Origin of the sequence: Ruegeria sp. HKCCA0370, from assembly GCF_013033705.1 — a bacterium.
Lineage (GTDB): Bacteria > Pseudomonadota > Alphaproteobacteria > Rhodobacterales > Rhodobacteraceae > Ruegeria.
Map to the genome: position 1 here is coordinate 114,364 of NZ_WQEP01000008.1, position 55,718 is coordinate 170,081.

58 protein-coding genes (2 of these 58 only partly in view) are annotated in these 55,718 nt (G+C 58.1%); 24 read left to right on the forward strand and 34 right to left on the reverse strand.

Annotation, left to right across the window (positions count from 1 at the left end; all coding sequences use genetic code 11):
* Positions 1-506, reverse strand: the 5' end (the start) of a protein-coding gene (locus tag GOW31_RS16445; RefSeq protein WP_171171508.1) for an NADP-dependent malic enzyme. 1,750 nt of this gene lie to the left of the window's left edge; the window shows 506 of its 2,256 coding nt (coding positions 1-506); it begins with the start codon at positions 504-506; the stop codon falls past the left edge of the window.
* A gap of 161 nt (positions 507-667) precedes the next feature.
* Between GOW31_RS16445 and mutS the strand changes: the two genes are divergently transcribed.
* Complete coding sequence (mutS, locus tag GOW31_RS16450; RefSeq protein ID WP_171171640.1) at positions 668-3,280, forward strand: DNA mismatch repair protein MutS; 2,613 nt, start codon at positions 668-670, stop codon at positions 3,278-3,280.
* 57 nt (positions 3,281-3,337) lie between these two features.
* Here mutS and GOW31_RS16455 read toward each other — a convergent pair whose 3' ends face one another.
* Together GOW31_RS16455 and hrcA are read right to left on the reverse strand one after the other, a co-directional pair.
* Positions 3,338-3,901, reverse strand: a complete 564-nt coding sequence (locus GOW31_RS16455; RefSeq protein ID WP_171116719.1) for a nucleotide exchange factor GrpE — start codon at positions 3,899-3,901, stop codon at positions 3,338-3,340.
* Positions 3,902-3,911: 10 nt separating this feature from the next.
* A complete protein-coding gene (hrcA, locus tag GOW31_RS16460; RefSeq protein ID WP_152459604.1) occupies positions 3,912-4,976 on the reverse strand; it encodes a heat-inducible transcriptional repressor HrcA in 1,065 nt (354 codons plus the stop codon).
* Between the two features lie 112 nt (positions 4,977-5,088).
* Here hrcA and rph point away from each other — a divergent pair, with 112 nt between their 5' ends.
* The 4 genes from rph to GOW31_RS16480 are packed head-to-tail and all read left to right on the forward strand — an operon-like array spanning position 5,089 to position 7,913.
* On the forward strand, positions 5,089-5,802 hold the full coding sequence (gene rph, locus GOW31_RS16465) for a ribonuclease PH (protein WP_171171510.1): 714 nt from the start codon (positions 5,089-5,091) through the stop codon (positions 5,800-5,802).
* Positions 5,799-6,413 (forward strand): RdgB/HAM1 family non-canonical purine NTP pyrophosphatase, encoded by a 615-nt coding sequence (gene rdgB / locus GOW31_RS16470; RefSeq protein WP_171171512.1) that lies wholly within the window; start codon positions 5,799-5,801, stop codon positions 6,411-6,413. Before rph ends, rdgB begins: the two co-directional genes overlap by 4 nt.
* On the forward strand, positions 6,403-7,557 hold the full coding sequence (gene hemW, locus GOW31_RS16475; protein ID WP_171171514.1) for a radical SAM family heme chaperone HemW: 1,155 nt from the start codon (positions 6,403-6,405) through the stop codon (positions 7,555-7,557). The genes rdgB and hemW overlap by 11 nt, the downstream gene beginning before the upstream one ends.
* Before the next feature lie 2 nt (positions 7,558-7,559).
* The gene (locus GOW31_RS16480; protein WP_152459608.1) at positions 7,560-7,913 is read left to right on the forward strand and encodes a YbaN family protein; all 354 of its coding nucleotides are present in this window, start codon (positions 7,560-7,562) and stop codon (positions 7,911-7,913) included.
* Here GOW31_RS16480 and GOW31_RS16485 read toward each other — a convergent pair.
* The 7 genes from GOW31_RS16485 to GOW31_RS16515 all read right to left on the reverse strand — a co-directional run bounded on the left by GOW31_RS16485 (position 7,903) and on the right by GOW31_RS16515 (position 15,275).
* Complete coding sequence (locus tag GOW31_RS16485) at positions 7,903-8,799, reverse strand: ParB/RepB/Spo0J family partition protein (RefSeq protein ID WP_171171516.1); 897 nt, start codon at positions 8,797-8,799, stop codon at positions 7,903-7,905. The genes GOW31_RS16480 and GOW31_RS16485 overlap by 11 nt on opposite strands.
* Before the next feature lie 20 nt (positions 8,800-8,819).
* Complete coding sequence (locus GOW31_RS16490; RefSeq protein WP_152459610.1) at positions 8,820-9,623, reverse strand: ParA family protein; 804 nt, start codon at positions 9,621-9,623, stop codon at positions 8,820-8,822.
* On the reverse strand, positions 9,616-10,236 hold the full coding sequence (gene rsmG, locus GOW31_RS16495; protein WP_171171518.1) for a 16S rRNA (guanine(527)-N(7))-methyltransferase RsmG: 621 nt from the start codon (positions 10,234-10,236) through the stop codon (positions 9,616-9,618). The genes GOW31_RS16490 and rsmG overlap by 8 nt, the downstream gene beginning before the upstream one ends.
* Positions 10,233-12,101 carry a tRNA uridine-5-carboxymethylaminomethyl(34) synthesis enzyme MnmG gene (mnmG, locus tag GOW31_RS16500; protein ID WP_171171520.1) on the reverse strand — a complete coding sequence of 623 codons (1,869 nt, stop codon included), beginning with the start codon at positions 12,099-12,101 and terminating at the stop codon, positions 10,233-10,235. The genes rsmG and mnmG overlap by 4 nt, the downstream gene beginning before the upstream one ends.
* Before the next feature lie 12 nt (positions 12,102-12,113).
* Entirely contained in the window at positions 12,114-13,400 is a 1,287-nt protein-coding gene (mnmE, locus tag GOW31_RS16505; RefSeq protein ID WP_171171522.1) for a tRNA uridine-5-carboxymethylaminomethyl(34) synthesis GTPase MnmE, read from the reverse strand.
* A 31-nt stretch (positions 13,401-13,431) separates the two neighbouring features.
* A complete protein-coding gene (gene rho / locus GOW31_RS16510) occupies positions 13,432-14,703 on the reverse strand; it encodes a transcription termination factor Rho (protein ID WP_170345848.1) in 1,272 nt (423 codons plus the stop codon).
* A gap of 122 nt (positions 14,704-14,825) precedes the next feature.
* Positions 14,826-15,275 (reverse strand): CopD family protein, encoded by a 450-nt coding sequence (locus GOW31_RS16515; protein ID WP_171171524.1) that lies wholly within the window; start codon positions 15,273-15,275, stop codon positions 14,826-14,828.
* 404 nt (positions 15,276-15,679) lie between these two features.
* Here GOW31_RS16515 and GOW31_RS16520 point away from each other — a divergent pair, with 404 nt between their 5' ends.
* The 4 genes from GOW31_RS16520 to dnaQ are packed head-to-tail and all read left to right on the forward strand — an operon-like array spanning position 15,680 to position 18,414.
* On the forward strand, positions 15,680-16,279 hold the full coding sequence (locus GOW31_RS16520; protein ID WP_171171526.1) for a nucleoside triphosphate pyrophosphatase: 600 nt from the start codon (positions 15,680-15,682) through the stop codon (positions 16,277-16,279).
* A complete protein-coding gene (locus tag GOW31_RS16525; RefSeq protein WP_171171528.1) occupies positions 16,276-17,109 on the forward strand; it encodes a shikimate dehydrogenase in 834 nt (277 codons plus the stop codon). Before GOW31_RS16520 ends, GOW31_RS16525 begins: the two co-directional genes overlap by 4 nt.
* Entirely contained in the window at positions 17,106-17,699 is a 594-nt protein-coding gene (coaE, locus tag GOW31_RS16530; protein ID WP_171171531.1) for a dephospho-CoA kinase, read from the forward strand. Before GOW31_RS16525 ends, coaE begins: the two co-directional genes overlap by 4 nt.
* Positions 17,692-18,414 carry a DNA polymerase III subunit epsilon gene (gene dnaQ / locus GOW31_RS16535; protein WP_152459619.1) on the forward strand — a complete coding sequence of 241 codons (723 nt, stop codon included), beginning with the start codon at positions 17,692-17,694 and terminating at the stop codon, positions 18,412-18,414. Before coaE ends, dnaQ begins: the two co-directional genes overlap by 8 nt.
* Before the next feature lie 24 nt (positions 18,415-18,438).
* On the opposite strand, the gene secB is transcribed toward dnaQ, so the two are convergent.
* Together secB and GOW31_RS16545 are read right to left on the reverse strand one after the other, a co-directional pair.
* Positions 18,439-18,939: a protein-export chaperone SecB gene (secB, locus tag GOW31_RS16540; protein ID WP_152459620.1), complete on the reverse strand. Its 501-nt coding sequence runs from the start codon at positions 18,937-18,939 to the stop codon at positions 18,439-18,441.
* A gap of 54 nt (positions 18,940-18,993) precedes the next feature.
* Positions 18,994-19,494, reverse strand: a complete 501-nt coding sequence (locus tag GOW31_RS16545; RefSeq protein ID WP_171171532.1) for an FxsA family protein — start codon at positions 19,492-19,494, stop codon at positions 18,994-18,996.
* A 108-nt stretch (positions 19,495-19,602) separates the two neighbouring features.
* On the opposite strand from GOW31_RS16545, the gene GOW31_RS16550 reads away from it, so the two are divergent.
* The 3 genes from GOW31_RS16550 to GOW31_RS16560 are packed head-to-tail and all read left to right on the forward strand — an operon-like array spanning position 19,603 to position 21,886.
* Positions 19,603-20,262 carry a Tim44/TimA family putative adaptor protein gene (locus GOW31_RS16550; protein ID WP_170345861.1) on the forward strand — a complete coding sequence of 220 codons (660 nt, stop codon included), beginning with the start codon at positions 19,603-19,605 and terminating at the stop codon, positions 20,260-20,262.
* Positions 20,259-21,299 carry a murein transglycosylase A gene (locus GOW31_RS16555; RefSeq protein WP_171171534.1) on the forward strand — a complete coding sequence of 347 codons (1,041 nt, stop codon included), beginning with the start codon at positions 20,259-20,261 and terminating at the stop codon, positions 21,297-21,299. Before GOW31_RS16550 ends, GOW31_RS16555 begins: the two co-directional genes overlap by 4 nt.
* On the forward strand, positions 21,299-21,886 hold the full coding sequence (locus GOW31_RS16560) for a Smr/MutS family protein (protein ID WP_171171536.1): 588 nt from the start codon (positions 21,299-21,301) through the stop codon (positions 21,884-21,886). The genes GOW31_RS16555 and GOW31_RS16560 overlap by 1 nt, the downstream gene beginning before the upstream one ends.
* Here GOW31_RS16560 and GOW31_RS16565 read toward each other — a convergent pair.
* The 3 genes from GOW31_RS16565 to hslU form a co-directional block, all read right to left on the reverse strand.
* Positions 21,883-23,100, reverse strand: coding sequence for an MFS transporter (locus tag GOW31_RS16565; protein ID WP_171171642.1), 1,218 nt, complete (start codon positions 23,098-23,100; stop codon positions 21,883-21,885). The two genes, GOW31_RS16560 and GOW31_RS16565, sit on opposite strands and share 4 nt — an antisense overlap.
* Positions 23,100-24,200, reverse strand: coding sequence for an alpha/beta fold hydrolase (locus GOW31_RS16570; protein ID WP_171171645.1), 1,101 nt, complete (start codon positions 24,198-24,200; stop codon positions 23,100-23,102). Before GOW31_RS16570 ends, GOW31_RS16565 begins: the two co-directional genes overlap by 1 nt.
* A gap of 98 nt (positions 24,201-24,298) precedes the next feature.
* The gene (hslU, locus tag GOW31_RS16575; RefSeq protein WP_171171538.1) at positions 24,299-25,606 is read right to left on the reverse strand and encodes an ATP-dependent protease ATPase subunit HslU; all 1,308 of its coding nucleotides are present in this window, start codon (positions 25,604-25,606) and stop codon (positions 24,299-24,301) included.
* 192 nt (positions 25,607-25,798) lie between these two features.
* Between hslU and GOW31_RS16580 the strand changes: the two genes are divergently transcribed.
* On the forward strand, positions 25,799-27,040 hold the full coding sequence (locus GOW31_RS16580; protein ID WP_171171540.1) for an MFS transporter: 1,242 nt from the start codon (positions 25,799-25,801) through the stop codon (positions 27,038-27,040).
* Here the strand turns inward: GOW31_RS16580 and hslV are convergent.
* Positions 27,032-27,589, reverse strand: coding sequence for an ATP-dependent protease subunit HslV (gene hslV, locus GOW31_RS16585; RefSeq protein ID WP_171171543.1), 558 nt, complete (start codon positions 27,587-27,589; stop codon positions 27,032-27,034). The genes GOW31_RS16580 and hslV overlap by 9 nt on opposite strands.
* Positions 27,590-27,786: 197 nt before the next feature.
* Between hslV and GOW31_RS16590 the strand changes: the two genes are divergently transcribed.
* Positions 27,787-27,981, forward strand: coding sequence for a DUF1127 domain-containing protein (locus GOW31_RS16590; protein WP_152459629.1), 195 nt, complete (start codon positions 27,787-27,789; stop codon positions 27,979-27,981).
* 61 nt (positions 27,982-28,042) lie between these two features.
* On the opposite strand, the gene GOW31_RS16595 is transcribed toward GOW31_RS16590, so the two are convergent.
* The 10 genes from GOW31_RS16595 to regB form a co-directional block, all read right to left on the reverse strand.
* Positions 28,043-28,405, reverse strand: a complete 363-nt coding sequence (locus tag GOW31_RS16595) for a Lin0512 family protein (RefSeq protein WP_171171545.1) — start codon at positions 28,403-28,405, stop codon at positions 28,043-28,045.
* Positions 28,402-28,752: a Lin0512 family protein gene (locus tag GOW31_RS16600; protein WP_171171547.1), complete on the reverse strand. Its 351-nt coding sequence runs from the start codon at positions 28,750-28,752 to the stop codon at positions 28,402-28,404. The genes GOW31_RS16595 and GOW31_RS16600 overlap by 4 nt, the downstream gene beginning before the upstream one ends.
* Positions 28,753-28,826: 74 nt before the next feature.
* On the reverse strand, positions 28,827-29,189 hold the full coding sequence (gene trxA, locus GOW31_RS16605; protein WP_367396964.1) for a thioredoxin: 363 nt from the start codon (positions 29,187-29,189) through the stop codon (positions 28,827-28,829).
* Between the two features lie 18 nt (positions 29,190-29,207).
* Positions 29,208-32,564 carry a double-strand break repair helicase AddA gene (gene addA, locus GOW31_RS16610; protein WP_171171550.1) on the reverse strand — a complete coding sequence of 1,119 codons (3,357 nt, stop codon included), beginning with the start codon at positions 32,562-32,564 and terminating at the stop codon, positions 29,208-29,210.
* Positions 32,561-35,485, reverse strand: a complete 2,925-nt coding sequence (addB, locus tag GOW31_RS16615) for a double-strand break repair protein AddB (protein ID WP_171171552.1) — start codon at positions 35,483-35,485, stop codon at positions 32,561-32,563. The genes addA and addB overlap by 4 nt, the downstream gene beginning before the upstream one ends.
* The gene (locus GOW31_RS16620; protein WP_171171554.1) at positions 35,478-36,164 is read right to left on the reverse strand and encodes a nucleotidyltransferase family protein; all 687 of its coding nucleotides are present in this window, start codon (positions 36,162-36,164) and stop codon (positions 35,478-35,480) included. The genes addB and GOW31_RS16620 overlap by 8 nt, the downstream gene beginning before the upstream one ends.
* Positions 36,161-37,165 (reverse strand): aminoglycoside phosphotransferase family protein, encoded by a 1,005-nt coding sequence (locus GOW31_RS16625; protein ID WP_171171556.1) that lies wholly within the window; start codon positions 37,163-37,165, stop codon positions 36,161-36,163. The genes GOW31_RS16620 and GOW31_RS16625 overlap by 4 nt, the downstream gene beginning before the upstream one ends.
* The gene (gene tsaE / locus GOW31_RS16630) at positions 37,162-37,635 is read right to left on the reverse strand and encodes a tRNA (adenosine(37)-N6)-threonylcarbamoyltransferase complex ATPase subunit type 1 TsaE (RefSeq protein WP_171116660.1); all 474 of its coding nucleotides are present in this window, start codon (positions 37,633-37,635) and stop codon (positions 37,162-37,164) included. The genes GOW31_RS16625 and tsaE overlap by 4 nt, the downstream gene beginning before the upstream one ends.
* A 41-nt stretch (positions 37,636-37,676) precedes the next feature.
* Complete coding sequence (locus GOW31_RS16635) at positions 37,677-39,185, reverse strand: PAS-domain containing protein (RefSeq protein ID WP_171171558.1); 1,509 nt, start codon at positions 39,183-39,185, stop codon at positions 37,677-37,679.
* A gap of 66 nt (positions 39,186-39,251) precedes the next feature.
* Positions 39,252-40,649, reverse strand: coding sequence for a sensor histidine kinase RegB (regB, locus tag GOW31_RS16640; protein ID WP_171171561.1), 1,398 nt, complete (start codon positions 40,647-40,649; stop codon positions 39,252-39,254).
* Between the two features lie 90 nt (positions 40,650-40,739).
* Between regB and GOW31_RS16645 the strand changes: the two genes are divergently transcribed.
* From GOW31_RS16645 to GOW31_RS16655, 3 genes are all read left to right on the forward strand, one after another.
* A complete protein-coding gene (locus GOW31_RS16645; RefSeq protein ID WP_171171563.1) occupies positions 40,740-41,366 on the forward strand; it encodes an SCO family protein in 627 nt (208 codons plus the stop codon).
* A gap of 80 nt (positions 41,367-41,446) precedes the next feature.
* Complete coding sequence (locus GOW31_RS16650; RefSeq protein WP_152459641.1) at positions 41,447-42,001, forward strand: ActR/PrrA/RegA family redox response regulator transcription factor; 555 nt, start codon at positions 41,447-41,449, stop codon at positions 41,999-42,001.
* 101 nt (positions 42,002-42,102) lie between these two features.
* The gene (locus tag GOW31_RS16655; protein ID WP_171171565.1) at positions 42,103-42,474 is read left to right on the forward strand and encodes a VOC family protein; all 372 of its coding nucleotides are present in this window, start codon (positions 42,103-42,105) and stop codon (positions 42,472-42,474) included.
* A gap of 78 nt (positions 42,475-42,552) precedes the next feature.
* Here the strand turns inward: GOW31_RS16655 and GOW31_RS16660 are convergent, their stop codons facing one another.
* Complete coding sequence (locus GOW31_RS16660; protein ID WP_171171567.1) at positions 42,553-43,266, reverse strand: GDSL-type esterase/lipase family protein; 714 nt, start codon at positions 43,264-43,266, stop codon at positions 42,553-42,555.
* A gap of 51 nt (positions 43,267-43,317) precedes the next feature.
* Positions 43,318-43,911 carry an HD domain-containing protein gene (locus tag GOW31_RS16665; protein ID WP_171171570.1) on the reverse strand — a complete coding sequence of 198 codons (594 nt, stop codon included), beginning with the start codon at positions 43,909-43,911 and terminating at the stop codon, positions 43,318-43,320.
* Between the two features lie 206 nt (positions 43,912-44,117).
* Between GOW31_RS16665 and GOW31_RS16670 the strand changes: the two genes are divergently transcribed.
* From GOW31_RS16670 to GOW31_RS16685, 4 genes are all read left to right on the forward strand, one after another.
* Complete coding sequence (locus GOW31_RS16670) at positions 44,118-44,432, forward strand: hypothetical protein (RefSeq protein WP_171171572.1); 315 nt, start codon at positions 44,118-44,120, stop codon at positions 44,430-44,432.
* Between the two features lie 103 nt (positions 44,433-44,535).
* Entirely contained in the window at positions 44,536-45,924 is a 1,389-nt protein-coding gene (gene ahcY, locus GOW31_RS16675; protein WP_171171574.1) for an adenosylhomocysteinase, read from the forward strand.
* Between the two features lie 13 nt (positions 45,925-45,937).
* Complete coding sequence (locus GOW31_RS16680; RefSeq protein ID WP_171171576.1) at positions 45,938-46,687, forward strand: extensin family protein; 750 nt, start codon at positions 45,938-45,940, stop codon at positions 46,685-46,687.
* Between the two features lie 140 nt (positions 46,688-46,827).
* Positions 46,828-47,169, forward strand: a complete 342-nt coding sequence (locus GOW31_RS16685) for a DUF2853 family protein (RefSeq protein WP_171171577.1) — start codon at positions 46,828-46,830, stop codon at positions 47,167-47,169.
* 218 nt (positions 47,170-47,387) lie between these two features.
* Here the strand turns inward: GOW31_RS16685 and GOW31_RS16690 are convergent, their stop codons facing one another.
* The 5 genes from GOW31_RS16690 to tsaD all read right to left on the reverse strand — a co-directional run bounded on the left by GOW31_RS16690 (position 47,388) and on the right by tsaD (position 51,612).
* Positions 47,388-48,701, reverse strand: coding sequence for a hypothetical protein (locus GOW31_RS16690; protein ID WP_171171580.1), 1,314 nt, complete (start codon positions 48,699-48,701; stop codon positions 47,388-47,390).
* A 161-nt stretch (positions 48,702-48,862) separates the two neighbouring features.
* On the reverse strand, positions 48,863-49,285 hold the full coding sequence (locus tag GOW31_RS16695; RefSeq protein WP_152459650.1) for an EVE domain-containing protein: 423 nt from the start codon (positions 49,283-49,285) through the stop codon (positions 48,863-48,865).
* Entirely contained in the window at positions 49,285-49,554 is a 270-nt protein-coding gene (locus GOW31_RS16700; RefSeq protein ID WP_171116638.1) for a YciI family protein, read from the reverse strand. Before GOW31_RS16700 ends, GOW31_RS16695 begins: the two co-directional genes overlap by 1 nt.
* Position 49,555: 1 nt before the next feature.
* On the reverse strand, positions 49,556-50,518 hold the full coding sequence (locus tag GOW31_RS16705) for an NAD(P)H-dependent glycerol-3-phosphate dehydrogenase (RefSeq protein ID WP_171116636.1): 963 nt from the start codon (positions 50,516-50,518) through the stop codon (positions 49,556-49,558).
* A complete protein-coding gene (tsaD, locus tag GOW31_RS16710; RefSeq protein ID WP_171171647.1) occupies positions 50,515-51,612 on the reverse strand; it encodes a tRNA (adenosine(37)-N6)-threonylcarbamoyltransferase complex transferase subunit TsaD in 1,098 nt (365 codons plus the stop codon). Before tsaD ends, GOW31_RS16705 begins: the two co-directional genes overlap by 4 nt.
* Before the next feature lie 98 nt (positions 51,613-51,710).
* Here tsaD and GOW31_RS16715 point away from each other — a divergent pair, with 98 nt between their 5' ends.
* From GOW31_RS16715 to GOW31_RS16725, 3 genes are read left to right on the forward strand one after another with little or no spacing between them, the layout of a single operon-like run.
* Positions 51,711-52,424, forward strand: coding sequence for a uroporphyrinogen-III synthase (locus GOW31_RS16715; protein ID WP_171171583.1), 714 nt, complete (start codon positions 51,711-51,713; stop codon positions 52,422-52,424).
* A gap of 54 nt (positions 52,425-52,478) precedes the next feature.
* Positions 52,479-53,717, forward strand: a complete 1,239-nt coding sequence (locus tag GOW31_RS16720; RefSeq protein ID WP_171171584.1) for a COG4223 family protein — start codon at positions 52,479-52,481, stop codon at positions 53,715-53,717.
* Positions 53,718-53,727: 10 nt separating this feature from the next.
* Positions 53,728-55,221 carry a heme biosynthesis protein HemY gene (locus tag GOW31_RS16725; RefSeq protein ID WP_171171586.1) on the forward strand — a complete coding sequence of 498 codons (1,494 nt, stop codon included), beginning with the start codon at positions 53,728-53,730 and terminating at the stop codon, positions 55,219-55,221.
* Between the two features lie 345 nt (positions 55,222-55,566).
* On the opposite strand, the gene GOW31_RS16730 is transcribed toward GOW31_RS16725, so the two are convergent.
* A protein-coding gene (locus GOW31_RS16730) for a TetR/AcrR family transcriptional regulator (protein ID WP_371813782.1) crosses the window boundary here: on the reverse strand, positions 55,567-55,718 show its final stretch. It continues 427 nt past the right edge of the window; 152 of the gene's 579 nt are visible here — the last part of the coding sequence; its start codon lies off the right edge, out of view; it ends in the stop codon at positions 55,567-55,569.

Genomic DNA, 55,718 nt, shown 5'->3' on the forward strand with positions numbered 1-55,718 from the left:
GCCGTGCCGTGCTGGTCGTCGTGAAAGACGGGGATGTCCATCTCATCTTTCAGGCGCTGTTCGATGATGAAACATTCGGGCGCCTTGATGTCTTCCAGGTTGATCCCGCCGAAGGTCGGCCCCATCAGTCGCACCGCGCGGCAGAATTCATCCGGGTCTTCGGTGTCCAGCTCGATATCGATCGAGTTCACGTCGGCGAACCGCTTGAACAGAACGGATTTCCCCTCCATCACCGGTTTCGAGCCCAGCGCACCAAGGTTGCCAAGACCCAGAACCGCCGTTCCGTTCGAGATCACAGCGACCAGATTACCCTTGTTGGTATAGTCATATGCGGTTTCCGGCGCCTCGGCGATGGCTTCACATGGGACAGCCACACCCGGGCTGTAGGCCAATGACAGATCCCGCTGCGTGGTCATCGGGACGGTGGCCTGCACCTCCCACTTGCCGGGGGTCGGGTCGAGGTGAAAGGCCAGCGCCTCTTCTTTGGTGATCTTCGCTTTAGGCATCGGATATGTCGTTTCTTTACATCTGTTGGGCTTTTGCCTCATAGCGCAGGCAAAGGCGCGTCTCAACGACAATACGTTTTCACCTTTCGTCGCAGGGGCCGGGTTTGTAAGGTCGCGCCGGAATACGCCAGAGGGGAGCAGCCTTGTCCAACGTCACGCCGATGATGGCGCAATACCTGGAAATCAAAGAGGCCCACGCGGATGCCCTGCTGTTTTACCGCATGGGCGATTTCTACGAGATGTTCTTTGAAGACGCCGTGAACGCCGCCGAGGCGCTGGACATCGCCCTGACCAAGCGCGGCAAGCACAATGGCGAAGACATCCCCATGTGCGGCGTGCCGGTGCATTCGGCCGAAGGCTATCTGCTGACGTTGATCCGCAAGGGCTTTCGCGTCGCCGTCTGCGAACAGATGGAAAGCCCGGCCGAGGCCAAGAAAAGAGGCTCTAAATCGGTGGTAAAGCGCGATGTGGTGCGCCTTGTCACCCCCGGCACCCTGACCGAGGACGCGCTGTTGGAGGCGCGCCGCCACAACTTTCTGGCCGCCTATGCCGAGGTGCGCGACGAGGCCGCACTGGCCTGGGCGGACATATCGACCGGGGCGTTTCACGTGATGCCGCTGACCTCGGTCCGGCTGAGCCCCGAGCTGGCCCGGCTGGCCCCGTCGGAACTGATCGTGGCAGACAGCGTGCAGGAAAAACTGAATGAGCCGGTCCGCGATTTGGGTATTTCTCTCACCCCTGTCGGACGGGCCAGTTTTGACAGCACGGCGGCTGAAAAACGCATCTGCGGGTTGTTTCACGTGGGCGCGCTGGACGCGTTCGGAAGCTTTGGACGCGCCGAAGTGTCCGCGATGGGCGCGCTGATTGATTATCTGGAGATCACACAGAAGGGCAAATTGCCCCTGTTGCAAACGCCGCTGAAAGAATCCGAAGATCGCGTCGTGCAGATCGACGCGGCCACCCGCCGCAACCTTGAACTGACACGATCTTTGTCGGGCGGGCGGGCCGGATCGCTGCTGTCGGTGGTGGACCGGACCGTAACCCCGGGCGGTGCGCGCCTGCTGGAACAACGCCTGTCCAGCCCCTCGCGCAATCTGGATGTCATCCACGCGCGGCTGGACGCGGTCGATTTTGCCGCCCAGGACAGCCTGATCACCGCCGATCTGCGCGAGGCGCTCCGCAAGACGCCCGATCTGGACCGGGCCTTGTCGCGCCTGTCGCTGGACCGAGGCGGCCCGCGCGACTTGGCCGCCATCCGCAACGGGCTGACCCAAGCCGCAGCGATCGCCGGGATTTGCGAAGGTCAAGACCTGCCGGTGCTGCTGGCGACTGCGGTGCAGAACCTTGTGGGATTCGACGATCTGCTCGACCTGCTGGATCAGGCGCTGGTCGCCGACCCGCCGCTGCTGGCGCGCGATGGCGGCTTCATCGCGCCGGGCTTTGACGCCGAACTGGACGAGGCCCGCACGCTGCGGGACGAAGGCCGCTCGGTCATTGCCGGGTTTCAGCAGAAATACGCCGAACACACCGGCATCGCCTCGCTGAAAATTAAGCACAACAACGTGCTGGGCTATTTCATCGAAACCACGGCCACCCATGCCGAAAAGATGCTGAACCCGCCCTTCAGCGAGACCTATATCCACCGCCAGACCACCGCCAACCAGGTGCGGTTCACCACGGTTGAGCTCAGCGAGATCGAAACCCGCATCCTGAACGCCGGCAACCTGGCTCTTGAGATCGAAAAAAGGCTCTATCAAAGGCTTTCTGATGAGATTTTGAGCTTCGCTGCGCGACTTAATCAAGCCGCCCGAGGGCTGGCCGAACTGGATCAGACCACCGCGCTGGCAGATCTGGCCCGCGGAGAAAACTGGTGCAGACCACAGGTAGACGCCTCCCGGGCGTTCAGTGTTCAGGGCGGTCGGCATCCGGTGGTAGAGCACGCGCTGCGCCAGCAAAACGGTGATGCCTTCATCGCCAATGACTGCGACCTCAGCGCAGAGGACGGCGCTGCCATCTGGTTGCTGACCGGCCCCAACATGGCCGGTAAGTCGACCTTCCTGCGCCAGAATGCGCTGATCGCCCTGTTGGCCCAGATGGGCAGCTACGTCCCGGCCGAGCAAGCTCATATCGGCGTGGTCAGCCAGCTTTTCAGCCGCGTGGGCGCCTCTGACGATCTGGCAAGGGGCCGGTCGACATTCATGGTCGAGATGGTGGAAACCGCGGCCATCCTCAACCAGGCCGATGACCGGGCGCTGGTGATCCTCGACGAAATCGGGCGTGGCACCGCCACCTATGACGGCCTGTCCATCGCCTGGGCCACGCTGGAACATCTGCACGCCGCCAACCGCTGCCGCGCGCTGTTTGCCACGCATTACCACGAGCTGACCGCGCTGGCCGGCAAGCTGGAGGGCGTCGAAAACGCCACCGTCGCGGTCAAGGAATGGGACGGCGAGGTGATCTTCCTGCACGAGGTCCACAAGGGCGCCGCCGACCGGTCCTATGGCGTGCAGGTCGCGCAATTGGCCGGGCTGCCCGCATCCGTGGTCGAACGCGCCCGCGTGGTTCTGGACCAGTTGGAGAAAACGGAACGTGAGGGCGGCAAGCAGAAGGCGCTGATCGACGATCTGCCGCTGTTTTCCGCCGCACCGCCCCCGCCGCCGGTCCCGAAAGCGTCGCCCGTCACCGATATGCTGGACCAGATCCTGCCGGACGAGCTGACCCCGCGCGAAGCCCTCGATCTGATCTACAAACTGAAAGAGGCGGCCAGATCCTGACCGCCCCTTCATCTTTTCCCAAATACTCTCCCCGAAGGCCGTGCCCTTGGGCGCGTATCAGCTGGCCGGGGTTGACGACACGCCCACCTGTGCCGGGCGCAGCAGGCGATCGTGCAACATAAACCCTTCGGCGGACACCTGAATGATGTCTCCTGCCTTGGTTCCTGGAACAGGCGCCTCGAACATGGCCTCATGCACGTTCGGATCAAACCGGTCGCCCACTTCGGGTGTGATCACTTCGATTCCGTGCTTCTGGAACACATCCTTCAAAGCGCGCATGGTCAATTCGACGCCTTCCAGCAAACCAGCAGCCACTTCTTTCTGCTCATCCGTCGCAGCTTCAAGGGCGCGTTTCATGTTGTCATAGACGGGCAGCATATCGCGGGCCAGCTTGGACCCGCCATACTGTTCCGCATCGCGGCGCGCCTTGTCGCTGCGCTTGCGCATGTTTTCGGCATCCGCCAGCGCGCGCATGAACTTGTCTTTATAGTCATCCCGTTCGGCCCGCAGCGCGTCCAGTTCCAGTTCTTCTTCGCTGATATCCATCAGCTCTTCGGCCAGTTCTTCGGCCTCGGCGGTTGCGATATCGTCCAGAAAATCTTCGTTCTTCGGCTCTGCCATCTTTTACCCTCTAGCTCCGGTCGGATATCAGCTTGCCGACCAGTTGCGCCGTATAATCCACGATCGGTACGATCCGCCCATAATTCAGACGTGTGGGTCCGATAACCCCCACCGCACCGATTATCTTTCGATCAGCGTTCATATAAGGAGACACCACCAAAGAGGAACCCGAAAGTGAGAAAAGTTTGTTCTCAGACCCGATAAAAATGCGCACACCCTCGCCTTCTTCGGTCAATTCAAGGAATTCGGCGATGTCTCGCTTGCGCTCAAGGTCATCGAACAGGGTGCGGATGCGGTCAAGTTCCTCGGCCTGACCGGGTTCGTTCAAAAGATTCGCGCGCCCGCGCACGATCAAACGGGCCGAGTCGCTTCCGTCTCCGTCCCAAACGGCCATTCCGCTTTCGACCATCTCACGCGCCAGAGTGTCGATTTCCTGCTTGCGCGCATCGATCTGCGTCTGCATTTGCCGCCGCACTTCGCTGAGTGTCCGCCCCTCGATGAGTGCGTTCAGGAAATTCGCGGCCTCGCGCATGGAACTGGGCGTTTGCCCAGGTGGCGGCGTGAACAGCCGGTTTTCTACATGTCCGTCCGAGAAAACCAAAACCACCAAAGCCCGATCATGGCCCAGAGAAACAAATTCGATATGTTTGATTTCCGATTCATGCTTGGGCGTCAGAACCAGCGAGGCCCCTTGTGTCACGTTTGACAAGGCAGAGCCGACACGGTCCAGCATTCCACCAACATCACCCGTGTTAGAGCCTAATGTCTGCTCCAGTTTCTGCCGGTCATCGGCACCCAGGTCGCCGACCTCAAGCAATCCGTCCACAAACATTCGCAGGCCTTGCTGCGTCGGGATTCGGCCGGCGCTGACATGGGGGCTATCCAGAAGGCCCAGAAACTCCAGATCCTGCATCACATTGCGGACAGTTGCAGCGCTGACTTTTTCTGACAACGTACGCGTCAAAGTACGGCTGCCGACAGGCTCTCCGCTTTCCAGATAGCTCTCGACAATCAGCCGGAACACTTCGCGTGACCGGTCGTTCATCTCGTCCAGAATCTTGCTCGCTTCGCTCATCCGTGTTCCCCTGCTCGTTTGTCATTAAATAGCAGGCAAATGAAAGGTCAATCGGGGTTGCATCGTAACGCTGCGGGGCGTTATCCCCAACCCAGCAAACAAAGGAATTCCGATGCGACCCTCTGGAAGAGATTTAAGTGAAATGCGCGCCGTTTCAATCGAGACGGGAGTCACGAAACATGCCGAAGGTTCCTGCCTGATCAGAATGGGCGACACGCATGTTCTGTGCACCGCTACGATCGAAGATCGCGTGCCGCCGTTTATCAAGGGCTCGGGCCTGGGATGGGTCACAGCCGAATACGGCATGCTGCCCCGTGCCACCAATACGCGGATGCGGCGCGAGGCGGCCGCGGGCAAACAAGGGGGCCGCACGGTCGAAATCCAGCGCCTGATCGGCCGCGCCCTGCGCGCCGGCGTGGATCGGGTTGCTCTGGGCGAGCGTCAGATCACCGTGGACTGTGATGTGATCCAGGCCGATGGCGGCACCCGCTGCGCGTCAATCACCGGCGGCTGGGTCGCGCTGCGTCTGGCGGTGAACAAGCTGATGAAGACCGGCGACGTGATCTCGGACCCGCTGGTTGATCCGGTCGCGGCTGTGTCCTGTGGCATTTATGCAGGTCAGCCGGTGCTGGACCTTGATTACCCCGAAGATAGCGAAGCGGGCGTAGATGGCAACTTCATCATGACCGGATCCGGCAAACTGATCGAAGTGCAGATGAGCGCCGAAGGCTCGGTCTTCAGCCGCGCCCAAATGGATCAACTGATGGATCTGGCGGAAAAAGGCGTGTCCGAACTGGCGGCCGCGCAAAAGGCCGCCACCGCATGACCCGCAAGTTCGACGGCGACAGGTTGCTGGTCGCCACCCACAACAAAGGCAAGCTTGAGGAGATGGCGCATCTGCTCGAGCCCTTTGGCGTGACGGTCGTGGGCGCGGCCGAGATGGACCTGCCCGAGCCGGAAGAGACCGAGGACACATTTGTCGGCAACGCCCGGATAAAGGCTCACGCCGCCGCACAGGCCACCGGACTGCCCGCCCTGTCGGACGATTCCGGGATCACCATCGACGCGCTGAACGGAGCGCCGGGCGTGTACACGGCTGATTGGGCCGAAACCGGAAATGGCCGCGATTTTCTGATGGCCATGACCCGCGCCCAAGATGAGCTCGAAGCAAAAAACGCACCGCACCCCCGCACGGCCCAATTCCGCTGCACATTGGTTCTGGCCTGGCCCGACGGGCACGACGAGGTGTTCGAAGGCGTCGCGCCCGGTCATCTGGTCTGGCCGATCCGCGGCAAGGATGGGTTCGGCTATGACCCGATGTTTGTCCCCGACGGCTACGACATTACCTTTGCCGAGATGGATCGCTGGGAAAAGAACAAGATCAGCCATCGTGGTCGCGCGGTGGAAATGTTCGTGAAAGGCTGCTTTGGCGGATGATTGGCGCAACGGGGGCTTTGGCCTGTACGTGCATTGGCCCTTTTGCGAGGCCAAATGCCCCTATTGCGACTTCAACAGCCATGTTGCCAAAAATATTGATCAGAAACAATGGCTTGACGCCTATTTGTCCGAGCTTCACCGATCCGCTGCCGAAACGCCCGATCGGGTTCTGAACACGATCTTCTTTGGCGGCGGCACCCCATCACTGATGGCGCCCGAAACTGTCGCCGCCGTGATCGACACCGCCCGCGCCCTGTGGCGACCCGCCAATAGCATGGAAATCACCCTCGAGGCCAACCCCGGTTCGGTCGAGGCCGGGCGGTTCGCCGCCTATCGCGATGCAGGCGTGAACCGGGTTTCGATGGGCATTCAGGCGATGAATGACGAAGACCTGAGGCGGCTGGGCCGCATCCACACCGTGGCAGAGGCCCGCGCTGCCTTTGACATCGCCCGCAACTGTTTCAACCGGGTCAGCTTTGACCTGATCTATGCGCGCCAACACCAGACATTGGACGCCTGGCAAGAGGAACTGACCCAAGCGCTATCGATGGCCATCGACCACCTGTCGCTCTATCAATTGACGATCGAAGACGGGACGGCCTTTGGGGATCGATACGCCGTCGGTAAGTTACGCGGCTTGCCCGAAGATGACAGTGCCGCCGACATGTATCTGGCCACGCAGGAAATCTGCGAAGCACATGGCTTGCCGGCCTATGAAGTTTCGAACCATGCCCGACCGGGCGCAGAATCGCAGCACAACCTGATTTACTGGCGATACGGCGATTATGTGGGCATCGGCCCCGGCGCCCATGGGAGGATTACCCTGAATGGTCAGAAATACGCGACCGAAACCTATCTGAACCCCCAGCGTTGGCTTGATGCCGCCAATCAAGGCAATGGTGAAAAGAACCGCAGCACGTTGCCCCTTGAAGATCAGGCAAATGAATACCTTATGATGGGTATGAGAATTACTGAGGGACTAGATATGGACAGGTGGCAAACTTTGTCTGGCCGCTCTCTTCCCTCTGAAACCATAATTCATCTGACCGACATCAACATGGTTCGGCGCAGCAACGGGCGCCTCATCGCCACATTAGACGGGCGCGCCGTATTGAACGCGGTCATCCGGGAGCTGTTGGACTGAGCATGCAGTATCTTTGGGCCGGACTGGGATTGCTTTGTGTTGCCATGGCGGCTGTTGGGGTTGTCCTGCCCCTTCTTCCTACGGTGCCTTTTCTTCTGCTTGCCGCGTTTTTCTTCGCCCGCTCATCCTCGCGGCTGCACAATTGGCTTGTGACCCATAACCTTTTTGGGCCACTGATTCTTGATTGGCAAAGCTCCGGCGCCATTCGACCAGCCGCAAAAAAGGCGGCAACCGTCTCGATCGCCGCCGTTTTCGGACTCTCTGTTTTGTTGTCAGCACCGCTTTTCGTGTTGATCATTCAGGCGGTTGTGCTGGGCGGTGTCATGATCTTTATCTGGTCACGTCCTAACGGCTGAGCTTGGCGCACAAGTCGTCCAGCTGATCCAGATTTTCGTAGGTCAGAACAACTTGTCCCGTTTCCGTTCCGGCCTTGTGATTGATTGACACTTTCATCGCCAGGATCGCGGACAGGTCTTTTTCCAAGGCACGTGTGTCTGCATCCTTTCCAGCATCCAGATTTCTAGAGCGGGGTGCAGAACGCTCGGCGCTGCCTTGCTGCTGTTTTTTGACCAAAGCCTCGGTTGCGCGCACCGACAAGCCATCCTTGACGATCTGTTTCGCAAGTTCCGACGGATTTTCCGCCGTAATCAGTGCCCTGGCGTGCCCCGCAGACAATTTACCTTCAATAACAAGGGTTTGCACATCCAACGGCAAGGACAGAAGCCGCAAAAGATTTGCGATGTGGCTGCGGCTTTTGCCCAGGGCCTCGGCAAGCTTTTCCTGTGTATGACCAAACCGGTCCATCAACTGCTTGTAGCCGGCGGCCTCTTCCACCGCGTTCAGATCCGCGCGTTGGATGTTTTCGATAATCGCAACTTCCAACACTTCCGTATCATCAAAATCACGTACAATAACCGGGATATCATGCAACTGCGCCATCTGCGCCGCACGCCAACGGCGTTCTCCCGCGACGATTTCGTATTCATCGGACCCCGTCGCGCGAACAATCAACGGCTGAATGATACCTTTTTCCTTGACCGACGCTGCCAGCTCGTCCAACTGCTCGGGCATGAATGTCCGGCGCGGCTGGTTGGGGTTGGCTTTCAGCTTTTCAATCGGGACTTTCAGATCCGGTCTGCGTGCATCCGTTGAAATCCGGCCTTCTGATTCAGGATTCACATCCGCCATAAGGGCAGACAACCCCCGCCCCAAACCTCTGGACTTTGCTTTCTTGGCGCTCATGTCGCCCTCCTCGTTCCCGCTCAGGCAGCGGTCTTATTGTTCTTGTGCAAGATCTCACGAGCAAGATGCCGGTAGGCCATGGCCCCAAGCGATCCCGAGTCATATTGCAAAACAGGCAGCGCATATGACGGCGCTTCGCTGACCCGCACATTTCTGGGTATTTTCGTTTTAAAGACCATCTCACCCAGATTGTCACGCGCGTCCTTTTCAACCTGACGGGACAAGTTGTTGCGGTTGTCATACATGGTCAACACAATACCTTCGATTCTCAGATCCGGGTTAGCCGTTTGGCGGACCTCTCGAATCGTGAGCATCAGTTGTGAAAGCCCTTCAAGGGCAAAGAACTCGCTCTGCAGCGGCACCAGCACCGAATGCGAAGCAACCATAGCATTCACGGTCAGCAAGTTTAAGGACGGCGGGCAGTCGATAAGCACAAAATCCAGTTCAAACGCATCTATGGCTGGCTGCCTCAAAGCATCATGCAAAAGATAGCTGCGTTTTTCGTTGGAGATCAGTTCAATATCGGCGGAACTCAGATCAACGGTCGCCGGAACAACGAAAAGACCTTCGATTTCCGTCTCCTGAACGACGGCCTCCAATGGTGCGTCGTCAAGGATCAGATCATAAGTTGTCCAGTCTCGATCTTCGACACCCAAACCCGTAGAAGCGTTCCCCTGCGGGTCAAGGTCAACCACTAGGACCCGACACCCGGATTCAGCCAAACCCGCTGCAAGGTTGATTGCTGTGGTTGTTTTTCCGACCCCGCCCTTCTGATTGGCAACAGCAATTATCCGAGGCCCTGAAGGTCGAGACAAATCAACCACGTGATACTCCATTTATCTTAAGGATAACGGCTTGAGGTTCAGTTAAACTTGTAATCGCCTCAGCTTCGAAATTCCATTCCTCACGTGCGTCGTCCAGCTCTTTTTTCCAATTTGCGCCTTTGGGCAACAACGCTGTCCCGCTGGTGTGTAAATGCCTGTCACAAAAGGACAACAGGGTGCGCAAGTCAGCCAGCGCTCGAGCGGAAATAATGCTTGCAGCCAAAGGATCAACCGATTCAATCCTTTTTGAAATCACCGTACAATTTATGCCGCATTCCCGCGCAACGCTACGTAAGAAAGCCGATTTCCGCTGGTCGCTCTCGATCATATTGAATGCGGCGCCTGGGTTTTCTTCCGCAGCGATGATGGCGCAGACCATACCAGGGAATCCGCCTCCGCTTCCAAGGTCCACCCAAGTATCAAACCTGTCAGCGCACCGATAGACTTGCACGGAATCAAGAATATGCCGGTCCCAGATATGCTCCAAACTGTTCTTAGACACGAGGTTGATCTTAGAATTCCAACGCTTCACCAGATCAACATAGGTCACGAGGCGCTCGAATGTTTCACGTGAAACATTCAGGTCTTCAAACTTCGAAAAATCAACCTTCATGCCTGACGAGCTCTTTGATCCCGGCGTAGTTTTGCCAGAACAAGCGTCAGCGCTGCCGGAGTAACGCCCTCGACACGGCTTGCCTGAGCGATATTGGCTGGCTTCGCTTGCGACAGCTTCTGTTTCATCTCCGACGACAGGCCGTCCAAGGCAAAATAGTCGAACTCAAGCGGGATGACATAGGATTCATCCCGCTTCATTGCTTCGACATCCCGCTTTTGTCTGGCAATGTAGTTGGCATACAAGGCGTCCCGCTCGATCTGGAGCCTGATTTTTGGGTCGACGTCCTGCAAATCAGGAACGAGAGGCAACAAATCTTCAAACGAGGTATCAGGGAATGCCAGAATTGCCATCCCATCTCTACGGTTTCCGTCCTGATTAACGTTTATACCGGCAGCGAGAACTTCCTTGGGTGTGTAAGTGCGTTCCGTCAGCTTTAACTTCACACTCTCAAGTTGGTTCATTTTATCTTCGAACTGAATCTTGCGCCCTTCTCCGACGCACCCCAACTCCAAACCAAGCGGTGTCAACCGTTGATCAGCATTGTCGGCACGCAGAGATAGCCGGAACTCCGCGCGCGACGTGAACATGCGGTAAGGTTCGGCAACCCCTCGAGTTGTCAAATCGTCGATCATTACGCCAACATAACTGTCGGATCGTGTAAAATGGATGGGCTCCCGCCCTTGGGTCTCCAACGCCGCGTTGAGGCCCGCCACCATGCCCTGAGCCGCGGCTTCCTCATATCCTGTGGTCCCATTTATCTGTCCCGCTAGATATAGTCCGGGAACAGCCGGCAAGGATAAAGAAGCGCTCAGGACACGCGGATCAACATAGTCGTATTCGATTGCATATCCCGGTTGCAGAATTTCTGCATTTTCCAAGCCTTTGATTGACCGCACATAGTCCAGCTGAACATCCTGGGGCAGAGATGTCGATATGCCGTTCGGATAGATTGTGTGGTCGTTGATCCCTTCGGGTTCAAGGAAGATTTGATGCGATTCCTTGTCGGCGAAGCGTACGATCTTGTCTTCGATCGAAGGGCAATAACGCGGGCCTACCCCATCGATGTGACCGCCATACATGGCAGATTTCGAAAGATTTTCCGCAATGATCTCATGCGTTCGCGCATTTGTATGTGTAATTCCGCAAGAAATCTGGGGCGCGACAACGGATTTCGACATGAAAGAAAACAGGGTTGGCTCATCGTCGCCGTCCTGCCTTTCAAGATCGGACCAATCAATGCTCCGCCCGTCCAGACGCGGCGGTGTGCCGGTTTTCAATCGCCCCATAGGAAGATCGTATCCATCCAACCGCTCAGCCAATTTGATGGAGGGCCGATCCCCCATTCTCCCGCCTGGGCGAGACACGTCACCGATATGGATGACGCCCCTTAGAAACGTACCGGACGTCAGAATAACGGCGCGGGCGGAAAGTTCTGATCCATCAGAAAGAACAACACCTGCAACCTTTTCGCCGTTCATCAGGAAATCGACAACCTCGCCAACAACGACGGACAGGTTATCCTGCTTCTCCGTTACCTGTTGCATAGCAAGACGATAAAGGGCGCGATCCGCCTGCGCTCTCGGCCCCTGAACGGCGGGCCCCTTTCGACGGTTCAATAATCGAAACTGAATGCCGGCCTGATCCGCCACGCAACCCATGACGCCATCCAAGGCGTCGATCTCACGCACAAGATGGCCTTTCCCCAAACCGCCAATCGCTGGATTGCAGGACATGACGCCAATGTCCGTTGCAGACAGCGTCACCAACGCCGTTGTAGCGCCCATTCTGGCTGATGCATGAGCGGCCTCGGTTCCGGCATGACCTGCGCCGATGACGATGACATCAAACTTCGAATGTTTCACGTGAAACACTCCTTATTTTCCCAAACAGAAGCTGGAGAAGATTTCATCCAACAGAGTTTCCACGTCTATTCTGCCCACCAGGGATTCAAGGGCGCGAATGGCGGTTCTCAGCTCCTCTGCTGCGATATCATACAGGTCTGGGCCTGATTCCAGAACCGAGATTGCAGATGTGAGTGAGTCCAATGCTCTGGTGATTGCAATGCGGTGACGTTCCCGAGTTGCAATACCATGGGTAGTGGTTCGCTGACGCAGAACACACGATATATCGTCTACTAATGCGTCTATTCCCTGGCCTGTTTTCCCTGACACACCCTTTCCCCCGATCCCCCGAAGGTCTGCTTTGGGCAAAACATGTATATCATCTTCCCGCATCTCCACCCCCAGGTCCTTCGGTGTTTCAGACAGGAAAACGCGAAGATCGGCGGCCTCTGCTCTGCTGCGCGCAAGCTCGATACCCAGGTTTTCGACATGATTTTCGGTCTCTCGCAGCCCTGCCGTATCCAACAAGGTCACCGGTAAACCAGCCAGATCCATTCGAACTTCGATCACATCGCGCGTGGTCCCGGCAAATTCCGAAGTGATGGCCGCCTCACGGCCTGCCAAGGCATTTAAAAGGGTGGATTTTCCCGCATTTGGAAGGCCGACGATCGCAACCTCGAACCCTGAACGAATTCGCTCGGCAATCTTGACTCCATCTGCCTCGCGATGAAGGTCGGACATGACGCCCTGGATCAGCTCGCGCACTTCCGGCGTGACATCGGTTGGAACTTCTTCATCAGCAAAATCGATGACAGCCTCCAACAGGGACGCAGCCCGTATCAAATCCCGACGCCACCGTTCAGCCAATGTGCCCAGCTCACCCGCCAGAATGGTCTGAGCCTGCTTCCGTTGTGCTTCCGTTTCTGCATCGATTAGATCGGCCAGGCCTTCAACCTGAGTCAGGTCCATCTTGCCGTTTTCCAGCGCTCGGCGTGTGAACTCACCCGGTTCAGCGATGCGCAACCCTTCTGTATCCGACAGGCAGCGCAGAACGGCGTTGACAGAGGCGGTGCTTCCATGAATCTGAAGCTCGGCCACGTCCTCACCGGTAAAACTGGCCGGAGCCTGGAAGGTCAAGACCAATCCGTCGTCCAAACGTGCTCCGCCATGATCGGTCAGAGTGCGCAGGACCATGCCACGCTTTGGCAGCGCTCCACCCGTCAGGCGCGCCGCTGCTGAATGGGAGTCCGGACCCGAGAGGCGGATGACCGCCACCCCGGCTTTGCCCTGCGCGCTGGCCAAGGCGAATATCGTATCCATTCGAAGGCCTCGCTAGAGTTAAAGACCAATGTCAGGTGTTCATGGAATCGAAGAATTCGCTGTTTGTCTTTGTCTGCTTCAACTTGGACAACAAGAACTCGATTGCGTCGGTCGTGCCCATCGGGTTGAGGATACGCCGCAGAACGAAGGTCTTGGCCAGATCACCCTTGTCGACCAGAAGATCCTCTTTCCGCGTGCCGGATTTGAGGATGTCGATGGCCGGGAACACTCGCTTGTCCGCGATCTTGCGATCCAGAACGATTTCCGAGTTGCCTGTACCTTTGAATTCTTCAAAGATGACCTCGTCCATCCGGCTGCCGGTATCAATCAGTGCGGTTGCGATGATGGTCAGCGATCCGCCTTCCTCGATGTTCCGCGCCGCACCAAAGAACCGCTTGGGCCGTTGCAGGGCGTTTGCGTCCACACCACCGGTCAGAACTTTACCCGAGGATGGGACCACGGTGTTAAAAGCCCTACCAAGTCTTGTGATCGAGTCGAGAAGGATAACAACATCTCGTTTGTGTTCGACCAGACGCTTGGCTTTTTCGATCACCATTTCCGACACGGCAACGTGACGCGACGCCGGTTCATCAAAGGTCGAAGATACCACCTCGCCCTTCACTGAACGCTGCATGTCGGTGACTTCTTCCGGGCGTTCGTCGATCAGCAGGACGATCAGGTAGCATTCCGGGTGGTTGCGCTCGATCGAATGCGCGATGTTTTGCAGGATCACCGTCTTACCGGTGCGCGGCGGCGCCACGATCAACGACCGCTGGCCCTTGCCGATCGGCGCGACCAGGTCGATCACCCGTGCGGACTTGTCCTTGATGGTCGGATCCTCGATTTCCATCTTCAGCCGCTCATCCGGATAAAGCGGCGTCAGGTTGTCGAACAGGATCTTGTGCTTGGCCTTTTCCGGGTCTTCGAAGTTGATCTTGGTCACCTTCGTCAGCGCGAAATAGCGCTCATTCTCATCCGGGGCTTTGATCTCGCCTTCCACGGTATCCCCTGTCCGCAATGAGTGCTGGCGGATCATCTCGGGTGAGACATAGATGTCATCCGGGCCGGGCAGATAGTTCGCCTCGGGCGAGCGCAGGAAGCCGAAACCGTCCTGAAGCACTTCAAGCACGCCATCGCCACCAACGGTCCAGCCTTCATCTGCGCGTTCACGCAAGATCTGGAACATCATCTCGCCCTTGCGCATGGTCGAGGCGTTTTCGATCTCCAGCTCTTCGGCCATCGCCAGAAGGTCTTTGGGGCTTTTGGCTTTCAGATCAGCAAGATTCAGGGATTCGGTTGTCATGATATATACCTTCACCGCTGACAGCGCGGCACGAAGTGGAATTTCAGTATGGAAGATACGCCGCCCGGACGGGCGTGTTGATCCCTACATAAGCGCAGTGCGGGGCGGAGTCAAACAGGCCCTCAGAACTTCAGAACGACCGCCAGAACGATGGCAACCATCAAAACGGTCGGGACCTCGTTCATCATGCGAAACTGCCGCCCACTGAGCGTGTTTCGCCCTTCCAGGAAATCCTTGCGTCGCGCCATCAACCAGTGATGAAACCATGTCATGCCGATCACGGCGGCGCCCTTGACCCAGGGCCAGCTCCAGTCCCATCCCACGATGCCCGGCGTAAACACCATGATCAAACCACAAACCCAGGCAACGATCATCGCCGGTCTCATGATCACACGCAGCAGCTTTTCTTCCATTTCAAAGAAAATGTCCTGTGCGCCTTCTACGGCCTGTGCCTTTTCGACGTGATAGACAAACAACCTGGGCAGATAGAACAGGCCCGCCATCCACGAAATCACCGCCATGATATGGAGCGATTTCACCCATGGGTACAAAGTGAACAGAAGATCGGTCATTTCGGCTCCGGGCGTTGTTCGGGACCCTCCCTAATAAAAAAATAAGAAAAGAAAAAGGATGATGGTTTTGTAGGGTGAGTAAAATCCGTGGATTACTTTTTTACACAAGTGTTTTCCCCAGGTGGACAGAACACGGATTTTTTCATGTGATTCTGTTGGTGGATATTTTTATCATTTAAAATCAATTATTTATTATCAGTATTCCTTGTTCCACTTGGGGATAACTGGTAGGAGAATTTGGGATATCGGGCTTTTCCAGAGAAACTGACTTATCCTTGTCCGGACGGGATGGGATTTGAGCGACTCGGGGATCTCTGGCGCGAAATCCCCGGGGTTGCGTGTCAACTGGAAAACCATACAAAGCACCCCTGAACTCTCAATGATTTGCGCACGGGGTTTTCCACATGTCTGTCCCCATTCTTCTTGCTTCCGGGTCTGCCATTCGCGCGCAGCTGCTTGAAAATGCAGGCGTACCGTTTGTGGTTCAAACCGCGCGCGTGGATGAAGAGACGGCCAAACGCGCTCTGCTGGCTGAAAACGCATCTCCACGGGACATTGCCGACACACTCGCAGAAATGAAGGCCCGGAAGGTCAGTGACAAAAACCCCGGTGCCATAGTCCTAGGATGCGATCAGGTTCTGGATTTTGACGGTCAGCTGATGTCAAAGCCGGAAACCCCCGAACAGGCGTTGGCTCAGCTGAAAGCCATGCGTGGCAAGCGTCACATGCTTTTGTCCGCAGCGGTGATCTATCAGAATGCTCAGCCGGTCTGGCGGCATGTGGGGCAGGTACGATTGCGGATGCGGGCCAGTTCCGACGCCTATCTGAAGGATTACGTGGCGCGAAACTGGGACAGTATCCGCCACGCCGTCGGAGGCTACAAGCTGGAGGAAGAAGGTGTCCGCCTGTTCGCCACCATTGACGGCGACTATTTTAACGTTTTGGGTATGCCCCTGTTGGAGCTGCTCAACTTTCTGGCTGTCAAAGGGGTAATCGATCAATGACGGACTATCGGGTTCCTTTGGCCGGTGTGATTGGACATCCCATTGGTCACTCACGATCCCCCAAACTGCATGGTCATTGGCTGAAGACATACGGTCTTGCCGGTCATTACATCCCGATGGATGTCGCCACCGCCGACCTGGAAATTGTGTTGCGCACCCTGCCCAAGGCGGGTTTTGTCGGCGCCAATGTGACCGTTCCCCACAAGGTAGCCGCCCTGAAGATCGCGGATCATGCGTCTGACCGTGCGACGGTGATAGGTGCGGCGAACACTCTGGTGTTTCGTGAAGATGGCTCGATCCACGCGGATAACACTGACGGGTACGGGTTCATGGAGAATCTTCGCACCGGTGCGCCGGACTGGAATGCAAAGGACGGACCGGCTGTTGTCTTCGGGGCCGGAGGGGCCGCGCGCGCCGTGTTGCAGGCATTGTCTGACGCGGGTGTTCCGGAAATCCTGCTGACCAACCGAACCCGCGCCCGTGCGGATCATCTGAAAGAGGAATTCGGTCAACGTATCCGCGTGGTGGATTGGGTTCAGGCCGGAAATGTCATCGAAAACGCAGAACTCGTGGTGAACACCACCTCGTTGGGCATGCAGGGCCAACCGGAATTGCGGGTTCCGCTTGATGGGTTGCAGCCCGGTGCCGTGGTGACGGATCTGGTTTATGCGCCATTGAAAACCCGCCTGTTGCAAACCGCTGAACAGGCTGGATGCACCGCAGTCGATGGGCTGGGCATGTTGTTGCATCAGGCAGTGCCCGGTTTTGAACGCTGGTTCGGCGTGCGCCCCGAAGTTGATGCTGATGCACGTGCGGCGGCCTTGTCATGAGTTTTGCGCTTGGCCTGACCGGTTCCATCGGCATGGGGAAAAGCACAACGGCGCAGATGTTCGTCGAAGAAGGTTGTGCCTTGTGGGATGCGGACGCGGCGGTGCATCGCCTGTATTCCAGGGGGGGCGCGGCCGTTGGCCCCATGGAACGATTGTTTCCGTCGGCCATTCAGGACGGTGCGGTCAACCGGGAGGCGCTGAAACAGATAATTGCGGCCGATCCTGCTGCGCTGAAGGCCATCGAAGCCATCGTCCACCCTCTGGTCGCTGCTGACCGCGCAGCATTTCGTGAAGCCGCGACAAACGACATCCTGGTCTTCGACATTCCGCTTTTGTTTGAAACGGGCGGTGACGTGGCGATGGACGCGGTGGCTTGTGTTTCGATCCCGGCCGACGAGCAAAAGCGGCGTGTCATGGAACGGGGCACAATGACCGAGGCGCAGTTCGAGCAAATCCGAGCCAAGCAGATGCCGAATGAAGAAAAATGCGCGCGGTCGGATTACGTCATCGTGACCGACACTCTGGACCACGCCCGCGCGCAGGTGCAGGATGTGGTCAGGCAGATACGGGCGGGGATGGCAGATGCGTGAAATTGTACTCGACACCGAAACCACGGGTTTCGATCCTGAAAGCGGTGATCGGATCGTGGAAATCGGCGCCGTTGAACTGTGGAACCACGTCGCAACGGGTGAGACGTATCACGTCTACATCAACCCCGAACGCTCGATGCCGGAAGAGGCATTTGGCGTGCATGGCATCGGCCCGGACCTGTTGGAAAACCCACGTCCGCCGGAAAAGGGTGAAGTGACGCTGAAAGACAAACCGGTTTTTGCCAAGATCGGTCACGCTTTTCGCGAATTCGTCGGCGATGCGCGGCTGGTGATCCACAATGCATCTTTCGACATGAAGTTCCTGAATGCCGAACTGAAATGGATGGGTGCCCCGCTCATCCCGATGGAACAGGCGCTGGATACGCTGGCGATTGCGCGCAAACGGTTTCCCGGTTCGCCGGCCTCACTGGATGCGCTTTGCCGTCGCTTCAATATCGACAACTCTAACCGTGTGCTGCACGGCGCGTTGCTCGACTCTGAAATCCTGGCCGAGGTTTATCTTGAGCTGATCGGAGGACGACAGCCCGATTTTGGACTGTCAACATCTGCATCATCCGTGGCAGGCGGCGGTGATGATTGGCGACCGGCACCACGAGCAACGCCACTGCCGTCTCGTATTACCGAGGATGAACGCGCGGCACATGATGCATTCATAGAAAAACTGGGCGACAATGCCCTATGGACCCGCACCTGACCCTGTCAGGCACGGGCCAAACCCTCAGGCATCTGTCTTCTGGGACTGTTCGGCCTGACGACGCATCAGTTCGTTGCGGTACAGGGCGACGAAATCGATATTGTCCAGATTCACCGGTGGGAAACCGCCGTCGCGGGTGATGTCGCTGACGATGCGGCGCAGGAACGGGAACAGCATCCGCGGGCATTCGATCATCAGGAACGGGTGCAATTGGTCTTCCGGCACACCTTCCACGTGGAACAGGCCGCAATAGTCCAGCTCACACAGGAACAGAACGTCTTCCAAACCTTTGGCTTTGGATGTCAGGTTCAGCTTGATCGACACTTCGAACTGGTGGTCAGCCGGGCGCTTCTTGGCATCCAGATTCACCTGAACCGCGATTTCGGGCTGTACGTCACCGGAAACACCCTTCTGGGCCATCACGTTCTCAAAGGACATGTCGCGGATGAACTGCCCCAGAACACGCATCTGAACTTGCGGGGCGGCTTTGGCCGCAGTGTTTTCTGCAGCTTTTTCTTCGGCCATGGATCTACTCCAAAAATGAAATTCGCCACTGCTTATCAAGTTGGGCGCGGCACCTCAATGCCGGTGGGGGCCTTCCACCCATTTAGACGGCTTTGACGGATCATTTTTTGGGCGGACCTCGGTAAAGTCACCATCTATGATGTCACCCTGATCGAACGGATTTCCCCGAGACTGAAAACCGGGGCCTTGGCCCATCTGAAACTGGGTAATGGTGACTTTCGATCTGAGATACCTGAAAACCGCAACCCGCACGCCGGGAACAAGCAACGCAAATCCAATGGCATCAGTAAAGAATCCCGGTGTAAGCAACAAAGCGCCCGACAACAGGATCATCGCACCATGAGCCAGCGGCTCGGTCGGGTCGTCCAGTTCGGCAAACGACCGTTGCAGGTTTCCCAACGCCATGCGACCTTGTGTCCGCACCAAAACAGTGCCCAAAACCGCCGTCAGCACTACGATGGCAAGGGTTGGCCACAAGCCGATCAACCCGCCAACCTGAATAAACAGCGCAATCTCGATGATGGGCACCAACAAAAATGCCAAGAACAGATACATTTGCGTTATCCTTTCCCTTAGGCCGGGCTGTGGACTTGCCACCTACGGTCACCTACATAGTGGCATGAGGCCGCGTATACAAAGCCGCGGTTCTGAAAAGAGGATGAAATGAACGAACCCATGATCCAGTTGCTGGTCCTGGCCGGAATTGCCGTTTTCCTGATCCTGCGCCTCAAGAGCGTATTGGGCACACGTGAAGGTTTTGAAAAACCGCCTGTGCAGCAGCAGCCCGAAGCGCATAAGTCGCGCCGCGATTTCGAAGTGATCGAAGGCGGCCCGGATCATGACATCACAGACCATGTCCCGGAAGACAGCGAGCTGGCACAGACGCTGGCGGCGATGAAACGCGTTGAACCCAGTTTTTCCGTCACCGAGTTTGTTCAGGGTGCGCGCGGTGCCTATGAAATGATCCTGATGGGGTATGAAAAGGGAAACCTGGACGAGATCCAACCGTTCCTGTCGGAAGAAGTTTTTGAATCCTTCGTTGCGGGCGTCGCCGCACGAGAAGATCAGGGCCTGACGATCGAGGCCGAGTTTATCGGTGTCCGAGAGACGACCCTGACGGATGTGAAGTTCGACAAGGATACCAATCAGGCCGAAATCACCATGAAATTCGTGGGTGAACTGACATCGGTCGTGCGGGATCGCGGTGGCGATATCGTCGAAGGCAGCCCCAATACCGTGAAACGCCAAAAGGACAGCTGGACCTTTGCCCGTGTGATGGGCAAGGACGATCCGAACTGGCTGCTTGTTGCCACGGACGCATGATTGCCACGCTCCGGTCGCTTTTACTGGTGGGTGCAATGACCGCTGCCAGCGCTGCCGGGGCCGAGGCAACGCGATCCATTCTGTCGTTCGATGATCTGCGTGGCTGGGCCGAGGATGACCACGGTGCAGCCCTGTCAGTTTTTCTGAACACCTGCGGGGATCTGAAGGATCCCGATTGGCGGGCCCTGTGCGGTGTGGCAAGAACCTATGATGCCGAAGCGGCACGGTCGTTCTTTGAGCTCTTTTTTCGCCCTGTTCTGGTCGAGGATGGTGAGGATGCCCTGTTCACGGGGTATTTCGAACCCGAACTTGATGGTGCGCGTACCCGGACGGATCGTTTCAAGTATCCCATCTACAAAATGCCGCCCGAGGCCCGCGCTGAGGGGCCCTGGCTGAGCCGGCGAGAAATCCTGACCAGTGATGTCATGCAGGGCCGCGGGCTTGAGATTGCCTGGGTCGATGACCCCGTAGAGTTGTTTTTTCTGCAAATCCAGGGTTCGGGCCGCGTTCGATTGCCGGATGGCGGCGCTTTGCGCGTCGGGTATGGCGGTGCGAACGGGCATCCCTACAGGTCAATTGGCGTGGAACTGGTGCGGCGCGGCATTCTTGGCGCGCATGAGGTCAGCGCGCAGATGATCCGCGCCTGGGTGCGCAAGAACCCCGAGGCTGGCGCGGAATTGCTGTTCCACAACCCATCATACGTGTTTTTCCGCGAAGTTTCACGTGTCGCGCCCGAGCTTGGGCCGCTGGGCGCCATGAACCGATCTGTCACGACGATGCGCAGCATTGCGGCTGATCCCGCCTATACCCCATTGGGTGCGCCGGTGTGGGTGGAAAAGGACGGCAAGGAACCAATCCGCCGCCTGATGATCGCGCAGGATACAGGTGCGGCCATCAAAGGCGCGCAGCGGGCCGATATCTTTTTCGGAACGGGGGACGAAGCCGGTCAGGCCGCGGGCAAGCTGAAGGATCCCGGTCGGATGGTGCTGTTGCTGCCCATCCAGCGTGCCTATGCCCTGCTGCCGGATGAATTCTGATGAACCGGCGCAAACTGACAAGCGAAGAGATCGAGCTGTGGCGCAAGGTCGCCAAACAGGCCGAGAGGCTGCACCCGGAAATCCCGCAGACGATCCATCCGACCTCTTTGCCGAAACCCAAGCCCAAGAAAACTCCGAAACCCCGTTTTCAGGCATTCGAACTTGGACAGACCCATCAGTCGAAACCGAAACCGAACGACCTGAAGCCCAAGGTGACGGATGCGTTGCGCAATGCACCGGTTCAGATGGACAACAAGGCCTTTGGTCGGATGAAGCGCGGCAAGCTGAAACCCGAAGGCAAGCTGGATCTGCACGGTATGCGGGTGGCTTCGGCCCATCCGGCGCTGATCCGATTCATCCTGAGCGCGCAAGCACAGGGTAAGCGTCTGGTTTTGGTCGTGACCGGCAAAGGCAAGGATCGGGACGAGCCCGGTCCGATTCCGACGCCGCGCGGTGTTCTGCGAAATCAGGTTCCTCACTGGTTGTCGATCCCACCGCTGGCCCAGGCGGTGTTGCAGGTCACGCCGGCTCATATAAGCCACGGCGGAGACGGGGCGTATTACGTGTATCTCAGGCGGGTGCGTTAAAGGTCGCGACGCGCGCGGGAAATACCGACCCAAACAAGGCTGCATACCAGCACGAAGAGCAGGCCAATCCAGAAAAACTGAATGCTCAGCGGGATACCAAGGTCAATCAGAACGCCGGTCAGACCTGGGCCGATGGCTGACCCCAGTACCATGACAGCCGCAGCCAGCGCCTTGATGGCCCCGATATGCCGGGTCCCATAGAATTCTGCCCAGAACGCGCTGGGCAACGTGCTGTTCGCTCCGACCGTCAGGCCAAGAAACACCAACCCAATCGTCGCGCCGCTGATTGATTCAGTCATGCCCAAAACCACAAACCCAACCGCCATCGGAAGCTGATAGAATGGCATGATGCGCGCAGTGCCCCATTTGTCCAATGCCCAGCCCGCAGCAAACATCGACAGCAGTGATACTCCGGTAAAGATCGGGAACAGAGCGACCAGTTGGATATGCTGCCAGCCTTTGACCTCGGCGAAATAGACCTGATGGAAGAAAAACGCGGTTATGAATGCCGATGGCGCAAGCACGGCGGGCACCATGAACCAGAACAAGGGGTCAAACAGCGCGTCGCGACGGCTCCAGTGGCGACCCTGCATCCCAATGGCAGAGGATTCGCTGGCAAGGCTTTGCGGTGTTCGTTCTTCGCGCAACAGCCGCATCAACACGGGTATTCCCAAGGCAGTCATCCCTGCCGCGACGACCCACAGCCAACGCCAGTCCAGGTAAACCATGGCTGCAACGAAGATCAGGGGCAGCAGGGCCTCACCGATGGCATAGCCGATGGATGCAATGGAAAGCGCCTTGCCCCGCGTGACCGTAAACCACCGCGCCATGGCGACCGCGGCCAGATGTGTGCTCATCCCCTGACCCAGCAGGCGCAACAGAAAAATCACCACTGGCAACAGGAGCAGCCAGGTATTCAGCGCCATGGCAAGGGCGGCCAGGGCCAACCCGGTCAGAACCGCCGGACCCAGCACCCGGACGCGAAAGATATCCGTCAGCCCTCCGGCCCAAATCATCACGATGGCCGACAGGGTTGTGCCCAATGTGTATAGCCCACCCCACGCTCCGTGGCCGAGGCCGAATTCCGCGCGGATTTCACCGGCAAAGATCGAGATGAAGAATGTCTGCCCGAAGCTGGATAAAAATGTCAGAAGAACGCCGGCGCCAAGCCAGGTGGCATTGTCCAGAAGATACCGACGCAGCTTGAACCGCATCACGGAGTGGTAACCTGTGCCTGCCCAGTTTCCGTCAGAACAATTTCAGTGGCCCCGTCTGGATTGCGCTCGCTGGGTGGCACCAGAATATCAATGGCCGGTCGGTCTTCCCGCCCGAAGGTATTGTTGACACGCCGCAACGAGTTGAGGATCGACAACAAAGCCGGAGAGGTCGCGGCAACGAAATGCGAGGATGCCGCGTCACTGTTGAAAGCAGTCGTGTCGATCACGCTGATCGGGAATTCCTCGAGCGAGTCAACCGAACTGATGTTCCCCAACCGCTGGCCCTCATCCGTGCCACGCAAGCGGCCCGAGATGTTCAGGATCTTGTCCTTTTGCGACACCATTACGATGAACGGATCGGGGGGGTTGTCGATACGTTTCATCTGCGAGCGAAACAGATCAAGATCAAGATCAGGCGAGATCAGAACGACCCCTTCGATGTTTCGCTTGGCCCAGCCGGGTTCCTGCAATTCGGTTTGCCGCATCATCTCCATCGTCAACGCACCGCCCATGGAATGCGCGACCAGAATAACGCGTTTGACACCCATGGCTTTCAGTTCGCGGATGGTCTGTTCCAACCCGTCGCGGGCGAACAGCATACTGTCCAGATCATAGGCGTATCCATAGCCCGTCGCGCGGCTGGGCCAGGAATACACCAGCGTTGATCCGGGGAGGCCGATGTCATGTGTCAGCTGCGCCGCGCGGAAGATCGTTTCGGTCTGGGTCGAATTGTAGCCGTGCACAAAGATAGTGACGTCATCCTGTCCTCGCAGGTGTTTGCGCAGCCCCTGCGGTCCATCCAACTCGGTCACGTCTGCCAGAACGAATTCTTTCCGCGGATTCGGGTTCGCGTAGGAGAAGCGGAGCGTACCCGGAGTGTGCGTGGGTGGAATAGAAACCGTCGTTTCCAGGAACCTGAGCGTTTCACCGCGTCGGAATCCATAGGATCCATCGACCTCACGCGCGCGGGTCGTGCTTGCGAAGATGGTTTCAGGTGTTCCGATGTTCACGGCATCGGGCACGACCTCGGACACCGTCCGGTCGACACAGGCGCTGAGCGAAAAGGATATGAACAGAATGACGAAGTATCGCAGCACGGGCCAGACCTCGGGGTGACTTGTGCACACGCTAGCCTATTCCTGCGCGACGTCCAGCATGGCAAGACCAAAACAACGGCAAAAAACGGCTGGCCGTGTTACAAAACGTAACGGCTCAGATCAGAGGACTTGGTCAATTCACCAAGATTGTCGCTGACGAACTGTGCATCAACGGTGATCTCTGAACCGGCTTTGTCCGGTGCAGCGAAGGACAGTTCTTCGAAAACCCGCTCCATGACGGTATAGAGCCGCCGCGCGCCGATGTTTTCGATGCTCTGGTTCACGTCAGCCGCAATCTTCGCCAACGCCGCGATGCCGTCCTCGGTAAAGCTGACGGTCACGTCTTCGGTGCCCATCAACGCCGTGTATTGCAAGGTCAGGGCATTGTCGGTTTCGGTCAGGATGCGCACGAAGTCTTCTTCGGTCAGGGCGCGCAGTTCGACGCGGATCGGCAGGCGCCCTTGCAATTCCGGCAACAGATCCGACGGTTTGGCGATGTGAAACGCACCCGAGGCGATGAACAGGATATGATCCGTTTTGACCGGGCCGTGCTTGGTGCTGACGGTGGTTCCCTCGATCAAGGGCAGAAGGTCGCGCTGCACGCCTTCGCGGCTGACATCGCCGCCACGTGCGTCAGAGCGGGCGCAAACCTTGTCGATCTCATCCAGAAATACGATGCCGTTCTGTTCGACGGATTCCAGCGCGGTGCGGGTGACGGTTTCATCATCCAGCAGCTTGTCGGCCTCTTCCCCGATAAGCGCATCATAGCTTTCGGCGACGGTCATGCGTTTCTTGACGGTCCGCCCGCCAAAGGCCTTGCCGAAAATGTCGCCCAGATTCATCATGCCCATCTGACCGCCCGGCTGCCCCGGAATGTCGAACATCGGCATCGGGTTCGAGGTATCGGACAGTTCCAGCTCGATCACCGTGTCGTCCAGTTCGCCGGCTTTCAGCTTTTTGCGGAACATCTCGCGCGTGCCTTCGCGCGCATCTGCGCCTGCAATGGCTTCGATCACCCGATCTTCGGCGGCCTGATGGGCCTTGGCCTTGACGTCTTCGCGCATGAACTCGCGGGTTTGCAGGATGGCCGCATCTGCCAGATCGCGCACGATCTGTTCCACGTCACGACCGACATATCCGACTTCGGTGAACTTGGTGGCCTCGACCTTGACAAACGGCGCGCGGGCCAGTTTGGCCAGACGGCGGCTGATTTCGGTCTTGCCAACGCCGGTGGGGCCGATCATCAGGATGTTCTTGGGATAGACTTCTTCCCGGATGTCGTCCGGCAATTGCTTGCGGCGCCAGCGGTTGCGCAGGGCGACGGCCACGGCACGCTTGGCGTCCTTCTGCCCGATGATGAAGCGATCCAGTTCCGAGACAATCTCGCGCGGGGTCAGGTCGGTCAAAGGGCAGTCCTTTCGGTCGGCATTTGTGTCATGCGGCTTAGGTAATCACCGCGCGGGCGAAAACAACCAAGCCTGTATTCATGGCCGCGTTGGTTAGCAATGCCGGCTCAGGTTTGCAAATGCTTTGCTTGGGGAATGCGCGAACCCTCTGCTACAGTGATTTCAAGGGTTTGAGGGTCAGGAGCGTATGACATGACAAATATTGCCAAGATTACCCTTCTGTTTGTGGTGTTTGTGGATCTGATCGGACAGGGGCTGGTCTTTCCCATCATCAACTCGCTGATCATGGAAACGAAATCCGGGTTTCTGCCCGAAAACACGCCCCAGGGGCGCAGGCATTTCTATTACGGCCTCGTGATCGGGTGCTTTTTCCTGTCTTGGTTTCTGGGCGTTGTCTATGTTTCGAAAGTATCGGATTCGATCGGGCGCAAGAACGCTTTGCTGGTGTGCCTGGGCGGTGCTCTGGCCGGGTATGCCCTGACCATTGCCGCGCTTTATCTCAACAGCCTCCTTCTGCTGATTGTCGGGCGTTCGATCACCGGATTTACTGCGGGCAACCAACCCATTGCGCAAGCGGCGATGATCGACGGTAGCACCGACGCGACAGACCGGGACCGGAACATGGGCTATATCGTGACAGGCGTCAGCTTTGGCCTTGTGGGCGGGCCGATCATCGGCGCGGTCTTGTCTGACGCCGCCCTGCTGGGCGGTTTCGCCACGCTGAGAACGCCTTTTTACGGCGCATTTGTCCTTGTGCTGATTGCAATCTTTCTGGTCCTGTTTTTCTTCCAGGATACCCGAACGGATCGCGCGCCTTTTGTCTTCCGTCCCCGTGACATAACAGACAGCCTGATGGCGGTGCGTGGTCATCCGATGGTGTTGAAGATCCTGCCGGTCTATTCGTTCTTCATGATCGCCAATGTCACCTTCTACGTCTTTGTCGACAATTTCCTGACCAGCGCCTTCGGATACGGAGTCATCGGCGGCAGTATGGCGATGGTCGTCATCGGTGTGGCGCTGGCCTTCTCCAGCACGTTCCTGGTGAAACCCGCGCAAGAGAAATTCAGCAAACATGCGATAATCCACACGTCACTCATCGTCATGGTGATCTGCGGTTTCGCGTTCGCCTTCAGCCCAAGCGGCGTGTTCAGTTATGTGCCGGTCTTTTTCTTCTATTTCCTGTTCGGAATCGCCTACCCCACCATGCTTGGGCTGTTCTCTTCCAGCGTCAGCGAAGCGGATCAGGGCTGGGTCATGGGTGTGACCACTGCCGTGTTCTGCCTTGCGGGCGGGATCATGTCGCTGATCGGGGGCGGATTGATGAGCATCGATATCCGCGTGCCCTACTACATCGTGATCATCGCAGCGATCATTGGCCTGATCGGCATGCATCGCCGCTGGAAAGGCAAGGAGATCTCGGCGCTGTTAGCCTGAGATCGTCTCAACCGTCAGATTACCATTGGTATAGACACAGATATCGGCCGCGATGGCCATTGCCTGACGCACGACCTCTTCCGCCGACTTGTCACTGTCCATCATCGCGCGGGCAGCGGCCAGGGCAAAATTGCCCCCGGACCCGATGGCAGCCACGTTGTGTTCAGGTTCCAGCACGTCACCCGCCCCGGTGATCACGAACATGTCCTTGCCGTCCGTGACGATCAGCATCGCCTCGAGCTTTTGCAGGTATTTGTCGGTACGCCAGTCTTTGGCCAATTCCACAGAAGCACGGGCAAGTTGGCCCGGTGTCGCCTCGAGCTTGGCCTCCAGCCGTTCCAGCAAGGTGAAGGCGTCGGCCGTCGACCCGGCAAAGCCGGCGACAACTTCGGACCCTCCGGGGGACAGGCGACGCACCTTGCGAGCCGTGCCCTTGATCACGGTTTGACCCAGGCTGACCTGCCCATCACCGGCTATGACGATCTGACCGTCCTTCTTGACGCCAATGATCGTCGTGCCGTGCCAACCGGGAAAGTCGTTGTCTGCCATGATCGTCTCCGTTTTCGCTGGCGGTATATATGGGCTGGGTCGCAGGTTGGCGCAACCCGTTCTTCAATTGCCTAAAAGATATGCAAAAAACGCATTCCGGGGTTACCAGACCAGCAATTGTGAGTCCGGGCATGCAGAACTACATGAGGCTTACAACCGACAACGGGTCGGCTGTTTCTTCACAAAGGACCGCGCACATGGCAACCACAGCTAACATTCATGCGCCGCTCGGAGCAGCTACCATCCTGCACGTAGTGGACGCGTTCACCAATGTCGTCAACACCGTTGTCGAATGGAAAGAATCCCGCAAAACCCGCAAACTCCTGTCGGAACTCAGCGACGCCCAGCTTGACGATATCGGCCTGAGCCGCGCAGACATCGCCGATCTCTGATGTTCCCGCAGATCAGCAACTCGAGACAGCCGCACGGATTTCCGAGCGGCTTTTTCTTTTTTCAGCCCTGAACGTATTTTCCAGAAAGATCAGGCAGAAACGCCTCGATCGCCGCAGTTGCAACCACGTGCCGCGCTCCCGCTTCTTCGTCGACAACGTCAAGCCCACCTTTGACTGCGCGAACCTCGGCCCTGCCCCGCGGCAGATCCGAGGCAACCAGATCGCAATCCACCTGTTCAGGATCCTGCACGCCGATCGTGACGCTGACGCGCATTTCGGAATGGTCGATCCCCAGCTTTGAAAACAACGTGATGGATGAATGGTGCAAAGCATCCTGCACCGCGCGGCGGGCTGCCTTGGTATAGTCCTGGCCGTAAAGATCGTTACCTGTTCCCATCTCCAGAATGATGCGTTTTTCACTCATTGTGCAGGCTCCATGTCGAAGGAAACGATCAGGGCGGCGTTGGCAATGACCGTGTGTCCGTCACTGTGGGGCTTTGCGATGTCCAGCCCGCCTTTGGTGACAGTAATGTTGGGGTGACCATAGGGAAAGACAGCTTTCAACGCTTCGGTGTCCACCTGATCCGGCTGCTGAACCCCTATTTCGGCATCAATGATCATCGCCTCTTTCGGAAACCCGAACAGTTCCGCCATGTTGACCGAGTTGTGCCAAAGCGCATCCTTGATCGCCCGCAGTGACGCCTGAGTATAGTCCATCCGGCGCAGGGATGTGCCCATCCCGAATTCCACAAGGACCCGCGTTTTTGCCATTGGTGTCTCCGATGTCTTCAATAGAAAAGGCGCCCCGATCTGAGGCGCCTTCGAGATAATCTGTTAGGACCAGATCAGATGGATTCGTCGATCCAGCTTTGCAGGGCGGCTTTGGGCGCCGCGCCCGCGCGGTTGGAAACGACCTGACCGTCCTTGAAGATGAACAGCGCGGGGATGCCACGTACACCCATGGCGGCGGCTGAGTTCGGGTTGCTGTCCACATCGACCTTGGCGATTTTGACTTTGTCGCCATACTCGGCCGCCAGCTCTTCCAGCGCAGGGCCGATTTGCTTGCAGGGGCCGCACCATTCGGCCCAGAAATCCACGACCACGGGAACGGTCGAATTCTTGACTTCGGCGTCAAAGGTGTCGTCGGTAACGGCTACGGTCGACATATTCTGTCTCCTGAATGGGGTAAACTTGGGAACAGAACGTATGTGCCGCTTCGGGTAAGGTCAAGATATCTGGGTGCGGGCCAAAGCATCTGTCACAAGATCGTGTGGCAACCACATCAGCCGCGCCGTGCGGGTCCACAGAATGGCGGTACGAATGCTGCGATCCGGATAGATCTGCGCCAGCGCCTGCGCGTATGCCCCCATCTGTCGCAGCAGGCCGTCGGGGCAGTCTTCCGCGCGGTCTGGAACGGTGGCATTTGATTTGAAATCAATCACATGCACTTCCGATTCCGACAAGATCAGACGATCGACAACCCCAAGCATCCGCTGCCCGTTCAGAGCGGCAGTAATGGGCACCTCGGCCAACGTGTCAGGTGCAAAGACGGGCTGCAAACCTTCCGCTGTCAGCACAGTTACGGCTTCGTTCAAAATCTCGTGCCGGTCCGTTTCGTGCATATCGGGCAGCAACCGCGCGCAAAGCTCTGGCCAAAGGTCTTTCTCGGCCGCGGGAAGGTGTTCCAGCAACAGGTGCAGGCGGGTTCCGCGCAGTTTGGCCGCATCTTCATCCAGGCCGGCATCGCCGGGCAACGCCTTAGGGCCACCCAGGTCCGAAGGGCTGAGCGTGCCGGCAGGCGCAACCGGATCCGGTGCCGGATGTTGGAACATATCCGGCAATTCGACTTGCTGAACGACAGTGTTCGGTTGATCGATCAAGAGCGGCGCGTTCCAATCCCCGTGGGACAGGCGGCGGATATCGGTACCCGGCACCTGCGCGGCCCCGGCCCGATCCATCGCCGCCTCGACCATCTGATACCAGCTGTTGCCGTCTTTCCCCAAATCACCTGCCGCCGCCACGATCAACCACTTTTCCGCCCGTGTCAGAGCCACATACAGCAGCCGAAGCCGTTCGTTTTCCTCGCGGTTGCGCGCCTCTTCCCGCGCCTGCGAGATCAGGTTTGGTGACGCGTCCGCCGACACTTTCCACAAGGGTGTTCCGCCGGCCAACATGATCTCGGGGTCACGCGGGGGCTGGCGTTTGCCGGTATCCGGCAGGATGACGATCGGCGCCTCCAACCCTTTTGAGCCATGAACGGTCATCACCCGGATCCTGTTGCCGACGCCGGTCATCTGTCGTTTGATTTCCAGATCGTCAGTCTGCATCCAGACCAGAAATCCCGTCAGGCTGGGGATATCCGTTCGCTCATAGGCCAGAGCCTGGGACAACAGCGCGTTGATGCCGTCTTCGGCTTCTGCCCCCAACCGCCCCAACAGCTTGCGCCGTCCGTCATGGCGGGTCAGGATACGTTCGATCAGATCATAGGGACGCAGAAAGTCGATCTGGCTGCGCAGATCATTCAGCACGGACAGGGTTTCGGGAAACTCTTCGGCGCGGTTGCGCAGTGCGGCCCAAAGGAACTGTTCCTTCCGACGGTGCGCCAGATCGAAAAGCTGCTGTTCGGACCAACCGAACAAGGGGGACTTGAGAACCGCCGCCAGGGACAGGCTGTCTTCGGGCGTGGCCAGAAAGCTGAGCAAGGCCGCAAGATCCTTGACCGCCAGTTCAGCGCCCACTTTCAGCCGATCTGCTCCGGCGATGGGCAGGTGCAGCGCCTTGCAGGCACGGATGATCTCGGCAAACAGGTCCGAGCGGCGTTGCACGAGGATCAGAAAATCCCCCGGCTGCACTTTTTGACGAACGAATTGGCCGGATTTGCCATCTTCCGGGATCGTCTCGCCCCGTTCGATCATGTCTTTGATCGACTGTGCGACCTTCTCGGCCAGAATGACGGTGTGATGCCGTGCGCCCGGACGATCGACCGGGTCGGTCCAATCCCCGACTTCGGCATCCGCTACTTTTTCGACGACGGGCCAAAGATCAACACGACCCGGCAGATCGGCCTTGAAAGCACGGTGCTGACTGTCCTTGTGAAACCCCGCATCAGAGCGGTTTTCAAACAGGATATCGACCAGATTCAGGATCACGCTAGAGGATCGGAACGAGTACTCCAACGTCGAATCCCACAGTTTAGAGCCTGATTCAGCCAATTTCCGGCCAAACTCTTCCTGCATTCTGTCAAAGGCCTGTGGATCGGCGCCCTGAAAGGAATAGATCGATTGTTTCTTGTCGCCGACGACGAATATCGTGCGCTCGACCCCGGATCGGGCCCCTTCCCCGCTGGTGAATTCCTGTGCCAGTTTCTCGATCACGTCCCATTGATCGGGGCTGGTGTCTTGCGCTTCGTCCACAAGAATATGATCGATGCCACCGTCCAGTCGGTACAGCACCCATTCGGCCACTGCCGGATCGTTCAACACCTGCCGTGCGCGCAGGATCAGGTCGTCGAAATCCAGCCAGCCGCGCAACTGCTTGCGCCGTTCATATTCCGGCAGGAAGGCTGCGGCAAAGCGGTGCAGAACCGCGGTTTTCTGCGCTGCGACCAGCGCCAGGCGTTGTTCACGCGCGGTTTCGATCCGCTGCATGAAGGCCTCGATCTGCGGCATCCGGTCGGCCAGCGCACCTTCGCGCAGGGGTTTGGTGGGAAAAGCGTTGAGTTTGGCCGTGAAGGGTTCCTTTGCGCCCTTCCCGGTCAGAAACACGCTTTCCAACATGGGTAGATGTATCAATCTGGCTTCGTTGAACGCGGCCAGTTTTGCGGCGGCCTTGGCATTGTTGCCTCCGCTTTCGGTCAAAGCGGGCAGTATGGACTGGATGAGTTCGACTTCGCCGCCAAGAAAAACCCGCGCAAGCAGCGCTGTTTCGTCAAAGCCGGCGGGCAGATCGAAGCGTTGCAGCAGATCGGACCATTCGAGCGGCTGCGCAAAAAGACTGCGTTTTTGCGTGATCGCAGCGGTCAGTTTATCAAACCCCGTGTCCGTGACGAACCGGGCCACATCTTCAATCAACCCGGCCTGCGGGCCTGCGGCGAAATCTTCGACAATTTCCTCTCGCAACAAGGCTGCTGCGCGGTCTTCCATTTCGGTAAACTGCGGGCTAACGCCAGCCTCCAGCGGAAAGCGTCGCAACAATGACGCGCAGAACGAGTGGATGGTCTGGATTTTCAGACCACCCGGCGTTTCGATGGCGCGGGCAAACAGGGTGCGTGCTTGCGCCAACCGGTCCAAACCGATTTCGCCGGGTACACCCAGATCGGTCAGCTCCTCCAACAAGGGGGTATCATCCAGCATGGCCCATTCGCCAAGGCGCTTGAACAACCTGTTCTGCATCTCGCTGGCGGCGGCCTTGGTGTAGGTCAGGCACAGAATATGCTGAGGCTGGACCCCGCCCAGCAGCAGACGCGCCACACGGTCGGTCAGAACCCGGGTTTTGCCGGACCCGGCATTGGCCGCCAGCCAGGTCGAGGCATCGGGGCGCGCGGCCTGTACCTGCCGTTCAGTTGCGTCGTTGCGCGGGCTCATGTCAGATCCTCGGGGTAGGTTTCCGCTGTCCGGTCCCATTCGCCGAACCGCGCCAGGTGATCATAATCACCCATATCCGTATCCTTGTGCAGCATACGACGGGACGAAAACCCCTGATCAGGCTCTAAATAAGCGGAAATCAACTCTTTCAGCTCGGCAAGAACCTTGTCGGTCGGTTCTTTGTCCAAAGGCGCCGCAACCTCCTTATAGCTGCCACCCATACCGATGAAGATGGCTTGGGCCACGCTTGTCGGGTCAAGGCCCTCAATCCCGCCCTGCTCGGCCATTGCCGCCTCGATCAGCAACTGCTTGTCAAATTTGGATTGCTGGCTTTCCGTCGGTGGTGCGCCGGTTTTATAGTCGATGATGCGCAACGCGCCCCGGCTGTTGCAATCGATTCTGTCCGCGCGCCCGACAATGGTGAAATCCAGGGGGCGCAGCGCCAGTTTCATCGCCGCCTCAAATGCCACGGGGCCACCATCCTTCCGGCGCGCGAGCTCTGCCCCGAGGAAATCATCCGCGATCCGCTCAAGCCGGGCCAGCCACAGTTTGCGGGCTGTCGGCCAGGCGACGTGTTGATCCAACAGAGCATGCGCCCGTTTCAGGAAATTGTCCCGCGTCAGCAAAGCACTGTCGAGGACGCTGTCCTTGATGAAATGCTCGAGGATTTCGTGAATCACAATTCCTCTCAGCAAGGCATCGGGGGCCTGTACAAGCGGATCTAGCGGTTTCAGCCGAAGCACATGTTTGGCGTAAATCGCGTATGGATCGCGGATCAGCCTCTTTATCTCGGTCACAGACAGACGGCGCGGACGCGCGGCGGCCGGTGGGCGCGGAGAAGGACGCGGTGCGGGGTCGATCGGCGGCGCATCTTCCAGTGCCTCGGACCAGTTCAACCATTTTTCGCCCTGAGCGCGCATTTTGGTCAGAGCTTCGGGGCCACCCTGACCCGACAAACCCTGCAACAGGTTGGTCAGTCGGTTCAGCCAGCGCGACGGAACCGTCTCGGCATCATCCGAGCGGGTCGCGCGGGTCAACCACACTTCGGGTGCGCCGATGGCCTGCTGGAAGTCATGCGCAGACAGGCCGATCCGGCGTTCGGGCAGCAACAAGCCGGCTTTGTCACGCATCTGCCGGTTCAACCAGGGATCGGGTGTTGGCGCCTCTGGCCAACTTCCTTCATTCAACCCGCCAAGGATCAGCAGGTCGGCGCCCTGCACCCGTGCCTCGAGCGTGCCCCAGATCATGATGTGCGGATGCGGCGCATCCCGGTCACGAACCTCTTCACCCGCAAGCAGAGCGCCCAGCAGATCGGCAAAGTCATGGGCTGTCATTAGGCCGCCATGCTGCGCCTCTGCGCTGAGAGAATTCAGCACCCCCAGCGCCTTTTGGCCTGCGTTTTTGTCCCACAGAGTGCCCGTTTCACCCGTGCTGCCGGCCGAGATCGCCTCGGCCAGTTTCATCAAACGCTCCACCCAGTCCGCGAGGTGCAGTTCACTGGTGACCTGCTGGTCGCAGAAATGCTGCACGACCCATTTCACCCAGCTTTCCTGGGCCTCTTTGCGCACTGCAAAAGCCGCAAGGCTTGCACTGTCAGGAAAGGGCGGGCCGTGACGGCGCAGGTCAAGTTCCAGGTCACGCGTGTGCAGCAAATGAATTCCGCGGTCACCGCCATCATGACATAGCGGGTGCTTCAAAAGGGTCAGCAGCGCCTCGCCTTCCAGACGGCGTGTGAACAGGTTGGCCACATGGCGCAGAAAACGTCCCGGCGGGGAAAGTTGCAGCGGCAGGCCCGCACTGTCGTCCGGCACGATGTTCCACCGATCCAGCGCGGCGCTGACCTGGCGGGTCAACATGCGATCCGGCGTGATCAGAGCGGCGGTCTGTCCTGTTTCCGCCGCCTGCCGCAGGCGCAGTGCGATGGCCAATGCCTCGGCGCGCGGCGATTGAGCCTCGACCAGCGTCAGGCCGTCGGTTGCGCCTTTAATATCGGACAGTCTGGGGCCTTCGGTCATCCAGGCGTCAGTGACGGGTGCCGGACGTAAAGCTAGGGATATCAAGCGGTTACGCGAGGGTAAGGGGGCCGATAAATCCGTCCATGGGGTGATCTGACCCGGTGTAAGTTCCAGCGCGCGCATCAACTTGCGGAAACGGTATTGTGGGTGATCTTCAGACGTCAACGCATCATCCAACCCCTGCCAAACGTGGTCCGGCTGGTCGAAATCAAATCCGGGCAGCACCAATGCCCCTTGCGGCAGGCGCGCGATGGCTTCCATCAACATCAGGGTGGTGCCACGGGACCCGGTAGAGCCCGCCAGAATGACCGGGTGTTGCGGGGGGGCAATCTGCCATCGCGCGATCAGGTTTTCGACCACGCGGCGCTGGCGGGCCTGTGCATCCATCGTCTGTCCGCCGGTGTCGATGAATTGATCCGCGATGCCGATAAAGGCTTGTGCCCGCGACCAGTGTCCGGACATGTCGCTGACGTCCAGCTGCCGGATCGCTTCGGGCGATACGCCTTCGCCCTGCATTTCGTCAATCAGCGCGGCCAGACTGTCGGACAGGTCAAAGATCGATGACCGGGCGGCAAGGTCCGGCTGTTGTTCCAGCAGTTTGGATACAAGCTGAGTCAACTCAAGACGCCGCCGCAGAGGCGGGATAGCAGGCGGGATCCGCGCCAGATCAACCCCTTCACCCAAGTCCGTCACCAACGAGAGACGGGGCAGAAGGCAAGGTGGCCCTTGATTGAACAGATCGCGGACGCGCCGTTCCATGCGTCGTGTGTTCAGGATCAACTCTACCCGCGCCAAAGCTTCGGGTGGGCCCGAACAGCGCTGCCGCAGGCCATCGACCAATGCCGTGGGGAAATCCGTACCGGGAGGCACGGCAAATACACGGGGCAGGGTGCCGGATTCAAACATCAGCCAGCAAACCCTCGGCCAGCGCGATGCCTTCCGGACGACCTACATCGCACCAGCGTCCCGGGTATTCGACCGCAAAAAGCCGACCCTGATCAAGCATCTGGTTCCAGAGCAGGTTGAGTGAAAACGCTGTTTGCGAGAACGAATGCAAACCCTGGGCCCTGAGGATCTGGGCCCCGCCGTAAACCAGACCAGGACCGCGCGTGATCCGTCCATCTTTTCCAGCGGTGAAATCACCCGATCCAATATGACCAACGGTTCGCGCAACCGGAACACACATCAACAGCGCATCCATACGACCCGGGTCCCAGGCTTGCTGCAACAGGGTCAACGGGTTTGGCCCTGACCAGATCGCGTCCGTGTTCAACGTGAATACGGGGTCGGTGCCCAGCATCGGCAAAGCCGCCCGCAATCCGCCACCTGTTTCCAGGATTTCAGCGTCTTCCCGAGACAGCAGAACGCCTTTGGGGCCGAGATGCGCCGCGAGCTGATCAGCGTGATAATGCAGGTTGGCAACGGTACGGACGGGATCAAGATCTTCGACAAGATCCAGCGCATGATCAATCAGTGGTCGCCCCGCCACTTCGATCAATGGCTTGGGCCGGTCTTTGGTCAACGCTCCCATACGGGTGCCGAACCCGGCTGCGAACAGCATTGCGGCAAATGGCGATCCGGTCATTGCGTTCTCAACTTGGCAAGGTTTTCCGGTGTGGGTCTGGGCAAAGCCTCGTGCAGCAGGGACGCCACCGAAACCAGGGCAGGGTGATCCAGATCGCGCATCAGATGTGCCCAGACGGCCGGGATCATGTCCACATAGTGAGGCTTGCCATATTCCGTCGCCAGACGTGCGAAGACGCCAAGGATACGCAGGTTTCTCTGGGCCCCCAAAACACTGTAGGCCGTGCGGAAATCATGGTCGTCCATACCTGACGCAGAGATGTAGTGGTTGATCATCTGCATTTCGATCCCGGCCGAGACATCTCGGCGTACATCCTGTAGCAGAGACACCAGATCGTAGGCCGGGTGCCCCAGCATGGCCAACTGAAAGTCCAGCAACCCGACGCGCTTCACGCCTTCGCGCTGCGGCAGCCACAACAGATTTTCCGCGTGATAATCCCTGAGAATGACGACTTTCGAACCGGATGTTTCACGATGCAGGATGTCCGCGAACCGGTGCTCGAACCGGGACAGGGCGTCTTCATCACATGTTCCCAGGATACCGGCCGCATACTTTGTGAAAGCCAATGAAGCCAGTTCCGTCATCAGGGACGGATCATAAGACTGCAAGGCAAGAGAAGGCGCCCGATGCAGGTGGAGCAGCACGTCGGTGGCGGCCCGGTACAATTCACGCTCTTTGCCCGGGTCTTTTTTCAGGACGCGCGCAAAAAGATCATCACCCAGATCTTCCAGCAACAGAAAACCGTACCGGGTATCTTCGGCATAGATTTCCGGCGCGCTCAGACCAACCGATCGGAGGTATTCTGCAACCCGAACGAAGGGTTCAACATCGTCACTTTTTTCAGGTGGCGCGTCCATCAAAACCGCAGTGCGCCCGTTGGTTGGATCAATCAGTCGTTCGTATCGCCGGTTCGAGGCATCGCCTGCCAGTGGCGTACGTGTTGCTCCGGCCCAGGGTGTTTGCGCAATCAGGGCTTCGGCCAGGACCGTCCTGTTGGTCATGCGGTTCTCTCCAGTTTTTCCGCCCATTTCGGAGCAGTCCAAGACAGGGTCACACGGCGGAAATCGATATTGTTAGGGTCTGTTTCAAAGGCCAACGTCAACGCGCCTTGGGGCGCCAACGGGCCCATCTTGTCCGGCCATTCCACAAGGCAGATTGCCGTATCGAAAGCGTCCGTCAGACCCAGTTCGTCAACTTCTTCGGCCGCGCTCAGACGATACAGGTCGCAATGCCATATTTCCCCTGATGGCGTGTCGTAAGCCTGGACCAAAGTGAATGTTGGCGAGGGCACATCTTCGGGTTCATCCATCAATGACTGAATGAGGTTGCGCGCGAAATGCGTCTTGCCGCTGCCGATCGGGCCCTCCAGCAGAACGACATCGCCCGGGCGCAGTGATTTTCCCAATTGCCGTGCGAAAACTGCGGTTTCTTCGGGCGATTTGAAAGTCAGAGATCGGGCGGTCTGTGTCATGCCGCCACAATGGCCTTGCGCCTGACCGGCTGCAACCCGGTTCAGGCGCTGATCTGTTCTATCGCGGTGGATTTTGAGGGTAATTCGGATTGCGTAAACCGCACGATTGTCGCGCCGTTATGAACCGGTGTGACGGTGCAATCCACGGTTATGCCGGTTCTCATCTGGATTTCAGCTGTCCATTCGGCGCGGTTTTCCCGCATTTCGATAAAATCCCGCACCTCACCCAAAACCGGCGTCGCAATACAGAGGTCTTGCCAGCGTCGCGTGACGTCGGTGACCGTTTCGCTTTGGAACCCGACTTCGTGCGCGTCTCCCCACAGCTTCTGATACGCATAGTTGGTGAAGGCCAGCGTACCGTCATCCGCAAAGACGGCAATCGCGTCCGCCAGTTTGTCCAGGATGGACTGCATCAGATCCATTTCTGATCGAAAGCGCCGCGTCAGGGTGATTTCGGCGGTGATATCCTCGAATAGAAACGCCACTGCGCCGTCCGGGTGAGGGCGGCCGCTGACGGAATAGACCGATCCGGATGGCAGCGACCACGTCTCGTGATAGTTTCCATCTTCAGCCGCTTCGAGAAGGTCGTTCATCTGACGCCGCCAGCTGCGGTAATTCTTCGGTTCGGGCATCATGTGTTGATCCCGCAAGCGGTCGAAGAAACTGCTCAGGCTGGGGCGGCAACTGAGGAAATCGGGCGGCAACGTGGTCAGGTCGATCAGGGCCGGGTTGAACAGGGCCAGTTGCCGATTGCGGTCAAAAATGGCGAGACCAATGGACAATTGGGCAAAGGTCTTGGTCATGGTCTGCACGAATTTGCGCTGGGCGGTTTCCGCTTCGACAATCGCGTTGACGTCAACGGCATAGCATAGATGACCGTTCTCGTGTTCAATCCGAGTCAAATCGAACCAAAGCTTGCGATCAGTATCTGCCACATCCACCGACACGCGGGTTTTTCCGGTAGGTCTTGTGGCATCCTCCGGGCTTTCAAAAAGCGGCGCAGTCAGATCGGCGTCCTGATCACGTGCCTTTTGAACAAGTGCGACATAGGCGGCATTGCACCATTGCACCCGATTGTCGTTATCCGCCAACCATACCGGGTAAGGGGCCAGATCCATTGCCAGACGAGTCGGTTCGCCTGGGGTAACCGATCCGGCCGAGGTGGTCCTGGCGGATTCGCAAAGTCGAACGCGGACGATACCGTCGATCCACTCACACACGACTTCTCGTTCGATCGTGCAGTCAATGGCCGATACCAGGATTTTGCCCTGATCGCGCACTTTGTCGGGAGTTTCGGGAAAGGTGGGGAAATCCCTTTGCAACAAGCGCCGCAGGTCCAGCCAGTTTTCAATATGCTCAAACCCGGCCAGTGCGAAATCAGAATGGCTGATCAGTTGGTCGCCATCGAACAGGAATACGGCGTCAAACAGCGAGGTGTTCGAAAACAGACCAAAAGCCTTGTCGCGCTGAGCCCGGCGTGGCAACAGCCACAGAACGGCGAAACAGCACGAAACAAGACTGATCGCGGCCAGAATAATCCAATCGGCCATCAAATTCCCCAAGCCTGAACGATACAAGCACAGACTATGCGTGGGATTGGTTAATGGTGTCTTAATTCACACCTGGATGCGCGTGTTGGATCCCGACGGGACCGGGGTGTCACCTTTCTGCGCATCAATCAGTTTGCGTGGCCAGGTCACTTTGACGATTGCCCCGCGCCGTTCAGGATTGTCGGTCAGATGCTGGTAGGGGTCCGAGCCATTGGCGAATTCCAGTTCGGCGCCGCTGCGTTCCAGCAGGGTTTTGGCGATGAACAATCCCAGGCCCATCCCTTCGTACTCCGGGCGTGCTTTCTGATCGGATTCCGCCCGTCTGCGGCGCATAAAGGGATCGCCGATGCGTCCGATCATGTGGGGCGGATATCCCCGCCCGTCATCCATGATGCTGACGGTGATCCTGCTGTCGGTCCATTCGGCCTCGACCCAGACATTTGCGCGGGCGAAATCCACGGCATTCTGAATCAGGTTGCGCAAACCGTGAATGATCTCGGGTTTGCGCAGGATCGAGGGCTGCTGAACATCCCCGTCCTGCGCGGGGCCTTCAGAGAAATGAACCTCTTTGCCGCGACCGACATGTGGTTCGGCCGCTTCGTTCACCACTGTCGAAAGCGGCGCCTGCCGCAGGTGCAGATCATCTTTGCCCGCCCGTCCCATGTCGCGCAGAATGTCACGGCAACGGTCTGCCTGCTCGCGGATCAAAGCAGCGTCTTCTTTCAGGTCCGGGCGGTCGTCCAGTTCTTCGATCAGTTCTGCGCTGGTCAGTTTTATCGTCGCCAGAGGCGTGCCCAGTTCATGCGCGGCAGCGGCAACGACGCCCCCAAGATCGGTCAGTTTCTGTTCGCGCGCCAGCGCCATATGCGTGGCGGCCAGCGCTTCGGACATGGATTGGACTTCGGAACTGACGCGGTGGGAATAGGCGCCGATGAAGACAATGGCGATGATGATCGCGGCCCAGTTTCCAAACAGAAGGATATCGGGGATATCCAGAACAAGCCCGAGACTTGTCCGCAACGGAAGGTGAAATTCCGCCAGCACAGTTGTCAGAACGATTGCGACGGCGCCGACAATCAGGGTCGATCGTGTGCTCATGACATTGGCTGAAATCGTGACCGGGCCCAGCAGAAGCAGCGCAAACGGATTGTTCAGCCCGCCGGTCAAATAGAGCAGAATTGACAATTGCAGCAGGTCGAACAGAACCATCAGGAAGTTTTCAAACTCGGTCAGGCGCTTGTTTTGCGGAAACAGCAATATGGCAGTCAGGTTGCCCATGACCGAGATTCCGATGGCCAGGTAACACAGGCCCAGTTCCAGCTGCACGTCATAGTATCGCTGGGCCACCGTGATTGCGGTGAGCTGGCCGATGATGGCCACCCATCGCAAAAGAATCAGGGTTCGCAGACGAATCCAGCTGCTGCGTTCCTGGCCGCGCCAAAAAGTCTGATTGGATTCTGCCATCGGTCGCTTATGTCCTGTTGCATCGGCTGGTCATCTTGATAGGTGTCCCGGCCGGAACGATCAACAACCCCTTGAGACCGGATAATCGAAATGACCCGCCTTCTCGCAATTCTCGCAACTGTTGTTCTGGCTATCGGACTTGGGGCCATGTGGGTTCTGACGCGGGGCGGCGGGTCCGATGACAAATTCGCGCAATGCCGGTCCAGCCAGATTGCTGGGGGTGCCGCCGCAATTGGTGGACCATTTGAACTGGTGAACGGCAAAGGCGAGACGGTTACGGACAAAGATGTGATTACCGAACCGACGCTGGTTTACTTCGGATATACGTTCTGCCCGGATGTTTGCCCGTTCGACATGTCCCGCAACGCCGACGCTGTCGATATTCTGGCCGAACGCGGGCTGTCGGTGACACCTTTGTTCATCTCGATTGACCCGGATCGCGATACGCCCGAAGTCATGGCCGACTATGCTTTCAATCTCGGGGACAAGACGATCGCCCTGACCGGCTCGCCCGAACAGGTCAAGGCGGCCAGCAAGGCCTACAAGACCTATTACAAGGCGCATGACAAGGGCGATGAATTCTATCTGGTTGACCATTCCACCTTTACCTATCTGGTTACACCCGAAGATGGATTTCTGGAGTTCTTCAAGCGCGAAGACACGGCCGAACAGATGGCGGACAAGGTTGAATGCTTCCTGAAGCAGGCCGCGTCGTAACAAGGTTGTTTGACCTTTGTTCCCGCGCTGCTATTACTCATGTTCGAGCCAAAGGCATGAAATAGCGAAAGACCTAACATATGGCAGACACTTCTCAGCTTGACATCGGCCCTGACAAATCCCTGCTTTTGGTTGATGATGACGAGCCGTTTCTGAGACGTTTGGCCAAGGCCATGGAAAAGCGTGGCTTCGAGGTTGAGACCGCAGGATCCGTCGCGGCAGGGCGCGCGATATCCACCGCCCGACCCCCGGCTTATGCCGTCGTCGATCTGCGGCTGGAGGATGGCAACGGATTGGACGTTGTCGAGGTATTGCGGGAAAAACGCCCTGACAGCCGTGTCGTTGTTCTGACCGGATATGGTGCGATCGCGACCGCCGTCGCGGCTGTCAAGATCGGCGCGACCGACTATCTGTCAAAGCCAGCCGATGCCACCGACATCACGAACGCATTGCTGGCAAAGGGTGACGAGATGCCCCCGCCGCCGGAAAACCCCATGAGCGCGGACCGTGTGCGCTGGGAACATATCCAGCGCGTTTATGAGCTGTGTGACCGGAATGTTTCGGAAACCGCGCGACGGTTGAATATGCATCGGCGGACGTTGCAGCGGATACTGGCGAAACGCAGCCCTCGTTAGGTCGGTCGGCCGCTCGATGACGGTTTAGTGACTTGTAACCTTGGACCCTGTCGAGGACTGTTCGCCGCATCTGGAATCTTTTGTCAGAACAGGACCACTTTATGATCGGATATGTAACCGTTGGCGTTTCGGACATGGAGCGCGCCAAGGACTTCTATACCAAACTTTTCGCGGACAAGGGCGCAAAAGTGGTTATAGACGCAGGCCGGATCGCGTTCATCGGCAACAAACCCGACGCGCCGATGCTGGCTGTGTGCGAGCCCTACGACGGTGATGTCTGTGCCGCCGGAAATGGTAACATGGTCGCCTTTGCAGCCGACTCTAAGGATGAGGTAAAGGAACTTTATGACAAGGCAATCAGCCTGGGTGCAGTGGACGAAGGCGAACCTGGTCAACGCGTCCCCGACAGGTTCTATGGTGCCTATGTGCGTGACCCGGATGGCAACAAACTGTGCTTCTACGTCTTTGGCTGAAACTGCGTGAACACAAACCCTGCCCAAGTTTCAGACAGGTCTGCGGGCAGCGGTGCTGACCGTGCCCATTCAGTGTCTTTAGGGTAAGCAGGAAATTTCTGCGCAGAGCTGCCGCGCCAGCTGACGATATCCGATTGCGTTGGGATGCAACCCGTCCGATGTCCAGTCGGCGGTGTTCTCGGCGAACCCGTCCGGCGGGGTCAGAAACGTGCAGTTCGCCATATCCTGACAGGCCTGTTGTGCAGCCGAATTGAAGGCCGTTCGAAACGCCTCTTGTTCCGCGGTCCAGTTTGCACCGGTGACGGGCAACACAGCACGCCAGATCAACCTGTCAGCAGGCATGAACAGGGCCTTCAACTGTGCGACATACTCTGCAATCTTCTCTGGCGGTGTGACCGTCAGAGCGTCATTGACCCCGATTCCCAGATACCATGTCGGAACATGGGCAATCAGTTCCGGTTTTGCCCGTGCGATCAGGCCCGGGGTGGTGTCGCGGCTGATCCCAAGATTCAGCGAGTTGGGCAGGATGTTGCTGGTCAACCACCCTTCGATAATGGAATCGCCGATGAAAGCGATCTGAATATCCGGTGAGGCGAGCGCCTGAGAAGTCGGCCGCTCGTGCAGCCAGACCATGAGCTTGTAGTGATCGGTTTCCGTGACCGGGACATGTGTGCCCGAGATTTTTCTGAGCGCCTTCGAGACATACCCGGTTTCGACCAACGCTGCCGCAAGACCAACAGTCAGCACGACATTGACGACAAGCAAAACTCGGGTTCCGGTCTTTTTTTTCATCTTTCTTCCACCCGTTCCCCCGTACCACTCACCGCATTCGGAAAGCGCCTCTCAGACCTGTGCAATCAACTCTGCGTGCCGCGCCGTAAAGGCGTGCCGCACCTCGACCGGGGGGCGCAGCCTGATCTGTAAACCCGCCACGATCCCCCTGTCCGGGCGGCCAAAGAATTTCGTGGCTTCGGCCTCGGAAAACCCGGCAATCTGTGTCGCCTCCATCCAGGCGCTGATCTTGTCGGCCTTCTTGATCTGGCGCTTCACCGTTTTTGGGACCTCAGCCGGTAGTCCAAACCGTATATGGATTGCTGCCGCCAGCCGGTCGTCCAACGCGCCGTAGTCTGGGCCGACGGCGGACTTCACGGGCGAGATCATATCGCCGATCACATATTCGGGCGCGTCATGTAACAGGGCCGCCAAACGCCATTTCATGGGTGCTTTGGGGGCAATACGGCCAAAAATCTCTTCAACCAGCAGGGAATGTTCGGCCACGGAATAAGCGAAATCGCCGTTTGTCTGACCGTTCCAACGAGCGACAAAGGCAAGGCCGTGTGCGATGTCTTCAATCTCGATATCCACCGGTGTCGGGTCCAACAGGTCCAGCCTGCGACCCGACAGCATCCTTTGCCACGCTCTGGGTTGTGTTGCCATTCTGCCATGCCTTGTGAAGTTGGACACGTTCAATTCGCGTTTTTATGGTATGATGTACCTGTCTGGATCACACGCTGCCAACATTTTCTTGAGCGTTCGTGCTTTGAAACGGCGCGGTAAGATCCCGACATTGAAGACTGAGGGGGGTGCATTCTCCTCCCAGTGTGCCCCTCTCGAACTGAAACACGTATCGAAAGGAGCACTCTATGTTCAAACGTTTATTCGCAATCGCACTGACCTTCGGAATGGCCGCCACCGCGCCACCTGCCTTTGCCCAGAATTGTGCGGCACGGGATCACATCATATCCAAATTGCAGGAGAACTATGCCGAAGAATTGGCCTTTGGCGGCCTGCAAAAAACACGCGGCGCGCAATCGGTGATGGAGGTTTGGACCTCGAAAGAAACGGGAAGTTATACCGTTTTGGTAACCAATGCGAACGGTATCAGCTGTATTGTTGCCGTTGGCACCGATTTTTTTGAAGCGATTCCAAAGATCGAAATTGAAGGCACACCAAGCTGATATTGGCCATATCGTTTCCGACCACAGTCTTCAAAGTTGCCACCTGCCCCAAGGAATGCTAGGGGCAGCGAGGACTGTGAATTACCGGAAAATGGAGCACCTGATGGCCGGGGACTATATCGTTAAAGACATTTCATTGGCTGGCTTTGGCCGCAAAGAGCTGGACATAGCCGAAACCGAGATGCCGGGCCTGATGTCCCTGCGCGCGGAATACGGCGACAGCAAGCCGTTGAAAGGGGCGCGCATCGTCGGGTCGTTGCACATGACCATCCAGACGGGCGTTCTGATCGAAACGCTGGTGGCGCTAGGCGCGGATGTGCGCTGGGCGTCGTGCAACATCTTCTCGACCCAGGACCACGCCGCCGCCGCGATTGCCGAGGCGGGTATTCCCGTCTTCGCCGTCAAGGGCCAGACACTGGAAGAGCACTGGGATTATCTGGACAAATCCTTCCTGTTCGAGGAAGGCCCGAACATGATCCTGGATGATGGCGGCGACGCAACGCTGTACATCCTGCTGGGCGCCCGTGCCGAAGCGGGTGAGGACATCATCCCTGTTCCGGGTTCGGAAGAGGAAGAGGTGATCAAGAAGCAGATCGCCAAGCGCATGGCGGCAAGCCCGGGCTGGTTCACCAAGATGCGGGATCAGATCAAGGGTGTTTCCGAGGAAACCACCACCGGTGTGAACCGCCTGTATCAGCTGGTCAAAGACGGCCACCTGCCGTTCCCGGCAATCAACGTGAATGACAGCGTCACCAAGTCGAAATTCGACAACAAATACGGTTGCAAGGAATCGCTGGTTGACGGTATCCGCCGCGCCACCGACACGATGATGGCCGGCAAGGTTGCCGTGGTCTGCGGTTACGGTGATGTGGGCAAAGGCTCGGCCGCGTCGTTGCGCGGTGCTGGTGCCCGTGTGAAAGTCACCGAAGTTGACCCGATCTGCGCGCTGCAAGCCGCGATGGACGGGTTCGAAGTGACCCTGCTGGAAGACGAAGTCGCCACCGCGGATATCTTCATCACGACCACCGGCAACAAGGACGTGATCCGCATCGAGCATATGCGCGAGATGAAGGACATGGCCATCGTCGGCAACATCGGCCACTTCGACAACGAAATTCAGGTGGCCAGCCTGAAGAACCACAAATGGACCAACATCAAGGAACAGGTGGACATGATCGAGATGCCTTCGGGCAACCGCATCATCCTGCTGTCCGAAGGCCGTCTGCTGAACCTGGGCAACGCCACCGGGCACCCGTCCTTCGTGATGTCGGCCTCGTTCACCAACCAGGTTCTGGCCCAGATCGAGCTGTTCACCAAGGGTGGCCAGTACGAGAACAAGGTCTACATCCTGCCCAAGCATCTGGATGAGAAAGTGGCCCGCCTGCATCTGGATCGCATCGGCGTGAAGCTGACCCAGATGGATGCGGATCAGGCTGCTTACATCGGTGTCAAACCGGAAGGTCCGTACAAGCCGGAACACTACCGCTACTGATCGCCGTCTGGGTATGACGCAGAAATCTGGGCGCCGCCGGTATTTGTACCTGGCGGCGTCTTTCTTTTTCAGGCTGGCGGTTGTTGTGATCCTTTTGGGCGGTGGTGTCTGGTGGGTGTTGGCGCATCCCGAAACGCCGATACCGTCACACTGGAACCCGTTGCGTGATCTGAAGGTAACCGCCCCGATCACACCCGTCACCAAGCTCCAACTGAACCGCGCACTGGCCAGCGAAGCACAGTGCAGGGCCGCTCTGGAAGGCGCGGGTGTTAGGTTTGAGGCGATGGCGGACCTGGTTGTCGATCAGAACTGCGGCATCGCTGGTCGGGGTCGTCTGACCAAATTGGTGACATCAGGGATCGAGGATGTTGAAACCAGTTGTGCCACGGCGTTGCGCCTGACCATGTGGGAACATCACGTCGTACAGCCCGCCGCACGCGATCTGCTTGGGGCCAACGTTTCCCGATTGCGCCACATCGGCAGTTACAATTGCCGCCCCATGCGCACCGCGCAGGGTGAAAACGGTGGGTGGAGCAGCCATGCCCGCGCGGATTCGATAGATATCGTCGGTGTGGATACCGTTGACGGTCGGACGCTGACCTTGTTGTCAAACTGGCAAGGCTCGGGACCGGAAGGCGCCTTTTTTCGACGGATCTGGCGCGGGGCCTGCGGTTGGTTTCGCGTGGTTCTTGGGCCCGATTTCAATCGTTTGCACGCGGATCATTTCCACTTGCAAGGCCCGGGGTGGGGCTATTGCGGCTAGGCTTTTCAGCAAGAAACGTGCAGGCTACGACCAAGGGGGAGAAATCGCAAATTTTTTTCCTTTTGGAAAAGCCTGCGACGCGGCTAGTCTTTCGATCATCGGTAAAAGGTGCCGGGTAAACGGATCAAGGAGACTAGGATATGGGCAAGCGCGACGAGCTGATCGCCAAATACGCAGAAGACCTGAAAACCAAATGCGGGATGGACCCCGATATGGACCTGCTGACCAAGGTCACCATCGGTTGTGGTCCGGCGATCTATGACGCAGATGCGGCAACTGTCGCGGCCAGCCAGGACTCGGAACTAGAAACCGTCAAGAACAACTTCCTGATCAAAAAACTGGGTCTGGCAGATGGCCCCGAGCTGATGGAAGGGATCAACAAAGCCATGGAAACCTATGGCATGTCCGAGCGCAACAAGTACCGTGCCGTTGTCTATTATATTTTGACCAAGCATTTCGGAAAAGAATCCGTTTACAGCTGACCCGGTCGAAATTTACCAAGCGCCCGCCGAGATTCTGGCGGGCGTACTTAATTTGAGTTTCAATTTAAAGACTTGGCATTTGAAACCAAGGGTGCGGCTGGGCTAAGTTCAACCTGTGACCAGGACGGTCAGAACCAGATATTTCCATACGCGTGTGGTGAGTAGGGAGCACGCGGGGGTAGGGAAGGTTCTGTATCGTCAGAGCCTTCCCTCGTTTCTTATCTGAGTTCGCCAAGAATACGCGCAATGAAATTGTCGAATTCCGTGGGCCTCGGGTCCGAATTCCTGGATGACGCGCCACCGCTGCCTGCCAGATAGACTTCTATCCGCCCCGGACGGGTCTTGCTGCCCGAATTCGTGAAATCCCTCAATATTCCGTCAAGAGCATCAGCTGCCAGCGCCGCGTTTTCAGCGTCGCTTGGATGGTAGAAACGAACCTGTGTTTCTCTGACCCGAAAACCCACGCGGTCTGTTGATACAACAGTCGCGCGGCCCTGTGTAAGCAGTTCCAAAGCCCGGCTGCTGGCGTCTTGCGACACTCTCAACGGAACAAAAAGCGAGACTTCCAGATCAATGGGGGATTGTGCGGGCGAAAGCGGTTTAACCTCTGCATAAGACGGGGCTGCAGAAAAAGTGATCTCTTGCAGAACAGGGTCCAAAACCATCAAGGACGTCTGCGAAAAGCTGTCTTTGTTCGACCGGTTGGTGTGGCGCCACGGAGGTTCGGCAGAAGCTGGAAACAGGGTTTGAATATCCGCAGAAGAAGCGGTGGCCAAGATGGGTTCAAGCTGTGGCGGAATGAATATGGCTGGCGGGGACAAAGACACGGCCGGTTCCGCTTCTGGGGTTGGGGGTCGTGGTTCCACCCTGTCTTGGTCATCCGCAGCCGAAATGTCTTCGGCAGGAACGGGTGGCGTCACGAGCGCTTCAACCGAGACGCTCTGGTCGAGAGGTGCGCCTGTGATCGCATCCTCGACCTCTTCGATGATTGCCGGGTTGGAAACGGGTGCGACTTCGGAAGACGCTGAATCGGCGGGGTCCTCGGCTGCTTGTGTGTCTCGTGGGGCCGGTGACTCAGCGATTCTGACGGTGGGGGCTCTGTCTGAAAGCAGCTCCTCGATTTCAGGAAGAGTTTCCGTCGCCGCATCCAGGCTGGCTGGGGGCGTTCCACCGGTAGAGCGCCAAGTTCCGGCAATATGTGTGACCGCCCATTGCAGGAACGCGCCGCAAACCAAGGCGGCCAGAACAATACCTGCTCTAACCAAAGGTTTTTTCTTGGTTTTTGTTTCTTCCAAATGCAAAGAACGGACCCGGTCTGATACGATCTCTTCGATTTTGGTTTCGTCTGGCCGGGGCAGGTGCTCTGTCTCGGAAGGTTTCAGGGTGGGTTTTTCCTGCGCTTCACCCTGCGCTCCGCTGAGCACTCTGGCACGCTTTTCACGCGCCTCCTTCAGGCGCGCTTCCCAGTTTTTTGAATTTTTCGCAGCAACGGCGTCTTCGAATATCCCATTGCCGCCTTCGTCGTCAGACATGGGTTTTTGCTTTCAAGAAAGACCGATCTTTATTCGAACACCACCAAGCAATTTCAATCGCGGAAAAACGCGACCGACATGTTCTCACCCGGCAAAGCCCAAGGAAAGATAGCATCTTGCCAGGGGTTTGAGAAGTTCTGCGCCCGGTGCCACTGTCCCGTTCAGTCAGGCTGGGTTTCACCCAGCATGCAAATCACCCGCCATTCATCCTCGGTCACGGGTTGCACCGACAAACGAGAGTTCTTCACCAGCACCATGTTGGCCAGACGTTCGTCCGCCTTGATCTGGTCCAGCGTTACGGGTTTGGAAAAGGGCCGCACGGCCTTGATGTCCACACACTCCCATCGTTCGTCATCGGTTGTGCTGTCGGGATGGGCCTCGGCACAGACCTCGACAATGCCAACAACGGACTTGTCCTTTTGCGAATGGTAGAAGAACCCCCGGTCCCCAACCTTCATCTGACGCATGAAATTGCGCGCCTGATAATTGCGCACACCGTCCCATTCCTCGCCCGCGTCGCCCTTTGCGACTTGCTGATCCCAACTCCAGGTCGACGGTTCCGACTTGAACAACCAATAGGCCATCAACCGATCACCTTTTTCCACGGGATCAGCTCAACCGATTGGAACAATCCTGCCTTTGCGTAAGGGTCGCCATCGGCCCACGATTGTGCGGCGGCCAGGTCCTCCACATCGAGAATTATCAATGAGCCGATCATGGCGTCACCGTTCAGCAACGGTCCGGCCTGTGACACGACGCCGGTTTCTTCGATATAGGCAAGGTGGGCCGAGCGGTTGTCCAATCGGGTTTGCAACGCGTCTGGTTTGTCACGAGCGATGAGGGCGATCAGCATGTTATTCCTCCTTGAGGGGTCGATTTAGCAGGTTTTGAATGGCCTCGGTGACACTGTAGGCGCCATGGCTCAGGTCCGCCACCGTGGCGCTGATGGGCATATCCAGCCCTTCCTTGGCGGCAATGTCCGACATGGCACGAGCGGTGGCGACGCCTTCGACCGTTGTTTGGCTGTCAAAGGGCTGATTCAGACCCAAACTCAGGCCAAAACGATAGTTTCGGGACAGTTCGGAAGAGCAGGTCAGCACAAGATCCCCCAACCCGGACAAGCCCATCAGGGTGTCGGGGCGCGCGCCGCGCATCGCGGCAAAGCGCTGCATCTCGGCAAACCCGCGGGTCATCAAGGCCGCCCGGGCGCTGTCTCCCAGACCTGCGCCGATGGCGGCACCGCAGCCAATGGCCATGACATTCTTCAGCGCGCCGCCAAGTTCGGCGCCGATCGTGTCTGTGGTGCGGTAAAGGCGCAGGTTCGCCGTCGTCAGTTCGGCCTGAAGCGCCTTGCCAAGTTCCGTATCCTCGCAAGCCAGCGTCAGAGCGGTGGGCAGGCCATGTGCAATGTCATCTGCAAAACTGGGCCCGGTCAGCAGCGCGACGCGGGCATCCGGGATGCTCTCTTTGATGACCGCGACAGGTCCAAGCCCCGAGGTCAGTTCAATTCCCTTGCAGCAGGCCACCAGAGTCTTGCCGCGCAGGGCCGGTGCGTGATCTTGCAAAGCGCTGCGCAATTTCTGCATTGGCACGGCCAACAAAAGCGTGGCAGCCCTGAGCGCCTTGGCGATATCCCCAGTCACATTGATGTCCCCGGGCAAGGTTATGTTGGGCAGTCGGGTTGCATTTTCGCGCGTCTCGCGCATCTGCTGCGCCCGATCGGCGTTTCTTGACCACAGTGTCACTGGCCCGTTGCCTGCCAGCGAGATAGCCAGAGCAGTGCCAAACGCACCGGAACCCAGGACGGATACGCTCATGCCTTGGCCCCTTTCTTGCCACCGCCCAGCATGGCCGGGCTGTGCTGATCCAGAGGCCAGCGAGGGCGGGCGGTCAGGTCCAGCCCATCCCGCGCGCCGGCACGAAAGCGTTCCAGGCCAGCATAGGCAATCATCGCCGCATTGTCCGTGCACAACGCCAACGGGGGGGCGGTAAATTGGGTATTTTTTTCAGCACAAACAGACTCTAATGCGGACCGAATGGCCGAGTTCGCGGCAACCCCTCCGGCAACGGCAATCACGGGTTCAGACGGAGAGGTTTCCAGATACAAATCAATCGCACGCCGGGTCTTTTCGGCCAATGTGTCCACAATAGCCTGCTGGAATCCGGCGCACAGATCTGCGCGGTCCTGGCGCGTCAAGCCACCCTTTTCATTCACGATCTGGTCGCGCATCCGCATCAAGGCCGTTTTCAATCCCGAAAAGGACAGATCGCAACCGGGCCGGTCCAGAAGCGGCCTGGGAAATCGAAAGCGTTTGGGATCACCGGTGCGCGCCTCAACTTCGACGGAAGGGCCACCAGGTTGCGGCAGGCCCAGAAGGCGGGCGGTTTTGTCGAAGGCCTCGCCCGGCGCATCGTCGATGGTGCCGCCAAGGCGGGTAAAATGTTCGGGCCCGTGGGCGATCAGGAACTGGCAGTGGCCGCCAGACACCAGAAGCATCAGGTAGGGGAAGGTAATGTTGTCCGTCAGTCGTGGTGTCAACGCGTGACCGGCAAGGTGATTGACACCCACCAGCGGCAGACCGGTTGCCGCGCTGATCCCCTTGGCGCACATGACGCCCGACATGACCCCTCCGATCAGACCCGGCCCCGCGGTGACCGCAACGGCGTCCACGTCTTTCAGTGAAAGACCAGCGGTGTCCAGCGCTTGCAGAACGCAGACATCCAGCTTTTCCGCATGCGCCCGGGCCGCGATCTCGGGCACGACGCCACCAAAAGGGCTGTGCAGTTCGGTTTGGCCATGTACCACGGATGACAGGATTTCGGCCTTGGCGCCCGTCATTTGACGCACGATGGCCGCGGCGGTATCGTCGCAGCTGCTTTCCAATCCCAGTACGGTAAGTGTTTGCACCATCACCCTGATCCGTTGCATCATGATCTAACGGCGGGGTATCACCCTGCGCGGATGCAAACAATCCTGAAGGGCCAAGGGGCCGCACGTTGTATTTGTTGATGACCCGCCCGCGCGCTGCCTCTGAACGGTTCGTCGCGCAGCTGCCGACCCGCACCAAATCTCGGGTTCAGGTCATCTATTCTCCGATCATGGAAATCCGGCCGTTGCCGGTAGAGGTTGAGACCGAGGGTGTGCAGGGACTGATTTTCACGTCGGCCAATGCGGTGAATGCGGCAGCCCTGAAAGGTGTGGACCGCAACCTGCCCGCTTTCTGCGTCGGACCGACTACGACCAGCACAGCGAAGGGTTGCGGCTGGCAGGCCGAAATGGTCGGGGCCACGGCGGAAGAACTGGTGGGACATCTGCTTAAGCGGAGGCCCAAAAGCCCGTTGTTGCATTTGAGGGGTGAGAACACGCGCGGCAATGTTGCCGGTCGACTGACCGAATCCGGCCTGACCGTGGGGGAACTGCCAGTCTACCAGCAATTGCTGTTGCCGCTAACATCCGAAGTGACCCGGGTGGCAGATCTGGATTCGCCGGTAATCGCACCGATTTTTTCGCCAAGAACGGCGCGACATTTTGCCGATATTTGGACCGGATCCGCGCCTTTGTGGTTGGCCGCAATCAGCCAGGCCACGGCGGATCCCCTTTATTCATTGGACTATGCACGCCTGAAGATCGCAAAGAAGCCGACACCAAAGAAAATGCGTAAGGCTGTCAAAAAGCTTGTGAAACATGCGTTGCGGGTTGAGGGCGGCGCGGTCCCCGATTAACTTGAGTGGGGCTGTTATTCATCTGAATTTGGATTCGATAAGGGGAATATTGCGGTGGCTGGTAAGAAAAAGTCCGAAGAAAAGCCGGTGGAAACCCCCAAGGCAGATGACGTCGTCGAACCCGAACTGCAACAGGAAGATACACCTGTTGACCCGACTGAGACCGTAGAAGAAGAACTTTCCGAAGCCGAAGCCGAAGCCGAAGCCGAAGCCGAAGCCGAAGCCGAAGCCGAAGCCGAAGCCGAAGCCGAAGCCGAAGCCGAAGCGTCGATTGAAGATATTGCACCGGCCGAAGAAAGAGTGGTCGAGCGTGTCGTTGAGAAGCGTGGCGGATTTGTTCCCGCTTTGCTGGGCGGTGCCATCGCTGCCGCCGTCGGGTTTGCGCTGGGCAATGGCGGGCTGTTGTCAACTGGCTCGGACAGCTCGGATACCTTGGCGGCGTTGGAATCCAAACTGGCAGACCAGTCCGACCAGATTGCCAAGCTGTCTCAGGCGCTTGCAAACAGTCCGGATGATGCTGGTCTGACGGATCAGGTCAAAGCGCTGTCCGACAAATTGACACCCGTGGAAAGTGACCTGAGTGCGATCAAATCCACTGTGGATACGCTGTCAGGCCAGATCGGACCATTGTCAGACCGCATTGCGACGCTTGAGAAAACCCCGATCGAATCCAGCGTGTCGCCCGAATCCATGGCCGCGTTCGAAGCTGAGCTGAAGAAGCTTCAGGACTCGCTGGCCTCGCAACGGGCCGAGGTTGAAAAAATGGTTTCCGACGCTCAGGCGCTGGAGGCGAAAGCATCAGCCGATGCGCAGGCTGCGGCCAATGCCGCCGTTCTGTCGCGTTTGCATGGGCAATTGGATGCGGGTCAGCCCTATTCCGATCTGGTTGCAGAACTGAAAGCAGGCGGTGTGGATGTGCCGGATGCCCTGTCCGGGCCGGCTGAGAAGGGTGTTGAAACACTCTCTTCTCTGCGCGACAGTTTCGCGCCTGCGGCCCGAACCGCGCTGGCCCAAGCCCGTGAAGCCGACAAGGGCACCGGCCTGATCGCGTTCCTGCAACGTCAAACGGGCGCGCGCTCGGTCACGCCCCAGGAAGGGGATGGGCCAGATGCCATCCTGTCGCGGGCACAGGCTGCGCTGGCGGACGGAGACCTGGCCAAAACCTTGAGCGAACTGAAATCACTTCCCGAAGCGGCACAGGCTGCAATGTCCGATTGGGAACAGGCGGCCCAAACACGGGTCGCCGCCGTCGATGCGGCGAATACACTGGCTTCCAGCCTGAACTCGAACTGAAGGACCTGCCATGCTGTGGTCACTGTTTAAGATCCTCGTTTTTGTTGCGATTATCGGCCTGCTGGCGTTGGGCGGTCACTTCCTGATGCAAACCAGTGGCGGGGTTCAGATCACCGTCGCGGGCACGGAATTCACGCTGGGGCCGCTTCAGTCAGTGATCGCGCTGGCTGTATTGGTTTTTGCGGTCTGGCTGTTTTTCAAGTTGCTCAGCCTGCTGATCGCAACGCTGAAATTCCTGAACGGTGACGAAACGGCCCTGTCTCGGTATTTTGACCGCAATCGCCAGCAAAAGGGATACCAGGCGCTGGCTGATGGTCTGTTGGCGCTGGCCTCGGGCGAAGGGCGCGTGGCAATGACCAAAGCCAGCAAGGCCGAGAAACTACTGAACAAGCCCGAGCTTACAGACCTGCTGGTGGCACAGGCCGCCGAGATGACCGGGGATACGAAAAAGGCATCGGACACTTATAAAAAACTGGTGACCAACAGCGCCACCCGTTTCGTTGGCGTGCGCGGGATCATGAAGCAGAAGCTGGCCGAAGGTGATGATGAAACGGCCCGCAAACTGGCCGAGAAGGCCCTGGCGATCAAACCACGTCATGAAGAAACGCAGGACGTGCTGTTGAACCTTCAAACCAAGGCGCAGGATTGGGCCGGTGCACGTTCGACCCTGACGGCCAAGTTGAAGGCCGGGTATTTGCCGCGCGATGTCTTCAAACGGCGTGACGCGGTTTTGGCCTTGTCCGAAGCCAAGGGAATTCTGGACGAAGGTGCGACGGTCGAACAGCAGGAGCACGCGATTGAAGCCAATCGCCTGTCGCCTGATTTGGTGCCTGCCGCTGCCATGGCGGCCCGCGCGTATATCGCCAAAGGCAAACCCCGGGCCGCAACCAAGATTCTGAAAAAAGCATGGGAGGCGCAGCCCCATCCGGATCTGGCCCATGCCTTTGCCGACATCGTGCCGGATGAAACCCCTGACCAACGGATCAAGCGGTTCACCGCGCTGACCCGGATTCACCCCGAGAACATGGAAACGCGTCTGATACTGGCCGAACTGAACATCGTGGCCGAGGACTTCCCCGAAGCCCGCCGTGCGCTGGGTGATGTGGTCGAAACGCAGGGTGATGCGCGCGCCCATACGTTGATGGCCGCTATCGAACGGGGCGAAGGGGCCTCGGACGCCATTGTGCAAGGCTGGTTGGCCAAGGCGCTGAATGCGCCGCGTGGTCCGCAATGGGTGTGCACCAATTGCCATGATATCCAACCTGAATGGGGACCGGTCTGCCAGAACTGCGGCAGCTTCGACACGCTCAGCTGGCAGACACCACAAACACCCGAAATCGCAAGCGCGACCGGCGTACATATGTTGCCTTTGATCGTTGGTGCGCTCGAAGATCAATCCGAAGAGCCTGAAGTCATGGAGCCCGCGGACGAGGATGATGTGGTCGAAGTGACACCAGAGTCGGCAGAGGTGGCAGACGAAGCCGTGGTTCAAAAGCAGGCCTGAGCCCTGCAACGTCTGTTTTTGCCTGCTTACACTCATCGAGATTGATGCGACGCCGCGCTTTTTTTTGGTGAAGCCAAACCGGACGCCAGCGGTCCGAAGGGTCGTGCTTTTTCGTCTCTCTCAGCGGCTTGTCGACGCGTTGGCGGCCTGTTGCATTTACAGGCTGTGTTGGCCGCTTCCTCCGCAAAGCAGCCGTTCAAAAAAAGGCGCAGTTAACGTCCGAGATGCGGTCAAAACGGCCGTTCGCGTTCTTCGTCGCGAAGTACACAGTCAATGCAAAGCGGACGTTTAACTGGTGTCTATTTTCCAGCAGTTTTGGGATGAAGTCGGCATCTGAATTCTGTCTCAGTTTTTTGGTAAGTACCGATCCAACAGAGCATCGACCAACCCTTCCTGAAGTTGGTAACCGGTTGCTTCGTCCACTCGCAAAATGTCTTCCAGAATAATAAGTTGTTCCATGCCCGTCGTCATGGACAATCGCTTTGCCAGGTCGTCGA

What these genes read in the sequence shown, in the direction of transcription:
- GOW31_RS16600 (WP_171171547.1), bottom strand. Translation starts at nt 28,752, where the DNA reads ATGGCAAAAACGCGGGTCCTTGTGGAATTCGGGATGGGCACATCCCTG.
- GOW31_RS16685 (WP_171171577.1), top strand. Translation starts at nt 46,828, where the DNA reads ATGGGCAAGCGCGACGAGCTGATCGCCAAATACGCAGAAGACCTGAAA.
- GOW31_RS16525 (WP_171171528.1), top strand. Translation starts at nt 16,276, where the DNA reads ATGACGGACTATCGGGTTCCTTTGGCCGGTGTGATTGGACATCCCATT.
- hslV (WP_171171543.1), bottom strand. Translation starts at nt 27,589, where the DNA reads ATGGCAGACAACGACTTTCCCGGTTGGCACGGCACGACGATCATTGGC.
- mutS (WP_171171640.1), top strand. Translation starts at nt 668, where the DNA reads ATGATGGCGCAATACCTGGAAATCAAAGAGGCCCACGCGGATGCCCTG.
- GOW31_RS16560 (WP_171171536.1), top strand. Translation starts at nt 21,299, where the DNA reads ATGAACCGGCGCAAACTGACAAGCGAAGAGATCGAGCTGTGGCGCAAG.
- GOW31_RS16455 (WP_171116719.1), bottom strand. Translation starts at nt 3,901, where the DNA reads ATGGCAGAGCCGAAGAACGAAGATTTTCTGGACGATATCGCAACCGCC.
- GOW31_RS16580 (WP_171171540.1), top strand. Translation starts at nt 25,799, where the DNA reads ATGACAAATATTGCCAAGATTACCCTTCTGTTTGTGGTGTTTGTGGAT.
- GOW31_RS16695 (WP_152459650.1), bottom strand. Translation starts at nt 49,285, where the DNA reads ATGGCCTATTGGTTGTTCAAGTCGGAACCGTCGACCTGGAGTTGGGAT.
- GOW31_RS16555 (WP_171171534.1), top strand. Translation starts at nt 20,259, where the DNA reads ATGATTGCCACGCTCCGGTCGCTTTTACTGGTGGGTGCAATGACCGCT.
- GOW31_RS16700 (WP_171116638.1), bottom strand. Translation starts at nt 49,554, where the DNA reads ATGCTGATCGCCCTCATCGCTCGTGACAAACCAGACGCGTTGCAAACC.
- mnmE (WP_171171522.1), bottom strand. Translation starts at nt 13,400, where the DNA reads ATGGATACGATATTCGCCTTGGCCAGCGCGCAGGGCAAAGCCGGGGTG.
- ahcY (WP_171171574.1), top strand. Translation starts at nt 44,536, where the DNA reads ATGGCCGGGGACTATATCGTTAAAGACATTTCATTGGCTGGCTTTGGC.
- GOW31_RS16625 (WP_171171556.1), bottom strand. Translation starts at nt 37,165, where the DNA reads ATGACCAACAGGACGGTCCTGGCCGAAGCCCTGATTGCGCAAACACCC.
- GOW31_RS16645 (WP_171171563.1), top strand. Translation starts at nt 40,740, where the DNA reads ATGACCCGCCTTCTCGCAATTCTCGCAACTGTTGTTCTGGCTATCGGA.
- GOW31_RS16595 (WP_171171545.1), bottom strand. Translation starts at nt 28,405, where the DNA reads ATGAGTGAAAAACGCATCATTCTGGAGATGGGAACAGGTAACGATCTT.
- GOW31_RS16690 (WP_171171580.1), bottom strand. Translation starts at nt 48,701, where the DNA reads ATGTCTGACGACGAAGGCGGCAATGGGATATTCGAAGACGCCGTTGCT.
- GOW31_RS16725 (WP_171171586.1), top strand. Translation starts at nt 53,728, where the DNA reads ATGCTGTGGTCACTGTTTAAGATCCTCGTTTTTGTTGCGATTATCGGC.
- GOW31_RS16520 (WP_171171526.1), top strand. Translation starts at nt 15,680, where the DNA reads ATGTCTGTCCCCATTCTTCTTGCTTCCGGGTCTGCCATTCGCGCGCAG.
- GOW31_RS16635 (WP_171171558.1), bottom strand. Translation starts at nt 39,185, where the DNA reads ATGGCCGATTGGATTATTCTGGCCGCGATCAGTCTTGTTTCGTGCTGT.
- GOW31_RS16545 (WP_171171532.1), bottom strand. Translation starts at nt 19,494, where the DNA reads ATGTATCTGTTCTTGGCATTTTTGTTGGTGCCCATCATCGAGATTGCG.
- tsaE (WP_171116660.1), bottom strand. Translation starts at nt 37,635, where the DNA reads ATGACACAGACCGCCCGATCTCTGACTTTCAAATCGCCCGAAGAAACC.
- GOW31_RS16665 (WP_171171570.1), bottom strand. Translation starts at nt 43,911, where the DNA reads ATGGCAACACAACCCAGAGCGTGGCAAAGGATGCTGTCGGGTCGCAGG.
- GOW31_RS16485 (WP_171171516.1), bottom strand. Translation starts at nt 8,799, where the DNA reads ATGAGCGCCAAGAAAGCAAAGTCCAGAGGTTTGGGGCGGGGGTTGTCT.
- GOW31_RS16680 (WP_171171576.1), top strand. Translation starts at nt 45,938, where the DNA reads ATGACGCAGAAATCTGGGCGCCGCCGGTATTTGTACCTGGCGGCGTCT.
- rho (WP_170345848.1), bottom strand. Translation starts at nt 14,703, where the DNA reads ATGACAACCGAATCCCTGAATCTTGCTGATCTGAAAGCCAAAAGCCCC.
- GOW31_RS16620 (WP_171171554.1), bottom strand. Translation starts at nt 36,164, where the DNA reads ATGACCGGATCGCCATTTGCCGCAATGCTGTTCGCAGCCGGGTTCGGC.
- GOW31_RS16660 (WP_171171567.1), bottom strand. Translation starts at nt 43,266, where the DNA reads ATGAAAAAAAAGACCGGAACCCGAGTTTTGCTTGTCGTCAATGTCGTG.
- secB (WP_152459620.1), bottom strand. Translation starts at nt 18,939, where the DNA reads ATGGCCGAAGAAAAAGCTGCAGAAAACACTGCGGCCAAAGCCGCCCCG.
- addB (WP_171171552.1), bottom strand. Translation starts at nt 35,485, where the DNA reads ATGTTTGAATCCGGCACCCTGCCCCGTGTATTTGCCGTGCCTCCCGGT.
- GOW31_RS16655 (WP_171171565.1), top strand. Translation starts at nt 42,103, where the DNA reads ATGATCGGATATGTAACCGTTGGCGTTTCGGACATGGAGCGCGCCAAG.
- dnaQ (WP_152459619.1), top strand. Translation starts at nt 17,692, where the DNA reads ATGCGTGAAATTGTACTCGACACCGAAACCACGGGTTTCGATCCTGAA.
- rsmG (WP_171171518.1), bottom strand. Translation starts at nt 10,236, where the DNA reads ATGAAGGTTGATTTTTCGAAGTTTGAAGACCTGAATGTTTCACGTGAA.
- rph (WP_171171510.1), top strand. Translation starts at nt 5,089, where the DNA reads ATGCGACCCTCTGGAAGAGATTTAAGTGAAATGCGCGCCGTTTCAATC.
- GOW31_RS16715 (WP_171171583.1), top strand. Translation starts at nt 51,711, where the DNA reads ATGACCCGCCCGCGCGCTGCCTCTGAACGGTTCGTCGCGCAGCTGCCG.
- GOW31_RS16650 (WP_152459641.1), top strand. Translation starts at nt 41,447, where the DNA reads ATGGCAGACACTTCTCAGCTTGACATCGGCCCTGACAAATCCCTGCTT.
- GOW31_RS16515 (WP_171171524.1), bottom strand. Translation starts at nt 15,275, where the DNA reads ATGACCGATCTTCTGTTCACTTTGTACCCATGGGTGAAATCGCTCCAT.
- tsaD (WP_171171647.1), bottom strand. Translation starts at nt 51,612, where the DNA reads ATGGTGCAAACACTTACCGTACTGGGATTGGAAAGCAGCTGCGACGAT.
- regB (WP_171171561.1), bottom strand. Translation starts at nt 40,649, where the DNA reads ATGGCAGAATCCAATCAGACTTTTTGGCGCGGCCAGGAACGCAGCAGC.
- GOW31_RS16705 (WP_171116636.1), bottom strand. Translation starts at nt 50,518, where the DNA reads ATGAGCGTATCCGTCCTGGGTTCCGGTGCGTTTGGCACTGCTCTGGCT.
- GOW31_RS16565 (WP_171171642.1), bottom strand. Translation starts at nt 23,100, where the DNA reads ATGCGGTTCAAGCTGCGTCGGTATCTTCTGGACAATGCCACCTGGCTT.
- rdgB (WP_171171512.1), top strand. Translation starts at nt 5,799, where the DNA reads ATGACCCGCAAGTTCGACGGCGACAGGTTGCTGGTCGCCACCCACAAC.
- hrcA (WP_152459604.1), bottom strand. Translation starts at nt 4,976, where the DNA reads ATGAGCGAAGCGAGCAAGATTCTGGACGAGATGAACGACCGGTCACGC.
- GOW31_RS16590 (WP_152459629.1), top strand. Translation starts at nt 27,787, where the DNA reads ATGGCAACCACAGCTAACATTCATGCGCCGCTCGGAGCAGCTACCATC.
- coaE (WP_171171531.1), top strand. Translation starts at nt 17,106, where the DNA reads ATGAGTTTTGCGCTTGGCCTGACCGGTTCCATCGGCATGGGGAAAAGC.
- addA (WP_171171550.1), bottom strand. Translation starts at nt 32,564, where the DNA reads ATGAGCCCGCGCAACGACGCAACTGAACGGCAGGTACAGGCCGCGCGC.
- GOW31_RS16670 (WP_171171572.1), top strand. Translation starts at nt 44,118, where the DNA reads ATGTTCAAACGTTTATTCGCAATCGCACTGACCTTCGGAATGGCCGCC.
- GOW31_RS16550 (WP_170345861.1), top strand. Translation starts at nt 19,603, where the DNA reads ATGAACGAACCCATGATCCAGTTGCTGGTCCTGGCCGGAATTGCCGTT.
- GOW31_RS16480 (WP_152459608.1), top strand. Translation starts at nt 7,560, where the DNA reads ATGCAGTATCTTTGGGCCGGACTGGGATTGCTTTGTGTTGCCATGGCG.